Raw genomic sequence first — 52725 nt, 5'->3', positions numbered from 1 at the left:
GGTCGGGTTTACCCGGCCGGGGTTTTTCGTTGTCCGCTTCCTGAAGCGAAATGTCCCCGAAACGACAAGGGCCGGCGCTCGAGGCGCCAGCCCTATTTAGTCAGATCACTCTGGCGCCCGTCTTACGGGCAGTACCAGACCGGACCGACAACGACGCAGCCGCGCCTCTGCCAGCCCCACGGCCTGCGGTCGTAGCGGTTCCAGCCGCGCGGGGGATGATGGCGATAATGATGGCCGTAATGGTTGTCGCCGCGCCAGTGCTTCTTCCTTTTCCAGCGCCAGTCGTCGTCCTTCCAGTGCTTCTTGACCTGCACCAGGTCCGACGTCGCTGCACCAGGCTTGGCAACCGGCGTGACCGCGCCGGCGACGGAGACAGCGGCGAGCGAAAGACCTGCCGCAACGAGAATAGATTTCAGCATTGAGTTGCTCCTTTCACGCTCAAAAACGCGAGCGATCGGAGGAGGTTCCGAAGTAGGGCTCAAATGACGAACTAAGGCGGCACGGTGGCACCCGCGCCCAATTTGCGAGAGAGAGACGGCCGCGAGTGCGTGCCTCAGGCGCTTTCGCGCTGAACCTTGCCGCGGATGCGGTCGTAGACGGTGCGCTTCAGGAAATAATAGGCAGGGCGCCCCATCACGGCGAGGGCGATGAATTTCGAGAGAAAGGGCGTCGCGCCCAACAGTCCCGACAGCCCCGCCTTGAGGCCGGGATCGATATCGGCGGACACCACGAAGGGAATGAGGGGCCAGGCGCATAGGCCCCGACCAGGATCACGGTGCCAAGCGCAAAGCGCCAGCCGACCTGTTCCGCAGTGAACTCTTGTTCGGCGGCAGCTATGGCGATCTCCTTACGAGCCGTCGGCACAGGGCATTCTAAAAAGTTTGAGTGAAAATTTTGCTTTATCGGCGGCAATCCGGACGGTGCCCAGCCCCCGGCCCTGCTTTCCGCAAATGTTAGCCTTCACTGTTTCAAGGCGAAACACCTTTTCGCAGGTGCGATATACGCGAAATGCGGCGATTCCGGTACTGTTCGCGTGAAGTTTACCCGCACGCCTTGTATTTCCGCCAAGGGGCAGGCTTTTGCACGCGAGCCTTAGCCGCCGTTCTCGGAGGCCACGAGCCAGGCCGGATCAAACCAGCGATCGGCCTCCCCGTCATAAGGGAGCCGGTTGATGTCCCAGTGGCGGATATAGGGGGCGTAAACGTCCCAGACCGGCGGACCGCCGCCCACATAGACCACCCGGTCCGGAAACCAGCCCAACACCTCCTCCGGGTGATGGGTCGAGCGGATCTCGCAAATGGTGCGGTCCTCGTAGGCGAAGGCCGGAATGGAGCCGATGGTGGCCGGCCCGGCGATGATGACGTGACCGCGTGTCACCTCGAAGAATCGGGCGACGTCGGCGACAAACTCGCGCTCCTTGTTCCCTTCCCAGGGAAGCCGGCCGTTCAAGCCGAGTTGCCCGCTAAGGCCAATGGCGCACATGGCGCGAATGTCAGCCACGCTGTTCTCCTCTAACTGCGGCTCTTCCTTTTATCGGCGGATGGCGCCGAGGCAAACATTGGTGCACATAGGCGAATGACTCCCCACCCCGCCTCCGACGACCGTCTCGACGCCAGCCGCCTCGATGCGCGCCAGAGACTCGTGGCGATCGGCCTGATGGCGCTCGCCACGGTGTGCTTCGCCGGCCTCGACGCCACGGCGAAATATCTGACCACCGCGCATGCGGTGCCGGTGGCGCAAGTGGTGTGGCTCCGCTTTGCCGGCCACGTGGTCTTCAGCGCGGTGGTGCTGTGGCCGTTGGCCCTGCGGCCATCGCTGCGCTCGGCAAAGCCGGTCATCCAAATCGTCCGCTCCTGCTTCATGATCCTGACCACGGGCCTCAACTTCATCGCGCTCAAATATCTGCAGCTCGATCAGAACATCACCATCTTCTTCCTCACGCCGCTCCTGGTCGCGGCCTTGGCCGGACCGCTGCTCGGCGAATGGGTCGGCTGGCATCGTGTGCTGGCCATTATCGCCGGCTTTGTCGGCGTGCTGGTGGTCATGCATCCGGGGATCGGCACGATCCATTGGGCCATGCTGCTGACCCTCGGGGCGACGTTCGGCTACGCGCTGTACAACATCGCCACCCGCTACCTCGCCCCTTTCGATCCGGCGTCGGTGACGCAGACCTATACGCCGCTCGTCGGCGTGCTGGTGATGACGCCCTTCGGCCTCGCCGCCTGGGAGTCACCGGACAGCTGGTTCCTGTGGTTGTTGTTCGCCTCGCTCGGCTTTTGGGGCGGGCTCGGCCATTGGCTGCTGATCCTCGCGCACCGGCATGCGCCGGCGCCCGTGCTGGCGCCCTATATCTATCTCGGGCTCATCTGGATGTCGTTTGCCGGCTTCTTGGTGTTCGGCGACGTCCCCACATGGTGGACGCTGGCCGGCGGCGCCATCGTGATCCTGGCCGGGCTCTATCTGTTTGCACGCGAGCGCCGATTGGCGGTCAAAGGGGGCCCCGCGTCCGAGGTCGACCCGCAATAGGCGGTCAGTCCTCGCCGCCGCTCTGGTAGCGGCGCAGCACATCCTCGGCGAAGGCGGCGAAGCGGCCTTGGGCGATCGCCTCGCGGGAGCGCGCCATGAGCTCCTGGTAGAACTGCACATTGGCGTAGCTCAGCAGCATGGCGCCGAGCGTCTCGCCGGACTTCACCAGATGATGCAGATAGGCGCGGCTATATTGCGCGGCGGGGCATTGGCTCTCGGCGTCGAGCGGGCGCGTGTCCTCGGCATGGCGCGCGTTGCGGAGATTGAGGCGCCCGGACCATGTAAAGGCCTGACAGTGGCGTCCCGACCGGGTCGGCATCACGCAGTCGAACATGTCGATGCCGCGGGCAATGGCGCCCAAGAGATCCTCCGGCGTGCCGACGCCCATGAGGTAGCGCGGCCGGTCCTCGGGCAGAACCGCCGTCGTCACCTCGACCATGTCGAGCATGGATTGCTGCCCCTCGCCCACGGCAAGGCCGCCGACGGCATAACCGGGAAAGCCGATCTCCATCAGCGCGCGGGCGGATTGCTCGCGTAAGTCCGGATAGGTGCTGCCCTGGACGATGCCGAACAAGGCCTGACCTGGCGCACCCAGCCTTGCGAACGCCGCCTTGGACCGCTCGGCCCAGCGCATGGACAGATCGAGCGAGCGCTTCGCCTCCTCGCGCGTGGCCGGAAACGGCGTGCATTCGTCGAGCACCATCTGGATGTCGGCGCCGAGCAGGCATTGCACTTCGATGGCGCGTTCCGGCGTGAGATGGATGGTGGCGCCGTCGATATGGGACTGGAAGGTGACCCCTTCCTCGGTGATACGGCGCAGCTTGGCGAGCGACATCACCTGATAGCCGCCGCTATCGGTGAGGATCGGCTTCTCCCAATGCATAAATCTGTGCAGCCCGCCGAGCTTGGCGACACGCTCTGCCCCGGGACGCAGCATCAAATGATAGGTGTTGCCGAGAATGATGTCGGCGCCGGTGGCGGCCACATCCTCCGGGAACATGGCCTTCACCGTGGCGCCGGTGCCCACCGGCATGAAGGCCGGCGTCCGGATCTGCCCCCGTGGCGTGGTGATGACGCCGGTGCGAGCCGCCTTGTCCTGCCTTTTGAGTTCGAAAGAAAATAGCTCAGTCATCCGCGTGCCTCGCGCGGTCGAGCAGACAGGCATCGCCATAGGAATAAAAGCGATAGCGTTCCGCGACGGCGTGGGCATAAGCCCGCTTCATGGTGTCCAGTCCCGAGAAGGCGGCGACAAGCATGAACAAGGTAGAGCGCGGCAGATGGAAATTGGTCAACAAGCGATCGACGAAGCGGAAGCGATAGCCGGGCGTTATGAAGATGTCCGTCTCGCCCGAGAAGGGCTTCAGGGTTCCGAACTCATCGGCGGCGCTTTCCAGCAGGCGCAGCGAGGTGGTGCCGACGGCGACGATCCTGTTGCCGCGGGCCTTGATGGCATTCAGAGCCAGCGCTACTTGGGTGCTGACGACGCCGTGCTCCGCATGCATCTTGTGCGCTTCGGTGTCTTCGGCACGCACCGGTAGGAACGTGCCCGGGCCCACATGCAGTGTCACGAAGTGACAGGTGACGCCCCGGCCCTCGAGCGCCTGCATCAAGGACGCGGTGAAGTGGCAGCCCCGCGGTGGGCGCGGCCACGGCGCCCTCCTCGCGCGCGAAGTCGTCTGGTAGTCGCTGCGGTCTCGGTCGTCCGCCGCGCGCCGTGCGGCAATGTAAGGCGGTAACGGCATGGCGCCCATGGTCTCGATGGCGTCGTGCAGCGCCGCGCCGCTGAGATCGAAGGCGAGCGTCACCTCCCCGTCCGGCCCCCGCGCCGCCACCGTGGCATCGAGGCTCCCGAGCGCACAGACATTGTGGCTATCGCCGAACTGGATGCGGTCGCCCGGCTCCAGCCGCTTGGCCGGCCGCGCCAAGGCGAGCCAGCGAGAGTCATCCAGACGCTCCGTCAAATTGACCGACACTTGCGCCATGGCGTCGCCGCGCGTGCGGGTTCCCTTGAGCGCCGCCGGGATCACCCGGGTATCGTTGAACACGAGCGCATCGCCCGGCGCGATCAGCCCCGGCAGATCGGTCATCATCCTGTCAGCCAGTTGTTCGGTCCCATGGGGATCGACCACGAGGAGCCGCGCGGCATCGCGCGGGCTCGCAGGCCGCAGCGCGATCAGCGACTCGGGCAGATCAAAATCGAAGAGCTCGGTGCGCAATGGGAGATCGGGGCTAGAGCAGCCGCACCATGAGCGCGCCGACCAGCACCAGCACCGCACCACTCAGCCGGCCAAGGCTCAGCTCGCGCTCCATCAGCTCGAACATGCCGAACCGGTCGAGCAACAGCGCGGTAAACAGCTGACCGGCGATGCCGAGCGCCATGATCGCCGCCACGCCGATTTTGGGCGCCAGCATGAGGTTGACCGTGACATAGACCACCCCGAGCAGACCGCCGCCAAGCAGCATGTAGAGCGGCATGGTCTGAAGCGCGCCGAGATTGGTGCTGCCCCGGGCGAACAGCAGTGTGAGCGCGATCAAGGCGATCGTGCCCACGCAGAACGACATGGTGGCGGCGGAGATGGGATGCCCAAGGCGTGAGGCGGCTTCGGCATTGATGGGGGCTTGCAAGGCGATCATGCCGCCGGCGACAAGCGCAACCACCGTGAACAGAAGTCCCGGCAACCACATGGGCGTTCCCCTTTGCATCGTCTGCCTTATGCGTCGGCGGCGATCTTCGCCGACAGGATCTTGTCGGGGCTCGCCGGCGGCTCGCCGCGATTGATCTGATCGACATTCTCCATACCTTCGATCACCCGGCCCCACACCGTGTATTTGCGGTCGAGGAAGCTCGCGTCGTCGAACACGATGAAGAACTGGCTGTCGGCGGAATCCGGCGACTGCGCCCGGGCCATGGACACGGCGCCGCGCGTATGCGGCTCGGCATTGAACTCGGCGGCGAGCTTCTGGCCCGAGCCGCCGGTGCCCGTGCCGGTCGGGTCGCCGGTTTGGGCCATGAAGCCCTCAATCACGCGATGGAACGGCACGCCGTCGTAGAACCCCTGACGCGCCAACTCCTTGATGCGGGCCACGTGATTGGGCGCGAGGTCGGGCCGCAGCTCGACCACGACGTTGCCCTTGCTCGTCTCCAGAATGAGGGTGTCTTCGGGGGTTGCCATAAATGGCCTCCTTTTCGCGTTATCCGGTGGTTATTGCTCGATGGTGGCCTTCTTGACGTAGTCGAGCTTGGGAAAGTCGGTCATGAGATAGGCGTTGCCTTCCATCTGCATGCGGCCCTGGTCGGGCCCGCGGCCGCGCGGGGCGCCTTCGCCATAGCCGTTATAGAGCGCATCGACCACGTCCATGCCCGATACCACTTGGCCGAAGGGCGAGAAGCCCTGCCCGTCGAGGCCGGCGTTGTCGCCGAAATTGATGAAGACTTGCGTGGTGCGCGTGCCAGGCCCGGCGGTGGCGAAGCTCACATAGCCGCGCTGATTGCTCTCTTTCACCTTGTCGTCGGGAATGCGCGCCTCGCGCCACACGGCGGAGAGGTCCGGATTGCCGCTGATGCCGAACTGCACCATGAAGCCGTCGATGACGCGGAAGAAGCGGACATCGTTGTAATAGCCGTTCTTCACCAGATTGTAGAAGCGGTCGGCGCCGTTGGGGGACCAATCGCGATGCACCTCGATGACGAAGATGCCCTTGGAGGTGTCGAACTTCGCCTTGTAAACGGCGGGCGCCTTCTCGTTCAGCGACGACGGATCGCCGAGATTGGCCGCGGCCGCTGGAGCTTGCGCGCTCACGGCGCCGAACAGCAAAGCCGCACTAAATAGTACGATAGCCCTGATGGTCATGGGGTTTCCTCGAGTTTTGGATACTTATGCGGTGAATTTCTGCTTGAGAGCCGCCGCGACGCGGGGCGGCACGAAGGTCGAAACATCGCCACCCATTGCGGCGATCTGACGGACGAGGCTCGCCGCGATGTGACGGGTGCCCGGCGACGAAGCCAGAAACACCGTCTCGATCTCCGGCGCAAGAGCCCCGTTCATTCCGGCCATCTGCATCTCGTAATCGAAGTCGCCGGCATCGCGGAGCCCGCGAATGACGACGGCGGCCTTGGCGCTCCTGGCCGCATCCACGGTCAGGCTGTCATAGGTGGTAACCTCGAGGGCAAGTCCGAGTTCTTTGGCGACCGGCTCCAGCACCTCTTGAGCGAGTTTCACGCGCTCCCGCACCGTGAAAAGCGGATGCTTGTCGTGGTGCGCGCCCACGGCGATGACTAGGCGGTCGACGAGATGGGCCGCCCGGCGCACGATATCCACATGCCCGAGGGTGACGGGGTCGAAGCTGCCGGGATAAAGGCCAACGCGCATGCCGCCACACTCCCAATGCGCCGGCCATTTGCGTCTCCAGGATGGATCCGGGGCCCTAGCGCGTAGAGCCCCTTCTAGCCGCGCGGCGCCTCAATCGGCAAGGGCACAGGCGCAGGCGCATAGAAAAAGGGCCCGGCAAAGCCGAGCCCTCTCCCACCCCAACTTAGTTTATTACTTCATCGGTATTGAGGCGGTTTTCGCGCCATGTCCGAAGATGTCGCTTAGATTGAAGCGGTAGCCGACACCGGCGGAGAAGATCCACGGATCGAGGTCCGCATCGGCGTGCACGCCAGTACCGTTCCATGAGATTTCCGTGTCGAGCCAGGTCTTCTTCACGTCGAGGTTGGCGTACCAGCCATTGCCGAGGGAGTAGTCGAGGCCCGCCTGCAGGGTGAAGCCGAAGGCGTCGTCGATGCTGACGCTCGAGGCGCCGAGCCGGTTCTGGCCGGTGCCCTCGTCGAAGAAGGCGATGTACTGCACGCCCGCGCCAACATAGGGCTTCCACGCGCCCATGCCGGTGAAGTGATATTGCGCCGTCAGAGCCGGCGGGAAGATCCAGGTGTCGGCGATCTCGCCGAGGCCGGCGATGGACCCCGTACCGTCGATATCGTGCTTGGCGAAGCAGCAGAACAGCTCGACCGCCCAGTTGTCGGTGAAGAAGTAGCTGAGGGTCAGCGCCGGGATGATCTCGTCGCTGACGTCGGCGTTGGCGCCTGGAATGCGCGTGCCGCCGGCAAAGACCGAAGCGTCGGTGTCGGGATTGACCCCGGTCACGAGCGCCCGAACCATGAAGTTCCCATGATCGTCACCGGCCGCCGCGGGCAATGACGCCCCCGCGATGCCTGCCGCCAAGGCAAGCGCCGCCAACGTCCCTGTGGCAAATTTGTTCATGTCTGATGTCCCCCATCGCCGAGCGCGGCCCGTCGCGGCCTTGCGCAAATTTGTTCTGCGCTAGTGTTGTGCCGATGGGGCGTACCACTCCAGCGCGGATCGACTGGGTAGGCTGACCGAGATCAGGCTGAGGTGCATCCGCGGAGGACTGTTGCGTCAACGCAACGGTTTTTATTGATCTGGGTCAAACCGTTGGGCGGCGACGTGGTGACCAAGACACGGTGTCGCGGCCCATTCCCGGGTTGATCGAAATCCCGGGTTGATCGAAATCAAGGCGCGAATCGGCCCTCCGACGGACAGCTTGTCTTTGCGATGGCGGCTTTTCGTCCGCTGCGGGGGAAAGCCCTTGGCGATGACATCCAGCTTGAAGACTCGGGGTCCAATCCGCTTGGCAGGTGCGGCCCCCTCGGACAGAGGCCCACATGTCCCGGCGGCGATTCCGGCTGCCGTGACCACCCAGGCCGCCACCGTGCGCACCCGCCGGGGGCAGACCATCTCCCTGACCCTCGACGGCAGCGAGGCACTTTACTTCGTGCGCTCGGGCGTCCTCATGGTCGATGTCACCCTGCCCGACGACCTGCGCCAGGTTGTCGGCCTTCTCTATCCCGCGACGTGCTGCGTTCCGGCTTCGCGCCGCCGCACGCCGCCGCCCATCTTTCGGCGGTGAGCCCCGGCGAGGTGCTGCGCGTGCGCTGGAGCACCTTCACGGGGCTCGCGGCCGAGGATCCCGAAATCGCCCGCTATGTCGACGATGCGGTGGCCAAGCAAACGGCCCGCCAGGCGATCCACATGGCGGCGGTCGGCCGCTTCGACTGCCGGCAGCGCGTCGCCACCTTCTTGCTGGAGTTGGCCTTGCGCATCGGGATCAAGGCGCCATGCGGCGGTGTCGAGTTCGAAATGCCGCTGAGGCGCACCGATATGGCCGATTATCTCGGGCTGAATGCCGATACCCTGTCGCGGACCATGTCGCGCTTGCGGGCGACCGGCCTGCTCAGCCATCCCGAGCGGCATCGGGCTCTCGTGCGCGATTTCGAAGCGCTGACCGCGCTCACGCCGGCCGCGCAGTCGCTCATGGCACTCTACGGGAACGCGTCCTCAGGCAACGCGTCCCCCGGGCGCGCCTAGCACCCTTCCCATTCGAGGACTATTCCGGTGCGGCTCCGCCGTCATCGTAATCAGCGGGACCGTCGTCGGGAGCTGTCTCGTCGACTTCCACCTCGGCGCCGCTGCCGCTCTCGTCCGGGATATGCTCGACGGAGACCACGCGCTCGCCCTCGCCCGTGTCGAACACGCGCACGCCTTGGGTGGAGCGGCCGACGATGCTGATGCCGTCGACGGGGATGCGGATGAGCTGGCCGCGGTCGGTGACCAGCATGATCTGATCGCTGTCGTCGGTGGGGAAGGACGCAATCAGCTTGCCGTTGCGCCGATTGACCACCATGCCGATGATGCCCTTGCCGCCGCGTCCCGACACCCGATACTCGTAGGCGGAGGAGCGCTTGCCGTAGCCGTTCTCCGATACCGTGAGCACGAATTCTTCATGGGCCCCGAGCTCGGCATAGCGCTCAGGGGTGAGGACGACGGATTCTTCGCCTTCGGTCTCCGGCTCGATATCGGGCTCGATGTCGGTGCCGCCCCGGCGCACGATATTGGCCTGACGCACATAAGCCGCGCGCTCGGAGGCCTCCACCTCCACATGGGTGAGGATGGCCATGGAGATGACCTCGTCGCCCTTGCCGAGCTTGATGCCGCGGACGCCCGACGACTCGCGACCCTTGAACACGCGCACATCCTCGACCGGGAAGCGGATCGCCTGGCCGTCGCGCGAGGTGAGCAAGACGTCATGCTGCTCGTTGCACACCTGCACGCCGATGATGCGGTCGCCTTCGGCGAGCTTCATGGCGATCTTGCCGTTCAGACGCACCTCGACGAAGTCCGAGAGCTTGTTGCGCCGGACGCTGCCGTAATTGGTGGCGAACATCACGTCGAGCTTGCCCCAGGACGTCTCGTCCTCGGGCAGCGGCAGAATTGTGGTGATGGTTTCGTCCTTGCCGAGCGGCAGGAGATTGACCATGGCTTTGCCGCGGGCCTGCGGCGCGGCCAACGGCAAGCGCCACACCTTCATCTTGTAGGCCATGCCGCGCGAGGAGAAGAACAGCACGGGCGTATGAGTATTGGCGATGAAGATGCGGGTGACGAAATCCTCGTCGCGCGTCGCCATGCCGGCGCGGCCCTTGCCGCCGCGCCGTTGCGCCCGATAGGCCGACAACGGCACGCGCTTGATGTAGCCCTTGTGGGACACGGTGACGACCATGTCCTCGCGCTGGATGAGGTCCTCGTCCTCGACCTCGCCCACCATCTCCAGAATCTCGGTGCGCCGCGGCGTCCCGAATTCCGCCTTCAGCGCGGTGAGCTCGTCGGTGACGATGCCGACGATGCGGGCGCGGCTGCGCAGGATCTCGAGATATTCGGCGATCTGGTCGCCCAGGGTCTTGAGCTCGTCGCCGATCTCGTCGCGGCCGAGTGCGGTCAGGCGTTGCAGGCGCAATTCGAGAATGGCGCGCGCCTGTTCCTCGGATAGACGGTAGGTGCCTTGCGGCGATACCTTGTGGCGCGGGTCGGCGATGAGCTCGACCAAGGCGACCACGTCGCGCGCCGGCCAGTCGCGCGACATCAATTGCTCGCGCGCCGTGGCCGGGTCGGGCGCTTTGCGGATCAGCGCGATCACCTCGTCGATATTGGCCACGGCGATGGCCAGGCCGACTAGGACATGGGCGCGGTCGCGGGCCTTGCGCAGAAGGAATTTCAGCCTGCGGCCGACCACCTCCTCGCGGAAATCGGTGAAGGCGCGGATCATGTCCTTGAGGTTCATGAGCTCCGGCCGGCCGCCGTTCAGCGCCACCATGTTGCAGCCGAACGTGCTCTGCAGCGGCGAGAAGCGGTAAAGCTGGTTCAGCACCACGTCGGCCATGGCGTCGCGCTTCAGCTCGATCACCACGCGCATGCCCTCGCGGTCCGACTCGTCGCGAATGTCGGCGATGCCCTCGATCTTCTTCTCGCGCACCAGCTCGGCGATCTTCTCGACCATCGAGGCCTTGTTCACCTGATAGGGAATTTCGGTGATGACGAGCGCCTCGCGCTCCTTGCGCACGGTCTCGTTGTGCACGCGGCCGCGCATGAGCACCGAGCCGCGGCCCTTGTGATAGGCGGAGCGGATGCCCGTGCGGCCGAGGATCAGACCGCCGGTCGGGAAGTCGGGACCGGGAATGAGCTCGTTCAGCTCGGCGATGTCGATGGCTGGATTGTCGAGATAGGCGATGCAGGCGTCGACCACCTCACCGAGATTATGCGGCGGGATGTTGGTGGCCATGCCGACGGCGATGCCGCCGGCGCCGTTGACGAGCAGATTGGGAAACTTGGCCGGCAGCACGACCGGCTCTTTCTCGCGGCCGTCATAGTTCGGCTGGAAGTCGACCGTGTCGTTCTCGAGATCGTCGAGGAGCGCCATGGCGGGCTTGGCCAGACGCACCTCGGTGTAGCGTTCGGCCGCCGGCGGATCGCCGTCGACGGAGCCGAAGTTCCCCTGCCCGTCGATGAGCGGCAGGCGCATCGAGAAGTCCTGCGCCAAGCGCACCAGCGCGTCGTAGATCGCCTGGTTGCCGTGCGGATGGTACTTACCCATGGTGTCGCCGGTAACGCGCGCCGATTTGTTGTACGGGCGATCCGGCGTGTAGTTGTTCTCGCGCATCGAAAACAGGATGCGGCGATGCACGGGTTTCAGCCCGTCGCGCACATCCGGCAGCGCACGGGACACGATCACGCTCATGGCGTAATCGAGATAGGACCGCTTCATCTCGTCGATGAGCGAGATCGGTCTAATGTCAGAGGGAGATGGGCCCTCGACCTCGGTATTATCTTCGTCAGCCAATGAAGGTGAAAGCCTTAGTAAGAGGTCGTCAAACCCCGGCAAAAACGGTTCAGCGCGAGAGGGACGGAAGGCCTCCCACGTGAGATCGAACGCGCTGGTAGAGTCGGTTTTCTATAGCTGATTTTACCCCCCTTTCGCAACCAATCATGGGGGGTTAGTCCCGTTTGTTTTTCTTCAATAGATCAACAACTTATACCGCATTGTGACGGGCGCCGAGATGGGCGGATTGACGCTCCCGCGAAAGCCTTCTTGGGCGCTTCGCGCGGAACATCGAGTCGGCCGGGACGTTGTGTGCGGAAAGGCGGCGAAAAGACCCGCCTCCCAAAATTTACGGCGTGTGACGCGCCATTTGGATCGCAACCACAAGGAGCGAAAACCATGAAACATCTTTTGACCTGTACGGCCGTCGGCCTGTTCTTGGGCCTCACCCCGGCCATGACTCAGACCGCTCTGGCCGAGACCGACATGCCGGCCGCCGAGACGCAAGATACGCCTGCCATGCAGCAACCGGCCATGCCGTCTGAGGCCGTGCCGACAGACCAGGTGGACGAGCCGGGCACGGCGATCCCGGACCAGTCGTCGCAGATGTCGCCGCAGGCCGCACCGTCTAACGGCGCGCCGGCGATGAAGGCAACGGAGGCCCCGCAGTCGATTGCCCCCGATCATGCGGTCCCCTCGCACGATGCCGCCAAGGCGCCCGAGGTCGCGCCGCATGGCATGACGGCCGCCAATGCGGACGGCACCCGGTTTCTGGTGCGTCAGGCGCCTGACGATTGGCTCGCCAGCAATCTGATCGGCAAGGCGGTGCTGAACGCGAAGAATGAGCCGATCGGCGACATCAACGATCTCGTCACCGACGAGAACGGCAAGGTTGTCGCCGTGCTGGTCGGCGTCGGCGGCTTTCTCGGCCTCGGCGAGAAGGACGTGGCCGTTCCGTTCGACAGCCTCAAATTCGCCCGCGACGACGACCGCAACGTCAAGGTGATGGCCAACCTGACCAGCGAGATGCTGGCGTCGGCCCCCGATTATCAGCGCCTCAGCGAGCAAGAGCTCACGGTCGGCGAGGTGACCGGGGACGAAACGGTCAAGGAGAAGTCCGAGCACGACACGTACTAAGCTGACGTGTCCAACTCGGTGCCACGCGCACGGGACGCCCGGTTCTGCCTGACGGCCGGCCGGGCTTCTCGCGTGGCTGCCGGCGATGCCTGGCTAGAACGGATCTCGTAGTCGAAGCTCTTTGTTGTAGCTGCCGCCGCCCCCGCCGCTCGCAAGGGGCTTCGACCGCCCAAAATCGCCGCCGCTGCTGCCCGCGCCCTCGCCGTCCCCGGCGGCCGTCGAGCATGGTGAGAGAGGAATTGAAGCCTTGGAGCACGACCTCCGTGGAGTAGCGCTCCTGGCCCTGCTGGTCCTCCCATTTGCGGGTCTGCAGTTGGCCTTCCAGATAAACCTTCGAGCCCTTCTTCAGATATTGCTCGGCGATCTTGGCCAGGCCCTCGTTGAAGATCACGACGCGATGCCACTCCGTGCGCTCGCGCCGCTCGCCCGTCGCCTTGTCGCGCCAGCTGTCGCTGGTGGCGACCCGCAGATTGACGATGGGCCGGCCATCTTGGGTGTGGCGGATTTCAGGATCGGCTCCGAGATTGCCGATGAGAATGACTTTGTTGACCGATCCGGCCATATTTCGACCTCCCCGCAGTTGTGCGGCACGTATGCCCTCGCGGGCACTCTAGCCCCCGGACGCCCATGGCATCCAGGCGGCATCCAGATGACACCGGTCCTGTCCACAGGTCAGGACCCATCGCAGCTATGTACCTGTTTTGTTCTTCCGCGTCTACCATGACGCCCTCTTGAGGTTTCGGAGCACGAGCCCTATGGCTAGAGCAGAATGGGGTTTGGTCTTGGCAGCGCGTCCGGCACAAGCCGGGCTGTTCGCCTGAAAGAGCGGGATAAAGGAAAATATGCAGCGGTCCGTCGAGCAGCGGCAGACAACAGGGCGCCGGAAGCCCAAGCGGCGCGACCCGCGTAGCAAATATCTCGGCTTCACCTCCCGGCAATGGCCCTTCATCGCCGTGCTGGTGGGGAACTGGATCTTCGCCGCTGCCTTTTTCGCGATCGGCAAACTCGTTTGGGACTGGACCCCGGAAGCCTGGGGCATCGCCGACCGCCTGGCGCTGGTCATCAAGGACGCCGTCTTCGCCCTCGTGCCCGGCGTTCTCGGCATCTGCATCGTGGCCGCGCAACGGCTCGACCCGAATATGTGGGTTGGGCGCGTGGCCAAGCCGAACTCGGCGCTCGACATCAACACGCGGTTCATTCTCAACACGTTCGAGCAGTTCACCGCATTCTTTATCGCCAATGCGGGCCTCGCCATGTATTGCCCGCTGTCGGAAGCGCGCACGCTGCCGATCCTCACGGCGCTGTTCGTGATCGGCCGCATCCTGTTCTGGGTCGGCTATCACAAGAACCCGTATCTGCGCGCCTTCGGCTTCGGCCTCACCTTCTATCCGACAGTGGCCGCCTTCGCCTGGCTCATGCTGATGATGATCTTCGGCATCCGCGTGCCGCTCTAAGCTACCCTCACCTGCCCTGCTGCCATTGCAGGATGGAGTCGAGCGGCCACACCAACATGATGACGTTGAGTGTGAGGCCGTCGCGGATCATGACGCCGACGAAGACCTCGAGCGCGATGGCGACGATCACGGTGAGCCAGACCGGCCACCAGGCGGCGAGATAGAATCCGAGCACCATGAAGAGAATGTCGCTCACCGAATTGATGACGCTATCGCCGTAATAGTCGAGGGAGACGGTCGCCTCCCGGTATTTGTTGATGACGAAGTCGGTGTTCTCGATCACCTCCCAGCCCGCCTCGACCAGAACCGCCAGGATCAGCCGCTGGCCGAAGGACAGGCGCGGCGCGGCCAGCCACAGCACCGCGTAGAACAGAAACCCGTGGATGATGTGCGAGGGCGTGTACCAGTCGAACAGATGCTGGGAGTTCTCGGCGCTCACCACGTCGAAATGCCAGAGCTTCACATATCCGCATTTGCAAATCAGCGGGTGGCCCATGGCGTAAAGCAGCGCGCCGGCGATCAAAATGATGCCGGCGACGATGGCAAGCTGGGTGCGGGTCATGGTCATGTGCCACTCTATGCCTGAGATTCGCGGTGCCGCCATCGGTTATGCTGGATGGCGGACCTTATCCGCGCGGAATTGGAGACGGCATGACTCAAGACGAGGCGCTGGCGCTGCTCAAGACCGGCGCCAGCATCTTCCTCACCGGCCAGCCCGGCAGTGGCAAGACCCACACGGTCAACCGCTATCTCCGGGAGCTGGCGCGGTCGGGCGTCGATGTCGCCTATACCGCCTCGACCGGCATCGCCGCGACGCACGGCCACGGCACGACCATCCATGCCTGGAGCGGCATCGGCGTGCGCGATACGCTGACGCGGCGCGATCTCGACGTCTTGGCCGCCAATCGACGGCTCGCCTCCCGCATCGAGAAGACCAGCGTCCTGATCATCGACGAGATCTCGATGCTGCCGGCGCGGTCTCTGACCTTGGCGGACATGGTCTGCCGCCATATCCGGGCGACCAACGCGCCCTTCGGCGGCATGCAGGTGGTGCTCGTTGGCGACTTCTTTCAACTGCCGCCCGTGGTCCGGCGCCCGCGTGACGATGACGGCATGCTCGACCTGGCGAACGGCGACGACGATTTCGGCGCGGAGTTCGCCCATGCCTCGGCCGCCTGGCGGGATCTCGATCCCACGGTCTGCTATCTGTCGGAGCAGCACCGGCAGGACGACCAGCCCTTTCTCGACGTGCTCGACGCCATCCGCGCCAATGCCTGCGTCGGCCTTCACCGGGACCTGTTGATGTCGCGCATGGTCGACCGCGACCAGCTGCCCGCGAGCCGCACGCGGCTGTTCACCCACAACGCCGCCGTGGACGAGATCAACCAGCAGCAATTGGCCAAGCTCGGCGGCAGGACGCGGGCGTTCGACATGACCGGCAAGGGGCCGCAATTCTCCATCGACGCGCTGAAGCGCGGCTGTCTGTCGCCGGAGCGCCTGGTGCTCACGGAGGACGCCGTGGTGATGTTCACCAAGAACGATCCGGCCGGGCGCTATGTCAACGGCACGCTCGGCATCGTGGAGGAGTTCGACGCGGAGACCGACTCCCCGGTCGTAGGACGCGCGGCGGCAAGCGCATCGTCGCCGAGCCGGTGACCTGGAAGATCGAGGAGAACGGCACGGAGCGCGCCTCCGTCACCCAAGTGCCGCTGCGGCTCGCCTGGGCCATCACCGTGCATAAGAGCCAGGGCATGTCGCTCGACGCCGCGGTGATCGATCTCAGCCGCGCGTTCGAATACGGCCAGGGCTACGTGGCCCTGTCGCGCCTGCGCAGCCTGGCGGGCCTGCATCTCCTCGGGCTGAACCAGAAGGCGCTCCACGTCCACCCGCAGGCCATTGAGAAGGATGTCGCCTTCCGCGACGCCTCCGACGTCGCCCTCGACGCGCTGGCCGATCTCGGGCCGAATGCGCTTGCCCGTCGCAGGCGGCATTTCTGGAGGCGTGCGGGGCGACCCAGACCGAGGCCGCGGGCGCCAAGAGCTACGACGTGGCGGCGCTCCGCCAGAGCCACGGCAAGGCCTATGCGCCGTGGACCGAGGACGAGGAGCGGGACTTGCGGCGGCGCCACCAGGCGGGCGAGAGCGTGGGCGCCATCGCCGCGGAGCTGGGGCGCAAGCCCGGCGCCATAAGGTCGCGGCTCAAGAAGCTCGCTCTGATCTCCTAGGGGCCGCCTCCCCTTGGCGCCGCTTTTGGCGCCGCTTTTGGCGCCCCTTGCCGCGCCCCTTGCCGGTGAACCCTTTGGCGGCTAAGGCTTGCGAAGCGGCCCGTTCCCCCCGACATTGCTGTCAGCATGACCTCCAAGCACATCTCCATCCGCGGCGCGCGGGAGCATAACCTCAAGAATGTCTCGCTCGACTTGCCGCGCGAGCAGCTCGTGGTGATTACCGGGCTGTCGGGCTCCGGCAAGTCCTCGCTCGCCTTCGACACGGTCTATGCCGAGGGCCAGCGGCGCTACGTGGAGAGCCTGTCCTCCTATGCCCGGCAGTTCCTCGACATGATGTCGAAGCCGGACGTGGACCATATCGAGGGCCTGTCGCCGGCCATCTCCATCGAGCAGAAGACCACCTCGAAGAACCCGCGCTCCACGGTCGGCACGGTCACCGAGATCTACGACTATATGCGCCTCCTGTTCGCGCGGGTGGGCGTGCCCTACTCGCCGGCGACGGGGCTCCCCATCGAGAGCCAGACCGTGAGCCAGATGGTGGACATCGTGCTCGCTCAGCCGGAAGGCACGCGGCTCTATCTGCTCAGCCCCATCGCCCGTGGCCGCAAGGGCGAATACCGCAAAGAGCTGGCCGAGCTCCAGAAGAAGGGCTTCCAGCGGGTCAAGATCGACAACGAATTCCACGAGATCGCCGAGGCCCCGGCGCTGGACAAGAAGTTCAAGCACGACATCGACGTGGTGGTGGACCGGGTCGTGGTGCGCGCCGACATCGCCTCGCGGCTGGCGGACTCGCTCGAGACGGCGCTTCAGCTCTCCGACGGCATCGCCTTCGCCGAGTTCGCCGACAAGCCGGCCAAGGGTCAGCCCGAGCGGCTGATCTTCTCGGCCAAGTTCGCCTGTCCCGTGTCGGGCTTCACCATCGAGGAGATCGAGCCCAGGCTGTTCTCCTTCAACAACCCTTATGGCGCGTGTCCCGAATGCGACGGGCTCGGCACGGAGCTGTTCTTCGAGCCGGAACTGGTGGTGCCGGACGAGTCGCTGTCTCTCGCGCGCGGGGCCATCGCGCCGTGGACGCGCACGTCGGCCACCTCGCCCTATTACCAGCAGACGCTGGAAGCGCTGGCCAAGCATTACAAGCAGCCCATGACCAAGCCGTGGAAGGATCTGCCGGAGGACTTCCGCGAGATCGTGCTCTACGGCTCCTTGGACGACGTCACCTTCACCTATGACGACGGCGTGCGGCGCTACCAGACGGAGAAGCCGTTCGAGGGGGTCATCACCAATATCGAGCGGCGCTGGCGCGAGACCGAATCGAACTGGGTGCGCGAGGAGCTGGAGCGCTACCAGTCCGATCAGCCCTGCGAGGCCTGCACCGGCTATCGCCTGAAGCCGCAAGCGCTGGCCGTGAAGATCGCCGGTCTCCATATCGGCGAGGTCACCGACATGTCGATCCGCGAGGCGCATGAATGGTTCGGCGCGCTGCCCGCGAAGCTCACCAAGAAACAGAACGAGATCGCCGAGCGCATCCTCAAAGAGATCCGCGAGCGCTTGTCCTTCCTCAACGATGTGGGTCTCGACTATCTGACGCTGGCGCGGGCCGCCGGCACCTTGTCGGGCGGCGAAAGCCAGCGCATCCGGCTCGCCTCGCAGATCGGCTCAGGCCTCACCGGCGTGCTCTACGTGCTGGACGAGCCCTCCATCGGCCTGCATCAGCGCGACAATGCGCGGCTGCTGGAGACCCTGAAAGCCCTGCGCGATCTCGGCAACTCGGTGATCGTGGTCGAGCATGACGAGGAAGCCATCCTCGAGGCGGACTATGTGGTCGACATGGGCCCCGGCGCCGGCGTCCATGGCGGCGCGGTCGTGGCCGAAGGAAGCCCTGAGCAGGTCATGGCCAATCCGGACAGCCTCACCGGGCAATATCTCACCGGCTTCAAGCAGATCCCGCTGCCGAAGCAGCGGCGGAAACCGACAAAGAGCCGTAGACTTTCGGTCAAGGGCGCTAGCGCCAACAATCTCAAGGACATCAATGTCGATATCCCTATTGGGCTGTTCACCGCGGTCACCGGCGTATCGGGCGGGGGAAAGTCCACCTTCCTCATCGAGACGCTCTATCGCGCGGTCGCGCGCAAGCTGAACAATGCGCGCGAGCTCCCCGGCGAGCACAAGAAGATCGAGGGGCTGGAGCATCTCGACAAGGTCATCGACATCGACCAATCGCCGATCGGCCGCACGCCGCGCTCGAACCCCGCGACCTATACCGGCGCCTTCACCCCCATCCGCGAATGGTTCGCCGAGCTGCCAGAGGCCAAGACGCGCGGCTACAAGCCCGGGCGCTTCTCGTTCAACGTCAAGGGCGGGCGCTGCGAGGCCTGCCAGGGCGACGGCGTCATCAAGATCGAGATGCATTTCCTGCCGGACATCTACGTCACCTGCGACGTGTGCAAGGGCAAGCGCTACGACCGCGAAACCCTCGAAATCAAGTTCAAGGGCAAGTCGATCGCCGACGTGCTCGACATGACCGTCGAGGAAGGCGCCGAGCTGTTCAAGGCCGTGCCAAGCGTGCGCGACAAGCTGGAGACGCTGAAGCGCGTCGGCCTCGGCTATATCCATGTGGGCCAGCAGGCGACGACCCTGTCGGGCGGCGAGGCGCAGCGCATCAAGCTGTCCAAGGAGCTGTCGAAGCGCGCCACCGGCCGCACGCTCTATATCCTCGACGAGCCGACCACCGGCTTGCACTTCCACGACGTGGCCAAGCTGTTAGAGGTGCTGCACGAGCTGGTGGATCAGGGCAACACGGTCGTAGTCATCGAGCACAATCTCGAAGTGATTAAGACCGCGGATTACATCGTCGACCTCGGCCCCGAAGGCGGCGACGGCGGCGGCGAAGTCATCGCCACCGGCACGCCGGAAGAGGTGGCGCAGGTGACCGAAAGCTATACCGGGCAGTACCTCAAACAGCTTCTGGACCGGCGCGGTGGGGCGGGCTCAAAAGGCAAAGCCGCGAGCGCCGTCCGGCCAAGGTCGAAGCCGCGGAGTAGTAGGCGTTTCTACTTCAGGTAGAGACGCAAAGCCGGTAAGCTTCAGGCGAGCGAGTTCGACTGGGGGCATCAAGCATGGCACTCGATGAAGAAATCAAGGCCGCGCGCAAGGAGATTGTTTCCGACGGGTACGAAATGTCTATCGGAGAGTTGATGAACCTCTATCGAGACGATGAGCTTCGCATTGATCCTGAATTCCAACGTCTGTTTCGGTGGGATGACACTCGGAAGACACGGTTCATTGAGTCGTTACTACTTGGCATCCCAATCCCGCCAATATTTGTATTTCAGGACGACAAAGGGATTTGGGAGCTTATCGACGGGCTGCAACGTCTATCCACTATTTTCCAGTTCACCAACATCCTGAAGGGGCCCCGGGCGGCGGAGTTGGGGGCACTCTCACTGGAAGGTACCAATTTCCTTCCAAGTCTCGCGGGCAAACGTTGGGAGCCTTCCGCCGATGACGCGGAGGACGGAATTGGTGAAGTTCACCAACTTGAGATCAAGCGCGCGCGGCTCCGGGTTGAGATACTAAAGAAAGAAAGTGATCCCCAAGCCAAATTTGAACTCTTCCAGCGACTGAATACTGGCGGCGCCGCCCTAACCGAACAGGAGGTTCGGAATTGCGTCGCGGTCATGCTTAACAAAGATTTTCACGAGTGGCTTGTGAAGGCTTCCCAGCTACCTGCTTTTGTGACAACCACGATCCAGACCGAGCCGGCAATTCAAGCGCAGGCGGGTGTGGAGTTGGTGCTTCGCTTCTTGGCGTTCCGCCACGTCCCCTACACCAAAGGACTGGACGTTCATGAATACCTCGACCAAGCCCTACCTAAGCTGGCCACCGAGCCTCCTTTTGATGCGAATGTCGAGGAGAGAGTCTTTGAGCAGACCTTCTCCGTCTTAAGTGATGCACTGGGCAGCAGCGCATTCAAACGCTGGGATGGTGAATCTTTCGGCGGAAAATTTCTTATGTCCGTCTTTGAAGTCATGGCCATTGGCACGTCTAAGAACATAGACGAGATTACCGCATTGAATCCCGAAGAACGTTCCCAATTTCTTACTCAGAAGGCCAAGGCGCTCTGGGATGACCCCGTATTCCAAAGGAATTCTGGTGCAGGTGTGCGCGGAACAACGCGACTTGTGAACTTACTGCCAATGGCAACAGACTTTCTTAGACCCCACTAGAGGGTCACAGCGGTATGAGCAAAATCAGGACACTGAGCCAACTTCAGGAGAACCTGGATAACGAGATGGGCTGGCGCATCAAGGAGCTGTCCAGCCTAAAGGTGAGCGTAAAAGGAGCAGTGTCCATTGCGGAACCGACCATCGTGCGAGCTGGCATTGCCCTCCTCTATGCTCATTGGGAGGGGTTCATAAAGAACGGCTCCACCGCTTACCTCAACTACATCACCAACCAAGGTATCAAATACGAAGAGCTGAAAAGCTGTTTCGTTGTGTTTGGGCTCAAGGGTTATTTGAACACGCTGACAGTGTCGCGAAAAGCGGAGGCAAATGAAAAGGCCATCGACTTTATTATGGAGCAAATGACCAATCCCGCAAAGATATCCTTGTCCTCTGCCATAGACACCGAATCAAATCTGACCTCCAAGGTCTTTGATAACATCGCAGTGTCTCTCTCGATTTCTCGTACGGCCTACGAGTCAAAGTATAACCTTATAGATCAGAGCCTCGTGCTACGGCGCCACAAGATCGCACATGGGGAGTATCTGGACCTCAGTGCCAAAGAATGGCGCAGTCTTACAGACGAGGTTCTTTCGCTAATGCGTCAATTCAAGACCGACATCGAGAACGCAGCGTCGCTCCAACTCTATCGACGAGCTGCATCGGAAATAGCCGCCTGATAGGAGCACCCTTTCAGTAGACCCCCGCCATGTACTAGAAGGATTCCGCGATAAGCTCTTCAGAGAAGGTTTGGGGGGTCCACATGGACGCCAGTGTCGGCACCAAGCCTATCGATAATGGCTATGTCGCTATTGGATGGCCTGAACTGGGGGACCTGTCTTCAGTCTCGGCCAACCGCAATGCCTTCAAGGAGGCTATCCAGGCTGCATATCCCACGGCCAAGGCCGGAAGTATCCCGGTGCAAGCTGGTGTTCTCTTCCGGTTTCTGCATGAAGTGAGTGATGGCGACGTCGTGATCTATCCCTCGAAGGTAGATCGCATGGTCAACATTGGGATGATCGCCGGTCCCTACCGTCATGACACTCAGGCAAATCCTGCTTACCCAAACCTTCGCCCAGTCACATGGTTGAAGCACTTGCCTCGCGAAGAGTTCTCGCAAGATGCGCTTTACGAAATCGGCTCGTTCATCACGCTATTTGCCGTGCGCAACTACGCAGACGAGTTTATTGCGGCGCTGGAGGAACGGCCTCAGACCTCCGCTCCAGATGAAGCACAAGAACGCCGCGATGACGAAACGGTTACGCAAGTTGTGGCCGCACAGGCGGAGGAAACGACAAACGATTTCGTAATCCGCCAATTAAAGCGGGGGATTGACGCTTACGAGTTTGAACACTTCGTAGCGCACTTATTGGAGTGCCTTGGTTTTCATACACGCGTCACACAGAAGTCCGGCGATGGCGGAGTAGACATTATTGCACACCGCGACCGGCTCGGTTTCGAACCACCTGTAATTAAGGTACAGTGCAAACAAGTAACAAATCCAATTGGCCGCAATGATGTCACGCAGCTGCTCGGCAACGTAGCAGATGGTGAGCATGGTCTATTTGTAACGCTTGGTACGTACACCAAAGACGCGCGTGAGGTCGGCAGATCAAATCCCAAGCTGCGACTTGTGGAGGGAGAACAGCTTGTTGAGATGATTTTCGATCACTACGACCGTTTTGAACCACGGTACCAAGCGTTGCTGCCACTGAAACGCATCTACATCCCGTCTTTGAAAGATGGCTCCTGACCCGAGCGAACCTTATCCCCGCCCCCAAAACCTGCCGTATCATGCCCTCACCTCGTCCGTTCCAAGGGCGTTCTCGCGAGGCGTTGCGGGGGCGGGACGGGGTGCGGCGCCTCCAAGCTTCATGGCCTTGGCCATCGGACTACTTGGCCAACCGACTATAAGACTCGCTATTTTGGCCATTAAGGCGCATGTCTCGGGGCATCATCGGGCAATCGTCACAGGCCCCGATGGCTGAGAGAGCTTACGTCGCGCTCCCGCCTGCCAACTTGGAGCGCCTTCATGCCCTCGCCCAAATCTCTCCCCCGTAGACGCGTCACCACGACCGAAGACGAGCAGTCCGAACACGACTTCACAACCGGACATGGCTTCGACACCGGGCACGAGGTGCTGCTCAGCCGGCGCTACCCGCCGCGCAAGGCCGCGCCGGGTCCCTACAAAGTGGTGGCGCAGCTTCCGGCGCGGAACGGACAATTCCAATATCGCATCAAGAGCGGCTGCGAGCCGTTCTTCCGCATCATGGCGGAAAGCGAGCTCGAGCGCGTCTAGCGCGACGATCGCGCGGCTGCCTCAAGACCGGCGGGCGCCAACCTCGAAAGCGAAACCCATGCAATGCTTGGTCTGTGCCGGCGAGGCGAAAGACCTCACCCCGGAGTATTTCGACGGTCACGTGATCGTCTGCCCCACTTGCGGCAAATACGAAATCCTCGGCTGCACCTGGGGCCAATTCAAACGCCTACGCAGGCCGAGCGGCAAGCAGCGCATGCCAATGCCGCATCGCTGCAAGGCTTCTCCCGCTGGCCGACGATCAAGACCATCAATTTCTGATCGCCACCGACAAAGCGCGCCTCTGTGGCGCGGCGATGACAGTGGAACCGCCGCCGCGATGCTAATCTCCCGGCCAGGGATTCGGCTGGCCGCCGCGCGGCCTTGCGGAGAAACGGGACGATGGCGCGCTTTGCGAAACTTGCCGCCCCTCTCCTCGTGGCCATGAGCATCGCCCTCGCGAGCCTGTCGCCGGCGCGCGCGACGAAGGGGCTTCGGGTCTCTACGTGCCGGGCAATTTCGGCTTCGGCGCCGGCGTCACGCCGGACCCCGGCCTCTATCTGAGCACGGGCGTCGGCTATTACGACGGCGACATCAAGGTCTATATCGATGGCGGCAAGATCGTGCTCAATGTCGTCAAGCGGCCGGTCTCCACCACCTTCGCGACTCTCTGGGTGCCCGAGACCAAGATCTTGGCGGCCGGCTCGGCCTGTCGCTCCGCTCCTCCTACAGCTACGCCTGGGCTCATGGCGAGGTCACGGGGCTGGTGACCGAGGAAAAGACGGTGGCGGGATGGGGCTTGGGCGACACCATCCCGCGCGCGCAGCTCGGCTGGACCTCCGGGGCCTGGTCGAACACGCTCTATCTGACGGGCTGGCTGCCGACCGGGCGCTACCAGCGCGGGTTCGAGCCCAACACGGGGAAGAACCGCTACGGCGTCAATCTCGGCTGGGGCGTCACCTACACCGATCCCGGCACGCAGATCGAGATCGATTCCGCGGTCGGCGTGACCTTCAGCACGCCCAATCCGGCGACGGACTACAAGAACGGCGATGCCTTCACGTGGGAAGGGGCCGTCGGCAAGAAATTCGCCAATGGGCTGCAGGTCGGCGTCGCCGGCTATGCCTATCAGCAGCTGACGGGCGATACGGGCGCGGGCGCCAGGCTCGGTCCGTTCAAGGGCCGCGTGTTCGGCCTCGGTCCCCAGCTCATCTACAACACGGTGCTGATGCAGCGGCCGGCGGTTCTCAATCTTCACAACTATCAGGAGTTCGGGGCGGTGAACCGGTTCGAGGGAAACGTCACGACCTTCTCGGCGACGTTCAAGTTCTAGGGTGCTTGTCGCCAGCGTGGCGAAGCGGCCCGTCGTTTCAGAGGCGCTCCGGCTTGACGCACGTCAAGGTCGCCCTTCCCTCAATTCGTTAGGTGGTGGGGCGTTTCACCTTACGTCAAGGGGAGGTTCCTTCCGATGAGAGCAATTGGGCTGGTCTTATTCGCGCTTTGCCTTGGCTTCCTTGCGACCCCGGCACTCGCCGACTCCGCCCGCGCTTCGTGCGGCGATCTTTACTGCACGATCACGTGCAACGGCACGAAGGCCGAAGCCCGTTGCGAAGGCGGGGGCACGGGCGCGCCGGTCTGCGCGTGCGAAACCAAGGGCACGATGGGCGGCTACGTCAAGATCAAGTGCCAGAGCGCCACGAAGGAAGCCTATTGCGAGGCCAATGAGCGCCCCGGCGGCAACTGCAAAGGCGGCGTCCACGCCCTCTGCACCAAATGGCGGTAGCGGCGCTTTAGCCGCCGGGCAAAGGGTGCTGCTTCAGACCTGAGCTCAGGCCCTCCCGGCCGCCGTCGCCGCGGGCACCTCGATCAGCCGCCCCGACTTCACGTCGTAGATGTAGCCGTAGATCAGCACGCCCTTGGGCACGAGCTTATGCGCGCGGATGCGTTTCACGTCGGCGGTGACGCTCTCGGCCTGGTCGGCGATGGTCAGCCAATCGATGAAGTCGCCTTCCGTGGAGCCCGGCCCTTGGCCCACATCCTTCCAGCCGCCGGGCCCGATCTCCGCGGTGTCGAGGCTCTGGCGCAACAGCCCGCGCATGATCTCATTGGTAAAGGTCTCCATGCCGCAATCGGTGTGGTGGACCACGAACCATTCTCTGGTGCCGAGCAGCTTGTGGGAGATGACCAGCGAGCGGATGGCGTCGTCGCTGGCGCGGCCGCGGCGTGCGGATGACATGGGCGTCGCCCTCGGCGAGGCCGGCGAACTTCGCGGGGTCGAGCCGCGCGTCCATGCAGGTGAGGATGGCGAAGCGGCGCGCGGGCGGCATGGCGAGCTTGGCCTTGTCGCCGAACTCCGCTGCGTAGGCCGCGTTCGCCGCCAGCACCTCGTCATGCACTCTGGTGATGGCATCGGTCATGGCATCTCTCCCTGGAGGTCGTAGAATGGTTGGGGCGAAGCGGTTTCGCTGTGCTCAGCCCAGCCTACGGCGCGCCGCCGCGCGGTCAAGGAGCCTCTCCCCGCGATGACCCTGCGTTCGACCCGCAAGACGGTCACGTTCCTGCATCCCTTCTGCCTGAAGGGTGTGGATCGCGCGCTGCCGCGCGGGGACTATCTTGTGGTGACGGAGGAAGAGCTCATCGAGGGGCTGTCGTTCCCGGCCTACCATCGCGTGTCGACGGTGATCTTCGTGCCGGCGCCTTCGGAATCGGCGCCTTCGGGATCGGCGGTCGAGATGGTGACCATCGAGCCCGCGGATCTCGCGGCGGCCCTAGAGCGGGACGCCGCCCTGCCCCTTCCATGACGGACGGAACCGAGGCCACCACGGGGGCGGCCTCGGGCAATCTTCGTGTTAGGCGCTGGCGCCGATCTTGCGGCCCTTCAGCACGGCGTCCACGTCGCGCTGAGCCTGATCCGGCTTGATGTCGTACTTGGCCGAAACCTTGCTCACCAGGTCGTCCTTGCCCTTGAGCGACGACACATCCTGCTCGGAGAATTTGTCCCACTTGGCCCGGATGTCGCTGAGAAGAGCCTTGTGGCCCTCTGCGTTATCCTGGGTATTTTCCGACGTTTTTGTCGCTGCTGAATTTTCCATTATTGTTGTCTCCAAATATGAGGAAAGTGTCCTTTGAATGATTATCACTCAAACTACATAATCTATATAGCACGCCATTCTTCGTATTTCTATAACGCATGAAAATATATATATTTTTTGTGGCCTTATTTCAAACGCGGGCTGTCATTATTTGACTCGCAACAACATTTTAGCAGGAGATTTCCCCATGACAGCCGCGATAAAGATTTTGAAGTCCGATGACATCTTTCCATATGTGCTTGTTTATAGCACCGTACTGACAATACTCAGTCTTGCCGCAGTTTATCTCTCCTCATCGCTGATCCTAGACTGACGCCCACAGAGAGCGTGGACCCGTATCCCCACTTTATCCCCGCCCCGAAAACCTGCCGTACACTGCGCTCATCCCTCGTCCATGAGGACGCGAGCTGCAGACCGTCTGCCTCTCGGGGCGCGGGACGCGGCGCCCGGGGTGGCGCGGTAAAGATGGGCTGATCTCGGACGCACCATTCCCGATAGGCCCGGACCACCGCGTCAGGATAACGGACCAGCCTCGGGGGTCTCTACCTCGCCCGCCTGCGCTGTAACGCGTGGGCCGTCGGGTAAGGCGCGGGATCTCCATGCGCGCGCCTATGCCACTGGCGGTAAGCGGCGATACGAGGCTCTAAAAAGATGCCGCGGCGGGGCACCTATAGAGGCTGCCCACTTTGCGCAACGGACGCAGGCTCTTCGGTGCCCCGCAGTCCCCCCTCTTCGAGGGCTCGCTTCGCGAGACGAACTTGGGAGAATTAGGGAGAATGGAGCGCGCTCGCGCGGGTGACGCGGCGAGACGATGAAGCACGGGCGCGCTCAACCGGGGAATGCCGTTGTGGTCACCGAGCACAGTCTCGAGGCGATCAAGACGGCGGCCGATATCGTCGATCTCGGCCCCGAAGGCGCCGGAGGCCGCGTAGGCGTAACGCTGGCAGCAAAGCGCGTGCTGCCAGCGAAGCTGCCGAGGGATCCGCCTATTGGATAGTTGGGGCGCTGATGGTTACGCCTACCACCTTATCTTGAAACACCCTTCCGCCGACCCAAGCACCTTTCCATCGGTTACATTTACGCGTTCCACCGGCATGAACATGAAGACTTCCCCATGTCCATCGAAACTCACCACATCAACGGTATTTTCGCCGGCACGTAACGTTGCGCCCTTCGTTCCACCATTCGGACTGTCGATACATATTTTGATGCGGTACGGGCCATTCTGAATGTATTTGCAGTTCTCTCCTTTGGCCAAAGAGTTCAGATCGCCAAATTCGATTGACTCAGTCTCGTTGATGAACGGAGCGAAGCTTGATCCCTTCTCCCAACAATACACTTCCCTCAATTGACATTTGAACATTGCTTCGAACCTCCCAGTTTCGTCTCGCGCTCGCTGCATCATGCGCGCATAGGTTATAGCGTAATGACTATGCTCGCGCAAGTTGCATGCGTGGCTGCGTGCCCCCCCGGCGAAGAGAAGGAAAGCAAGGAAACGGCAACATGGGCGCCACGCGCGGCGCCCGGAGCGAGACGATGACTCGTGCGCGTCCAGCTACCGGGGGGCGATTCATGGCCGGGCTTTCGTCCCGGCCATTCGCTTGTTGGGCGGTGGCGCAGCCTTAGCCGCGGACGGCGATCCAATAGCCCGAGCAGACGCCGGAGGGGCCGGTGCCGTTCCACGAGCCCTTGCCCTTGGCCTTCCAGAATTGGCCGATCCCTTTCGCCTCGCGCGGGCCGGCCACGCCGTTCATCTTGGCCCGGCCAGAGCCGGAGACGAGGCCGGCGATGTGGATCGGGCGCATGACGAATTTACCGCTGGTCGAAGCGATTCTGCCGCCGTTGATGGCGAGGCCGACATTGATGACGCCGCAATGGCCGTCGGTGGTCACCAGCGACATCTTCCAGGCGCCGTCATAGGGCGCCGCGTGCGCCGGCACCGCGATACAGAGCGTTGCGAGAGCGGCCGCCGATGCCAGGCCGCGGATGCGATTGCCATTCATGGGAGTCCTCATGGGTGGTTGTCGTTCGCTGCACATACGAGCTGTTCTGGCGAGGCCCGTGGGCAGGCCTCGACGCCGCAGCCTCGCATGACATTTCTTAACGGAATAATGCGACGGGCGGATGCACCGCTCGCGGGATGGAGCGGGCTATTGCGCCGGGGCGGGTTCCGGCTCGGCTTGCATGCCGTCGGGCGCGGCACCGGGCTCAGGCGTGTTGCCGGGCTCGGGCGCGGTCGCCTCATGCACTTCCTCGCGCACCCCTTCGGACACCGTCTCCACGCCGGCGCCGATCTTCGCGCCCAACACGTTCCAGTTCACAATGTCCTGCGTGCCGGGATGGTCCCCGACATGGTCGATGAGAAACACGACGAGGATGGTGAGAACGATGCCGGTGAGGACGCCGGAGAGATACGGCATGTGAAGTCTCCTTCGGAGGCGCAGCAAAGGAAGAACGTCTGTCCAAGAGGGACGGTTCCCCTCTTGGACGATGCGGATCGCAACATTTGCCCGATGGGGCGGGGCGCTATTTCGCCGTCATATTCTTGATAGCGCCGGCGATGAGCGTGAGGACGATGCCGCCGATGGCGCCGCCGGCGATATCGCCGACCCAGCCCTCGATCATCTGCCCGGCGAACGTGCCGATGAGCTGACCGGTGATGCCGCCGCCGACCGCGCCGGCGATAACATTGCCGATGGTGCCGAGCGAATAGTTCTTGGCCGCGGCGCCCGCGGCGCTACCGCCGATCGCGCCGACACGAGCTGTACGAGAAGACTTGCGATGTCCATTTGGCTTTCCCCCCTCGGTTGTCCAATGCCCAGATAATAAGCGCATACGGACCGGGGTGCCATGGCGAAACGGCCCCCCGAGAATCGGGGTCTTCGCCGGCGCGGTCGACCCTAGTCCGACGTTGCGCGGCCGTAGGCGCGCACCGCCACATAGGCGACGAGGCACAGGGCGAGGAGACCGGCGAGCGCGACGAGCACGCCGAGCAGCATCGGCATCCAATCGGCGTCGGCGGCGCCGAGCATGTCGAAGCCCTGCTTGGCCACGACCCCAATCACGGCCAGGCCCACGGCCAGCAGGGTCGCGGCGACCACCACCGCCCAGCGGCGGTTCTTGCGGCGGCGCTCCAATCGGCCGCTGAACATGACGGGACGTGCCATGGCGCTCAGCCTCGACCGGTCAGTTCGGGCGGGGGTGCCGCGGGATCGAATTGTTTCGCGCCGCCCTCCCGGATGCGGCGCCAGGCAATCGGCACGGCGGCGATGCACACGACGATGGCGATGACCCAGGCCCCGACCGGCGGCAGCCCTTCGAACAAGGACAAGATCAGCAGGAGGACGACGCCGAGGCACAGCACGCCCAGAATGAGCCAGACGATCCACAGGGCCGTGCTCCCGGCGCTAAATTTGGCGTCCGGCGCAGCGGCGGCGATGCGGGGCGTGAGCGCGCGAATGAAAGGCGCATAGGAGGCGGTCCGATCCTCGAAATTGTTGAGGCTCTGGTAGTGGGCCGATCGGAGCTTGATCTTTTTGCCATCGCGGCCGCGCAACGTGCATTGGAAGGTCTCGCCGATGGGCGAGGTGTAAGAGATCAGCCGCAGGTCGCGCACGTCCTTGTACGCGAGTTGCCCTTCCCCGGCGTCGCCGGTCCAGTGCAGCGCATCCGGCCCAAGCGTGAAGGTTCGCACCTTGTCCGCGAGGCTGTTGCGCACGGTATGGGCCGGCTCGCTCATAGTGCCGGTCGCTGATCGCTCATCAGCCGAGTGTCGTCCGAACCGGTCACAATCGCAACATGGCGGCTTTGGCAGGGTTGGGTGGGATCATGGGCCCGGCCGGTGCCACAAAACTTTCTCCATCGCCCGCGGCCCGCGGCCGTTATGATCGCATGCGCCGAACGAGAGGATCGAGAGAAGCATGAGCGACGACAGCGCAAGCACCGCGCAGGACAAAGCCCTTCTCGTGCTGATTATCGCGGTCTCCGTGGCCTTCGCCTGGATCCTGTGGCCATTCTATGGGGCGATCCTGTGGGCGGTTATTCTGGCGACCGTGTTCGCACCGGTGCATCGGCGGATTCGGGCGGCCACGCCCGACCGGCGCAACCTCGCGGCTTTCGTGACCCTGCTGATCATCGTCACCATCGTGTTGTTGCCTTTGGCGTTGACGGCCGCATCCTTGGCCAACGAGGCAACCAACCTCTACGAGGAAGTCCAGTCGGGCCAGCTCAATTTCGGAAAATTCCTCCAGGAGATTCTGGATGCCCTCCCCGCCTGGGCCACCAGCATTCTCCGCCGCCTCGGCGTGACCGATGTGAGCGACGTCCAAAAAAGCCTGACGGCGCTCTTCAAGGAAGGCAGCCAGTTCTTCGCCACTCAGGCGGTCGTGGTCGGCCAGGGCACGGCGAACTTCATCATCAGCCTCTTCATCATGCTCTATCTGCTCTATTTCCTGCTGCGCGACGGCGGCGCGCTGTCCCGGCGCATCAAAGCCGCGGTGCCGCTCGCGCCCGAGCAAAAGCGCGCCTTGTTCGAGAAGTTCGCGGTCGTCATTCGCGCCATGGTCAAGGGCACGATCCTCGTGGCTATTGCCCAAGGCGCGCTTGGCGGGCTGATCTTCTGGCTGCTCGACATCCATGCGGCGGTGCTGTGGGGCGTCGTGATGGCGTTTCTTGCCCTGCTGCCCGCCGTTGGCGCCGCTGTGGTCTGGCTGCCGGTGGCGCTCTATCTCTTGGCCACGGGGTCGGTCTGGCAAGGCGTCGTGTTGATCGCCTTCGGCGCCGGCGTCATCGGACTCGTGGACAACGTCTTGCGTCCGTATCTCGTCGGCAAGGACACCAGCATGCCGGACTACATCGTGCTGATCTCCACGCTCGGCGGCATCGCCATCTTTGGGCTGAACGGCTTCGTCATCGGACCGTTGATCGCCGCGATGTTCATCGCCGTGTGGGATATCTCCTCGGGCGGCACCCCGGCGGCGCATGACGCTGACGACGCGTCGTGATGCGCATGACGGCCCGATACGTGCTGTCCGGCCTCCTGGCCATGCTGGCGGTGCTGTGCCTCAGTACCGTGCCGGCGCGGACCGCAGACGACGGCGGAGACACGCCTGCCGCATCTCTGCCCGAACCCGCGGACCCAATCGTGCGCGCCCGCGAGCGGCAAGCGCTGATGGCCGTTTACGAGTCGCTCGGCGGGCCGGACTGGATTCAGCGGGATTTCTGGGGGAGCGACCGACCGGTGGGGGAGTGGCACGGTATCGAGACCGACGCCGAGGGCCGCGTCGTCCGGCTGACGATCTACGACAATAATCTCGACGGAAAGCTGTCGCCGGCGATCTGCGGATTGGAGCGGCTGCACACGCTGCATCTCTCCTTCAATAAGATCTCCGGCGCGCTGCCCGATACGCTTGGCGATTGCCGCGCGCTGACGAATCTCTGGCTGAAGGGCAATAGGCTGACAGGGCGGATTCCGGATTCAGTCGCCGTCCTGCCCGAGCTCGAATATCTCGATGTGCACGCTAACCGGCTCTCGGGTCCCCTACCCGCCATGTGGGATACACCAAAGCTCAAAATCCTCCGCGCGGAGGACAACAAGATCGCCGGGGCGTTGCCCGAGACCTTGTTCCGTCAGCCGAGTCTCGAGCAGGTTTTCCTGCACAGCAACAAGCTCAGCGGCCCCTTGCCGTCCTCGTTGACCGAGGCCGCGAGCCTGCATTCTCTTCTACTAGCCGACAACGGCCTCTCGGGACCGATCCCGGAAGACATCGGCACGCTTCAGCAGCTCACGGATTTGCGGCTCAATCGGAACAAGCTGACCGGGCGGATCCCGGAAAGCCTGGGGGACGCGGCGGCGCTGCAAGTCCTGCGGCTGGATCATAACCGCCTCAGCGGTTCCATACCGACGGGACTCGCGGCACACCTCACGGTGTTCGACGTGTCGCACAATCCGGATGTGACGTCGGACTGACGGAGACGCAGCCTACTCTTGAGAGAGGGCGGCGGTGCCTTGCGCTTTGCAGTCGCCGAAGGCCGGCGCATCGGGAAGCTGCAGGCAGGAGGCTTGAGCGGCTTCGCTCGGGCCCAACGTCATGGGGAGCACGGGCGCCTGCTCGGTCACGCAGCCGGCCAGCGCGAACGGCATCAAGGCGATCAGCAGCCATTTCATCGTTGCTCTCCCCGTCCAATTGGCTTGGCGGATCATCCCATAGAGATATTGCCGATGCGGTTAATTGCAAGGGATCCTCCGCCCCTTCCGTTTAACCTTGCTTCAGCCAGTCAAAATTGCCCGTTTCCCGCCATTTCTTCTGCCGCCTTTCGGGCGTGCAACATCATGACACACCCTGTGAAGACACCTCCAAAGTTTCGCCACAAGTTGCCCCCGCTGAGGACAGATTTGGCCAGCATTAGCAGCGCGGGCGCCGCGACGACCGGTGTTAAGCAATAATACTGTGAGGTGTATCGATGGGTTTTGGGGGAAAGCTTGCCAGTGCTTGCGTTTTAGTCTTGGGGCTTATTGCGTTAATTCAGCCGGCTCAGGCGGAGATCACTGACGGGACGCCAGAAAACAGCTCGATGGAATCAGAGAGGGCCCGCGAGTTGAATTGCCTCGCCCGTGGCATCTATTTCGAGGCTCGCGGCGAGTCCATTCGCGGCATGCTTGCCGTAGGCCGCGTGATCCTCAACCGGGTCAAGAGCAAGGCCTATCCGGAGACCGTCTGCGGAGTCGTCTATCAGAACAAGGAGAAGCACAACCGCTGCCAGTTCTCCTTCGCCTGCGACGGCAAGCCCGACACCATTAAGGAGCGCGCCGAATGGGGAGCGATCTTAATGCATGCCGCGTGGCTCCTCGCCAGCGACAAGGAGGAGACTTCCCCTCGGCTCGTGCGCTTCGCCACGCACTATCACGCCGACTATGTCAGCCCGCACTGGTCGCGTGTTCTGGTGCTGGCCGGGCGTATCGGCCACCATCTCTTCTACTACGACCCGACGGCATAGGCTGCCCCCCACGCCGAAGCGCCTGAGCAGGCCTAGACGGCATGCGAGAGAGGCGGAAAGCCCCTCGCCTAGGCGGCGAGGCCTTTGATCACCTTGACGATCACCAGCAGGATCACGGCGCCGATAAAGGCGAGAAGAATCGTGCCGAGGAGGCCGCCGCCAAGGGTGAGCGTGATCCCGAGCGCGGGAAATAGAAAGCCCGCGAGCAGCGCCCCGAGGATGCCCACGACGATATCGCCGATGAGCCCGAAGCCCGTGCCTTGAACCACCAGGCCGGCGAGCCACCCTGCGATGGCCCCGACCACAAGCGCGATGATAATTGCCGTCAGCATTGTTTCCCCCTCCGTTATCTCCGTGCTCACTCTAGCATGAGTCTCGGCTGGCCTCGCGGGTCGTTTGCGGTGGACTCTCGCTCCGCGCCCCGATTAGATCGGGCCTCCGTAACAGCGTTCTAGTGGGGGGAGTTCAAGCATGATCAGAACACTATTGGTGGCTTCAGCGCTCGCGACCGCGCTTCTGTTCTTAGGGTCGCCTGCCAAAGCGGAGTGGCTCTGCGGCGAGGAGCGCTGCGTTTGGGTCAGTTGGGATGTCGATGAGCCCGACTTTGCAGAAGCTTGGGGTCCGCCGGTTCGGCCCAACTGCTTTTGGAAACAGGGTGTCTTTGGCCGCTGGAAGATGGTCTGCCCCCGCTGATCGCGCGCAAAACCCTCCGCTAGGCCGCGCGAACGCTATTTTACCTCCCGGCCGGTAACGAGATCCAGCCAGCGGCGGAGCACGCCTTTGCAGGCTTGTGCAAAGGCGGGCAACGCCGTGCGGCTTTCGGCGATCACGGCCTCCGCGTCGAAGCCGTTGGAGGCCATGTAGTCGGCATTGTTGCGGCACATGACATCGACCAGGGGCGCGTCCACCTCGGCGTGGTACTGGAAGCCGTAGACGTTGTCGCCATAGCGAAACAGCTGGCACGAGGTGAGCTCAGACGAGGCCAGATTGACCGCGCCCGGCACGTTCTCGATGCGGTCGCCGTGGAAGTGATAGGCGAGCAGCGTCTTGGGATGGTCCTCGAGGATCGCATCGTCAGCCGCCGCCTCGCTCAACACGAGGTCGTACCAGCCGATCTCCTTCTCGGCGCCAGGGGCGACTTCACCGCCAAGGGCGCGCGCCAGGATCTGCGCGCCGAGACAGAAGCCGGCGATCGGCTTTTTCGCCGCCATGAAGTCCTGACAGAGCGCGATCTCCCGCTGGAGATAGGGATACTCATCCGTCTCGTAAGCGCTCTGCGCCCCGCCGAGCACGACCAGCCCGCTATAGTCGCCGGGCTTGAGCGTGTCATAGTCTGTGTCGTAGCCGAACACCGTCTCCTGCCCCAGCCCCCGTTCGGCGATCAGGGTGGAGAGTTGTCCGGCGCCTTCCTTGGCGTCGTTCTGAACGATGAGAACCGGTTTCATCTCGAGGCTCCTCAAGGGCTGGGTTGCGATTGGGCTCTCGGTAGAAACCCATCCAGGCGGCAAGGGTTCGGCGCACGCGCCGAGGGCCCCAGACTCACCATCTCGTCAAGGCCGGACACGAACCGTGACGTCCGACGTTACGGCTTTAGCACGAGCGGCACGACCGTGCGTCCGGGAGGAAAGCCCTCGCCGTCCGAGACATCCTCCTCGAACACTTCGAGATGGCCGATCTGCCGCGCATCCACGCTGTACGGCACGGTGAAGGAAAACGCGCCCGGTCCGTCAACGCCACCGCCTTGGGTATTGCCGCTCGCCAGTTGCGCACCGTCCCGGGCAATGAGTTTCCACTGCACGCTGCCCTCGAAGCTGCGTGAGCACCCCTTGACCGTGAAACCGCTTTGGACCCGCTGTCCGGCTAGCGGCTCGGTGGCGATGACGAAGGCGGCCTCGTCGAAGGCCCCATCGCCATTGTCGCAAGCGTCGGTCTCCTCACCTTCGACCCAGCCGCCCCAGGCGAGCACCGGTCCCGACGGCACCAGTGCCGATAGGATCAAGAGCCCGAACGTGGCGGCGTAGAGTATCCTCCGTGACGTGCGACGTGTCGCAGGTGTGGGATGAGTCATGGCCTCCTCCATTTGTCCTGCCGAAAGCTCACAGACAAGGCTATGTTGCCATGAAGCCGTCGCCGGCGCGATTGGGCTAAAATCAAAAAAATCGAGTCAAATGAGGAGGACACAAATGGCCAACCCAACCCTTCGCACGCTCACGGGCATGGACCCGAACCCGGCGCCCATCTCGGACAGCGCGCTGGTGCTGATCGACTGCCAGCAGACCTATCGCGAGGGCGTCATGCAGTTGGAGAATGTCGAGCCGGCGCTGCAGGAGGCAGCGAGCTTGCTCAAGCGATTCCGCGACGCCGGGCGGCCGGTGATCCACATCATGCATGCGCTGGCGCCGGCACACCCTACGACATCTCCGCACCCATCGGCCAAATCGCCGATGCGGTGGCGCCCATCGAGGGTGAGACCGTGATCGTGAAGACCTATCCGTCCGCTTTCGAGAAGACCGAGCTCGACGCCGCGCTGAAGTCCCTTGGCGTGAAGAACGTCGTCTATGTCGGCTTCATGACGCATATGTGCGTGAACTCGACCGCGCGCGCCTCGTTCAATCACGCTACGCCAACACGGTGGTCGCCGGAGCGACGGCGACGCGCGCCATTCCCAACCCGGCGACCGGTGCGGAAATGCCGGCGGCGCAATTGCACAATGCCAGCCTGTCGGCGCTGGGCGACATGTTCGCCGTGGTGGTGCCGCGCGCGGCCGACGTTCCGAACTGACACCGACAATCCCCTCTGGAGATCACCATGCTGACGCGACCCCGATGGAACGGACGGCATTTTCGCCGGCCTCCTGCTTCTCGCTGCTGGCGCTCGTGCTGCTCGGTACGCGCTTCGTCCAAGGGTTCATCTTCTGGGGCGGCGCCACCCGGCGGCTGATCTACAATTTCCACGAGGTCAATGGCGCCGACGTCGCCGTGAAGCTCGACTTCGAGTCGGCCAAGTTCGTCGCCAACAAGCTCACCCACGCCCTGCCCGGGACGTTGTGGATTCAAAGCCCGCTCGAATGGACGCTGCAATATCCCGACTTGATCATCGCCTCGGTGTGGATCTGGACTCTCGCCGAACTTGCCGTCGGCCTCGGACTGATCCTCGGCTTGGCGACGCGCCTCGCCGCGCTCGTCAGCATCGGCCTCAATGTCTCCCTGATGCTCATCTTCGGCTGGATGGGCTCCACCTGTCTCGATGAGTGGACCATGGCCGTGTCCGGCCTGGCGATGAGCAGCGCGGTGTTTCTTGCCGGCGGCGGCACTTGGTCGCTCGACAATCTGATCGGCCGCAGCGGCTGGGCCGAGCGCAACGGCTGGACGGCTTGGGTGTTCAGCGGCCCGCTGCCCGTGGGGAGCGTCAGGACGGCCGCCCTGGTCCTGGCCGCGGTGGCGGTGGTGTTCACCGTCGGCAGCTATCATCTGCTTTTCGGCGCAGTGGTTTCGCCGCAGCACGCGCGGGTCAGCTTCCACAGCCACGACATTGCCCTGTCGAAAGCGGCCGTCGCGGCCGACGGCGCCGTCACATTCGATGCTTATGTGGATGCGGGACCGGATACGGGCGCCGCTTACGTCATCGCCGCGCGGCTGGTCGATGCCTCGGGCACGACGGTGGCCGCATGGGATGGCGCCGTGCTGGCCGCCCTTCCCACGACCGCCATCCGCAACGTCTACCCCTATGTCTGGGCCTCGCACTTCAAGACCGAGAGGGTCGGCTTCAGCGGGCAGACCGGCGCGCGCGCAACGATCACCCTGCCGCCGCCGGAGGGAGCGACCGCCGAAGGCGCGCCGCATGAGCTCATCTTGGAAGCGATCGACGGAACGACTTGGAAAGCGAAGGTCGTCCCTTAGTCCTCGAGGAGTGCGGCGAGGAACAGTTTCGCCTTGGCACCGATGCCAGGCGCCTCGCTCTCGCGCGGACCGGCGATGGAGAGCGCGCCGCCTCCCCTCGCCTTTAGCCAAGCGCGGGCTTTTGTCAGCGCGTTGGGAGCGTCGATGTCGACGACCACATATGGCTTGCCCTGGTCCTCGGCGCAGCTCACCGCCAGCGCGGTGCCTTTGGACACAGCAAGGCCGGCGCGGTCCGTCACGACCATGAGCGCGTCGCTGTCGCGGACGTTCCACGCCGTGCGCCGCTCGGGCGCGGACTCCGGTGTCTCGCGCAAGGCGGCGTAAAGCGCGAGAAGGCCGGGCGGGTCAGGACAATCCTCGGCCCAGCCGCCCTTCGGACACCAGCCCGCATAGGGAATGCCGGCCTCGATGGCGGCATCGAGCGCCGCCCGGTCGACGCCGGTCTGGCCGCCAGAGATGACCTTCAGCCCTTCGGCCTCCTTCACCGCCTATCGCCTCCCATCTTGCACTTGAAACAGGAAGGCGCATCATGCGGTGAACAGGGGGAAACCGCCATGCCGTCAGCGAAACTGTTGCTCCTCGGCTTTGTGGCCGGCTTCATCGCCACCCTGATCTTCCATCAAGGCCTATGGTGGGTGTTCAACCGTGTCGGCATCATCCCGCCGGCCCGTCCCGCCTGGCCGCTCGATCCGATCCCGCCATTCGGCCTACCCTCCGTGCTCTCCAAGGCCTTTTGGGGCGGACTGTGGGGTCTCGTGCTCACGCCGGTGCTCGCGCATCTGACCGGCGCGAGCTATTGGATCGCCTGGATCGTGGTCGGGGCCGTGGCCTTGACGGCCGTCGCCTTCTTCGTGGTGCCGCCCCTCAAAGGCGAGCCCATGCAGGCCATGGGACCCCGCTTCCTGATCGGCCTGTCGGTCAACGGCGCCTGGGGGTTCGGCACGGCCCTGATATTGCGGCTGCTCGGCAAGACTTAGGGCGTCATAAGATCCTCGTCCGCCGCGACGGCGCGCTGGAGCGCCGGCCGCTCTTGCAGCCGTCCCACATAGCGCATGAACTCGGGGCGTTCGGGCAACAGCTTGAACATCAGGCCCCAGCGGAGCGTCGAGCCCACGACCACGTCGGCCGCCGTGAACTGCTCGCCCATGAGGTATGGCCCCGGCTCCACCGCCTTCGCCGTCACCTCCATGACCGTATCGAAATCGCCATAGCCGAGCGTGCCGCGGCGCGGCTGCTCGCTGCGTGGCATGGCGCGATCGACCATGGCGGGCTCGATACAGCTCGGCCCGAAAAACAGCCATTTCAGATATTGGCCGCGCCGCTTGTCGCCGATCGGAATGCTGAGCTTCGCTTGTGGAAATTCATCGGCGAGATAGGTGCAGATCGCGGCCGCCTCGGCGACAATCGCGTCGCCGTGCTTCAGGCCGGCACCTTGCCCATTGGGTTGACGGCAAGATAGTCAGAGGCGAATTGCTCACCTTTGGTCAAGTCCAGGAGGTGAATATCGTAGGGTTCGCCCAGCTCCTCCAGCATCCAGCGCACGATGGACGATCGTGAGGGCGCGGCGTGGTAGAGAGTGAGCTCGGTCATTTCAGTTCTCCTCGATTCGGCACAGGATATTAGGCAAGCGCGGAAGCCATATGAACGCCACGAAGACCAAGACTGCCGGCGCGGCAAAGAAGCCGCCGGCCCCCTCGTCGAACGAGACGAATGAGCCGGACGAGACGGAAGCCCAGGCGCGATCCTATCGCGAGCAAGTGCGGCGGCTCTATCACGGCAGCAGCGTCAGTGCGCATCGATTCCGTTTCGCGCTGCTGGCCTTCGACATCCTGACCATATTGTTCATCGTCGGCACGTCCTTCATCCCACGCGAGCCTTGGATCGAATGGCTCGACATGATTTTCGGCATCGTCATCCTCGCCGACTTCTGCGCCCGCATTTGGGTGAGCCCGCACCCGGTTCGCGAGTTCGCTCATCCCGCCACCTGGGCCGACATGGTGGCGATCTTCTCCTTCCTCGCGCCGATCGTCGGCGAAGGTCTCGGCTTCCTGCGCATCCTGCGCACGTTGCGGCTATTGCACACCTACCAACTGGTGGCGCGGCTCCGGGCCGACAGCAGCTTCTTCCGCCGCAACGAGGAGACCATCACCGCCGTCATCAATCTCGGCGTGTTTCTGTTCATCATGACGGGCGTCGTCTACGAGACCCAGCACTGGCGCAATCCGGACATCGCCAACTATGTGGATGCGCTCTATTTCACCGTAACGGCGCTCACCACGACGGGCTTCGGCGACATCACCCTCAAGGGCGAGCTCGGCCGGCTCATCGCCGTGATCATCATGATCTTCGGCGTGACCCTATTCTTGCGGCTGCTGCAAACACTGTTGCGTCCGCACAAGGTGCGCTTCGCCTGCCCGTCCTGCGGCCTCCAGCGTCACGAGATCGACGCGGTGCATTGCAAGGCCTGCGGCACGCGGCTCAACATTCCCGACGAGGGCCGGTTCTAGCGCAGGTGTTAGGAGACTCTCGAATGGCCGCTAAGCGCTGGTCCCAGGACGTCACGGAACACTCCCACGCGCTCGACCTCAAAAAGGGCGTGTTTACGCTTAAAGACCCCAAGGAAATCGCCGCGTCGCTGAAGCGCTCGGCGGAAGCGAGCACGCGGCGCAAGGCCGATCCGTTCCGGTCGGCGATGTCCATGCTCGTGTTCTATATCAACCGGGCCGGCAAGAATTTGCCGGAAGAAGATCGTGCGCGGTTGGAGCAGGCCAAGGACGAGCTGCGCAAAGCGTTCGGCAAGCCAACCGAAGGTTAAGCGCGGCCCTACCGGGTCTCCGCCTTGGCGACGCTTTGGATCTCTTCGATCCTGTGTTCGGCGTGGTGCGAGAAGGTCGACAGCACCGCGTCGAACGTGGCCTCCTCGGCGGTGACGCTGCCGCGCTCGGTTTGCAGCTGTTCGAACACGCCGCGATAGTCGCTGTAGCCTTGCAGCTCCTCGCGGCGTTGCCACCAGAAGTCGCCGACCAGGAAGAACCTGATCCAAGAGAACAGGCAGTCGGTCCAATCTTCCAGATAGGCACGGAGGTGGATGCTCGGGCTGGTCAGAAAGACATTGCCGGCACGCAGCGCGTCCGCACCGCCGGCTTTTCCCCTTGCCCTTGCTATCGCCGGCGGTGATCTCCACGAGGCGGCCGTCGAGGAAATGATATTCCGGGCATTCGAGGAACACGAAGCTCATGCGGTCGGCGCCGGGATAGAGCCCTTCCGGATCGAACAGCTTGAAATCGAGACCGCGCAGACGGACCCGGTCCAAGGCGATGAGCTGCGGGCCCTCACCTTCGGGCTCGATCACGGTGAGCCCCGCCTCGTGTGCCCGCGTGATGAGCGTCTCCGGGTGGGGACCGATCCAGCTCGAGACCAGGATCCGGCCGGCGACGTCATGGTCGATGGTCTCGATATTGGCGCGGGGCGGAGCGGTGTATTTTTCGCCGACAAGGCTCAGCACGAAGGGCGGCTCGCCTTGGCGAAGATAAGTGTCGCTCAAGCTGGCGAGGCGGTGCAGATGACCGAGCAGCCGATACCGGATTTTCGGGTCGCGGCAGTGGCCTGTCCATACAACGTCGACGGAGGGCATGGGCTTTCTAACGTCCTCCGCAAGGGTTCGGGACAATGAGGAAGGCCGCACCTTGCCGATGTCCCCAGGCACGCGCAAGCAGCACCCGCAAACAGGGTTGCCTTGAGGTTCACCCGAAAGAATAAACGGCGTGACCCGTTGCCAGGTCACGCCGTCTAGTCGGCTATGCAAGCCCCGGGCCTAGGGACCCCGAGGCCGAATAGCCGTATTTGCGAAATCTAGGCCTTGGCGTGGGCGCCGTGCCCGGAACCCGCCAGGAGGCCGGCAACCTTCTCGGATACCCAGCCGAAGATGGCGCCGACGATCATCGACAGGATAATGACGACCACCGGGTTGGCCATGGAGGCCGACGCCAGATTCCCCGCCCCATTGCCGAGCAGGGTCAGGGCCACCACGGAGGCAAAACCGTAGACCTGGGCCGGGATGGCGGAGAAGATCGGGATATTCGCGAGCAGCACCATCAGGCGACGCCGACGCCGACACAGATCCCGGCCCAGATGGGCAGGCCGAGGCTGTCACCGACGCCTGTCTGGGTCGCCACCCAGAGCGTGATACCGGCGATAATGCGCCGGCGATATTGCCGAGAATGGCCGATTGCAGGCCCGACTCGCTGCCACCGCAGTGGAAGAAGCATCCCCAGGCGATAAAGGCAGCCCAAATCGCCAACGCTCCGCCAAGCGGCCCCAAGAAGAGCCACGTGGCTATGGCGCCAAGCACACCAACGCTGATTGCAAGTGCTGTATTCGCGGACATTTCACCCCCCTTTTTGTGAAAAAGAGAGCGGGCGGATGCCGCCATCGCCGGCAATCCACCGGCTCACTGGAAGGAAGCCGGTTTGTTGCCAGATCGACTCGGCTTCCCGCAGAACTATAACCCAAAGCGGTCCTCTACTGAACAAAGTTTAGTCTTTTGCCCAACAAATAGACGTTGACCCACCCGGTCTCGGCTGCGGACAAGGGGTTGTTCCGCTTGAAACTTCCGGCCATGCGGGCCTAGGTACGGCCATGGTGGATAAAGGCGGTTCTGAAACGGTTATGGCGGACAGGGTACATGTGATCGGCGGCGGGCTGGCCGGCAGCGAGGCGGCTTGGCAGCTGGCGAACAGCGGCGTTGCCGTGTCCTTGCACGAGATGCGGCCCGTCCGCGGCACCGAGGCCCATCAAACCGACGCGCTCGCCGAGCTCGTCTGCTCGAACTCCTTTCGCTCCGACGAATGGGAAACCAATGCGGTCGGGCTCCTGCATGAGGAGATGCGCCGGGCCGGCTCGCTGATCATGGCGTCCGCCGATCAGCACAAGCTGCCCGCCGGAGGTGCCTTGGCGGTCGACCGCGAGGGCTTCGCCGCGGCCGTCACGGAGGCGCTGACCGCCCATCCTCTGATCGAGATCAGCCGGGGCGAGATTGCCGGCCTGCCACCCGCCGAGTGGCGGAGCGTCATCGTGGCGACAGGTCCCCTCACCTCGCCGGCGTTGGCGGAAGCCATCCAGTCGCTCACCGGCGAGACGGAGCTCGCCTTCTTCGACGCCATCGCGCCCATCGTCCATCTGGACTCCATCGACATGGACATCTGCTGGCGCCAGTCGCGCTACGACAAGGTGGGCCCAAGCGGCAGCGGCGCCGACTACATCAACTGCCCGCTCGACAAGGCGCAATACGGGGCCTTTATCGACGCGCTGCTCACCGCCGAGAAGACCGCATTCAAGGACTTCGAGAAGACGCCGTATTTCGAGGGCTGCCTGCCCATCGAGGTGATGGCGGAACGGGGCCGAGAGACCCTGCGCTACGGTCCGATGAAGCCGGTCGGGCTGACGGATCCGCACCGGCCCGAGGAGAAACCCTATGCGGTGGTGCAGCTGCGCCAGGACAATGCGCTCGGCACATTGTGGAACATGGTAGGCTTCCAGACCAAGCTCCGCCACGGCGAGCAGGTGCGCGTGTTCCACATGATCCCCGGGCTCGCTGCGGCTGAATTCGCCCGTCTCGGCGGCCTTCACCGCAACACCTTCCTCAACAGCCCGAAGCTGCTGGACGACAGCCTCCGTCTCAAGGCCGATCCGCGCTTGCGCTTCGCCGGGCAGATCACCGGCGTCGAAGGCTATGTGGAATCCGCCGCCATCGGACTGATTACTGGTCGGTTCGCCGCCGCCGAGGCGCGCGGGACAAAGTCCATGCCCCCACCGCCAACCACGGCGCTCGGCGCATTGCTGGCCCATATCACCGGCGGGCATTTAAGCGCCGACGGCGAAGGCGCCGCACGAAGCTTCCAGCCCATGAACGTCAATTTCGGGCTGTTCCCGCCGATCTCCGTACCGCGGCAGCCGCGCGACCCCAAAGGTCCGAAGACTCCGCGGAGCGGTAAGGCGTTCGAGCGGAAGCGCGCCATGGCCAACCGCGCGCTGGCTGATCTCGATCACTGGCTATCGGGGCCTGCGTCCGCCGCCGCGGAGTAGAAGGGCGCGCGCCGGCGCTCGCACCTAGCGCGATCGCGCCAGGCGCCAGAGGCGGTGAAGCGGATTGATCCGGACGATCTCGTGCAAAGGGTCCGCCGTCTTCGCCAACACCGCAAGATAGGGTTCGACCAGGCTGAGCGGCAAGAAGGCCGTGCGGCCGGCTTCGTTGATGCCGGTCCCCGTCATGCCCTCCCCATACAGATGGAATTCCGCGACGCGCAAAGACTCGCGCGCGTGCTCGCGCATCTCGGCGAGCAAGGCCTCGATCCCCGGGCCCGTCTCGCCGCTGAAGATCGCTTGCGGCGAGGTGCCGTGACGCAGAAGCGAATCCTCGGCCAGATAGGTGCGGCCCTTGGCGGCGAGAACCGGCAGGCTCCGCATGACTCGAACCAAGCCGTAAGCGCGGCCCGCGGCTTCCGCCACGACATCGCGGTTCTCCCCTTCCGCGCCGACGATCTCCGCGGCAAGCGCGAACAGCCCGCCGGTGGTATCGAACAGATAGGCATCGAGGGTGCGGGCATCGGGCATCACGGTTTCGCCAATGTCGAAGCTGCGGGCGTCGATGAGCGCGCCGATGCGCTCGCGCGACAGGCCACGACGGGCGAGCGCTTGGCCGAAGGCATCGGCCACGGGCTGGCCGGTCGCCTCCCCGTGCGCCGCCGCGTCGATGGCATCGCGCCACCATTGCAGGCGGATGGCGCCGAGCCCCGGCTCGGTCACCAGATCGGCGATGCGGGCCAGCTCGGCATTGAAGGCGAAGAGAGCGAAGAGATCGTCGCGGGCGGCGCGTGGCGCGAACAGCGCGGCAAGGGTGCGGTCCGGGTCGGCGGCGCGTGCGATGCGCCGCACCGACTTGGAACGCCCGGCATCAGGCACCGATCCGCCTCATAAGGCTGGTGCCCATCGCGCGCTCACGCGCCCGCGGCGGCGCCGGCCCTGCCCTTGGCGGGATCCTTGGCCGGTCCCTTGGCGGACTCGGTGCTGGCACTGAAAGCCTCGCGCCGCACACCGAGGATGAGCTGCATGGGCGACGCCACGAAGATCGACGAGTAGGCGCCGATGACGATGCCGAAACACATGGCCACGGCGAAGCCGTAGATCGCCTCTCCCCCGAAGAATAGGAAAGGCAGCATGGCGAGGAAGGTGGTCACATGGGTGAGCACGGCCCGCGACAGCATCTCGTTGATGGACAGATCGAGCAGCTTGACCAGCGGCATGCGCTTATATTTCCGCAAATTCTCTCTGATGCGGTCAAAGATGACGACCTTGTCGTTCAGCGAATAGCCGATGATGGTGAGGATGGCAGCGATGCTCGAGACGTTGAACTCGAGCTGCAACAGCGCGTAAAGCCCGATGGTGGCGGTGACGTCGTGGACCAGCGAGGCGACGGCGGCCACGGCGAACTGCCATTCGAAGCGGAACCACACATAGATCATGATGCCCAACAGGGCCACGACCACGGCGACCGTACCGCCGGAGATCAGCTCCGAGGAGATGGTCGGCCCGACGATCTCGGTGCGGCGATATTCCACCGTGTCGCCCAGCGCCCCCTTCACCTTGGCGATGGAGGCCTGCTGCTCCTCTTCCTTGGGCTGGGAGGCGATCCGGATGAGAACGGCATTCGGCGCGCCGAATTCCTGAATCTGCACCTCGCCGAGACCAAGCCCGCTGATCTTGCTGCGGATGTCGGAGAGATTGGCGGGGCTCTCCTTGGTCTGAACCTCGATCAGGGTGCCGCCCTGAAAATCGATGCCCATGTTGAGGCCGATCGTCGCCACGAGAAAGAGCGGAACGACCGTCAGGAAAGCCGAGACGAGCCAGGTGATGGCGCGTTGACCGACGAAATCGATCTTGGTGTCCGGCGGGATGAGTGTGATGCCACGAAACATTCTGGCTGATCCTAGATTGGCACGAATTTCGGCCGCGCCCGGCGCAGCCAATAGGCGACCATCATGCGCGTCACGGTGACGGCGGTGAACATGGACGTGAGAATGCCGATGGTGAGGGTCACGGCGAAGCCGCGGACCGGCCCGGAGCCCAGCCAGAACAACACCAACACGGCGATCAAGGTCGTCACATTGGAGTCGATGATGGTGGTCAAGGCTCGCGCGTAGCCTGCATCGACAGCGGCAAAGGGCGACTTGCCGGACCGGATCTCCTCCCGAATGCGCTCATTGATCAGCACGTTGGCATCGACGGCGATACCGATGACGAGCACGATGCCGGCGATGCCGGGGAGCGTCAGGGTGGCGCCCATGAGCGACAGCACGGCGAAGATCATCGCGATATTGATGATGAGCGCCAGGTTGGCGAAGAGACCGAAGAGCCCGTAGGCGAGGAACATGAAGACCACGACCAGCACCAGGCCGGCGATGGCCGCCTTCTTGCCGCTCTCGATGGAATCGGCGCCGAGACTGGCACCCACCGTGCGCTCCTCGATGACGGTGAGCTTGGCGGGCAACGCGCCGGAACGCAGCAGGACCGAGAGATCGTTCGCCTCCTGCACCGAGAAGTTACCGCTGATCTGCCCGGTTCCGCCGAGGATCGGCTCGCGAATGACCGGCGCGGAGATCACCTTGTTGTCGAGAACGATGGCGAAGGGCAGCCCGACATTCTCCTGGGTCACCCGGCCGAAGCGCTTGGCGCCGGCCGCATCGAAGCGGAAAGTCACCACCGGCTCGCCGGTGCGGGAATCGAAGCCCGGCTGGGCGTCCACCAAGTTCTCGCCGCTGACCAAGACCTGGTCCTTCAGCACGTATGGCACCGGCGGATCGTCGGAGGAATAGACCAACTCGTCGCCCGGCGGCACCTTCTTGCTCGCCGCGACCTCGGCGGCGTTGGCCGACGGATCGACGAGCTTGAACTCGAGCTTGCCGGTCTCGCCGATCAGGCCCTTGAGGCGCTCCACGTCCGACACGCCAGGCACCTGGACGAGGATGCGGTTGCGCCCCTGACGCTGGATGCTGGGCTCCGTGGTCCCGAAGGCGTCGACGCGGCGGCGGATGGTCTCGATCGAGGCCTGGATGGCGGCGCTGATGCGATTGTTGAGGCCGGGCTCGGTGACGGCGAGCGTGACGCCATCGCTGCCGTTGCGGGTGACTTCGAGATCGTAGCCGGAGAATCCGCCGAACACGTCGTTGCCGATCGGCACGGCGAGCTTCTTCAGCTCCGTGACCGCCTTGTCCATGTCTTCGGGCTTGCGAATGCGCACGGACACGCTGCGTCCGGCGACATTCAAGGTGAGGTCCGTGTAGCCGATGCGGCTCGTGCGCAGCGTCTCACGCACATCGCCGCGGATCGTGCCGAGCCAGTCTTCCACCAGCTCCTTTTCGTCGATCTGGTAGAGGAGATGCGCGCCGCCTTGAAGGTCGAGGCCGAGATTGACCTGCTTCTTCGGCACCCAGCTCGGCAGCTCTTGCAGGGTCGACGCCGGAATCAAATTGGGAATCGAGAAGATGAACCCGGCGAGCACTACGCCGAACACCAAGATCAGTTTCCATTTTTGGAAATGCAGCATTGCCGGGTTTAAAACTCCAGATCAGACTAAATGTCGAGCGCGTGTCCGGATCAATCGGACGCTGCCTTGGATTTGGGGGACGTCTTGGGCGCCGGTTTAGCGCTCTTGGATTGGTCGTCGCCGCCCTCGCCTTTGCCGCGTACCTCCGACACCGTCGAGCGAACGATCTTGATCCTGACGCCCTCGGCGATCTCGACCTGCAGCTCATGCTCGTCGACCTTGGTGACCTTGCCGATGATGCCACCGGAGCTCACCACCGTGTCGCCGCGGCGGATGCCGGCGATCATCTCCCGATGCTCCTTCATGCGCTTCTGCTGCGGCCGGATCATCAGGAAATACATGATGCCGATAATGAGGACCGTGGGCACGAGCAGGCTATTCAGCATCTCAAAGCCGCCACCTGCCTGAGCGAAGGCGAAACCGTTCATTGCTCGTATCCCCTGCTTGTCCTAAGGATGGCCGCTTTCGGCCAGTTTGGGCCCCTATTCGCTGTCGCGAACAGGCTCTTATCGGGCGATTTGGCGCGACTATACTGAGCTACAACGCCTTTGCAACGGGCCCCGGCATGAACTTTCAAGAACCGCTGTCTGGACTGATGGAGCGAATCGCCCAGGCGCTGGAGCGGCTTGGGCCCATCCGGGCGGCGATGCCCGATTTCACGACCGCCGATGCCTTCGTCTATCAGGCCGAGACCGGGGCTTTTGCGCCGGTCGGGAGCGTCAACCGGGTGCCGCTGCCGCTTCTCAAGGGCATCGACCGCAGCCGCGACGCCCTCCTGGCCAACACGGAACGCTTCGCGCGCGGCCTGCCCGCCAACAATGCGCTGCTCTGGGGCGCCCGCGGCATGGGTAAGAGCTCCCTGGTCAAGGCCGTCCATGGTGCCGTCAATGCCGGCCTCCCTGCCCTCAAGCTGGTCGAGATCCACCGCGAGGACATCGACGCTCTACCCCACCTCCTCGGCCATCTGCGCACGGCGCCCGAGCATCAATTCATTCTGTTCTGCGACGATCTGTCTTTCGAGGCGGTCGACACCTCCTACAAGTCGCTGAAGGCGGTGCTGGAGGGCGGCATCGAAGGCCGGCCCGCCAATGTGCTGCTCTACGCCACCTCCAACAGGCGGCATTTGATGCCGCGCGAGATGGTGGAGAACGAACGCTCGACGGCCATCAATCCCTCCGAGGCCGTGGAAGAGAAGCTGTCCCTGTCGGACCGCTTCGGCTTGTGGATCGGTTTCCACAATTGCAGCCAGGACGACTATCTCGCCATGGTGCGGGGCTATGCGGAGCATTACCGGCTCGACGTGGCGGAGGAGCGGCTCACCCGCGAGGCGCTCGAATGGGCGCGCGGCCGCGGCAGCCGGTCGGGCCGCGTTGCCTGGCAGTTCATTCAGGATCTTGCGGGACGCCTCGGCGCGACCCTCTAGAGGCGCGACGCTCCGGGCGCTAGTCGGCCTGGGCCGCCATGCTGCTCATATATTTCGTCGGATCGACGGGCCGTGAACCTTTGCGCAACTCGAAATGCACTTGCGGCTGGCTGACCGAGCCGGTGGCGCCGGCCTTGGCGATGATCTGACCGCGGCGCACCTTGTCGCCGCGCTTGACCAGAAGCTCCTCGTTGTTCGCATAGGCCGACACCCAATTGTTGGCGTGACGGACCAGCACGAGATTGCCGTAGCCCTTGAGCTCGCTGCCGGCATAGGCGACGACGCCGTTCTCGGCCGCCTTCACCGAGGTGCCTTGCGGCACGGAGATGTTGATGCCGTCGTTGTGACCGCCGTCAGGCTTGGTGCCGAAGCCGGAGATGACGCGTCCCTTGACCGGCCAACGGAAGCTGCCGCCGGACATGGGGTCGGGATTGGGAAGCTGATCGACGCGGGCGATGGTCTTTGGGGTGGCAGCAGCCGTCTTGGCGGCATTGCCGGTGATCTCAGGCGAGGCCGGGGCTTTTTCCGCCGCCGGTGCGGCGCCGGCGCCATGATCGTCGTGGTCTTCACTTTGCGCACGCCGGACGAACTGGCTGCCGCCGCCACGGCGGGCGCGGCCGATGCCGCCGGGATGATGAGCTTCTGGCCGATCTGCAGATTGTCGGCACGGACGCCGTTGCGCTGCATGATCGCGTCCGCGTCGGTGCCGAGCTTGTCGGCGATGGCTTGGGGCGTGTCGCCCGGCGCCACGGTGTAGGTGGTCTCGCCCGCTTGAGCGGCCGGCGCCGCTGTGGCTACGCGGGGCGGCGGTGCTGCGGCGCTGGCGCCCGGCATGACGAGGGTCTGGCCGACGCGAAGCCGCGCATCGGGAAGATTGTTGGCGCTCTGAATGGTGTCGATGGGGACGCCATAGCGCTGCGACAGGCTGGACAGGGTGTCGCCGCTCTGGACCTTGACGCGCGGGCCCGAGGCGATGGGCGGCGGCGCGGGACGCGGCGCGCGCTGCGCCGTATAGGCGCCACCCTTGGGCGTGTATTCGGCGGTCGACTGCGGCGGCGGCAGGCTGGAGCGCGATACGCCGCCGGATTGGTTCGGATCGCCGTAATATTGATAGCGGCCGGAGCTATAGACCGACTCCGACGGAACTGGGAGCGACGCCGTGGTCGTCAGGTCCGCGTTCTCGGAGCCTTTGTCGCTGAGACCGAATGACGGATAGTCGAAACGCGAGACGCCGGAGCTGCAAGCCGCCAAGGCAAGCGCCACACCGGCGCCGCCAACACGCCACAAGCGCTGCGGCCACGACTCGACGAAAACGCCACCCGCATCCCTACTCGACCCCCACGCAATACTCGTTTCAGCGAGTAAAGCGCGCGGGCGGTAAACAACGCATTAAGCCTCTTTGCGGGCCTGCCTAAAAATGAATCAGCGAACAACGACCAACGCCCCTTCCGAAGCTAGCCACGCTTGACCCGGCCATGCACCAACGGCACGAAACGCACCGGCAAGAGCGGCGTCTCCACCAGCCCCTCCTCCGTCTTGTCGATCTGCACGAGCTGCTGCGCGTCGCGCGTCTCGCCGAGGGGGATGATCATGCGGCCCCCCTCCTTCAACTGGTCGAGCAGCGCCGCCGGCGCATCGAGCGCCGCGGCGGTGACGATGATGCGATCGAACGGCGCCTGCGGCGGCCAGCCGAGCCAGCCGTCGCCGATGATGGTGGTGACATTCGTGATCTTGAGGTCGGCCAGGCGCTGCTCCGCCGCCTTCTGCAGCTCGCGCCAACGCTCCACGGTGTAGATGCGCCGGCACAAATAGGACAGCACGGCGGCCTGGTAGCCCGAGCCGGTGCCGATCTCGAGCACTTTGTGGCGCGGGTCGAGCTCGAGCTTCTCGGTCATGAAGGCGACGACGAAAGGCTGGGAGATGGTCTGGCCGCACTCGATGGGCAGGGCGATGTCCTGATAGGCGTGGTCGGCGAAGGCCTCGTCGACGAACAGCTCGCGCGGCACCCGCTCGATGGCGCGCAGCCCTTGGGGTCGCGGATGCCGCGACGCCGAAGCTGCATGATAAGGCCGATCTGGTCTTGCGCGCTCGCCATTGCCACCCACCTCCCTCGAGGCGGCTTTTGGCGTGAGTATCAGCCGATTCGAGCGCCCGGGGGTAAGGTCTATTTGGCTTTTTCGCCGAGAACCCCGGCAAGCGCTTCGAGCGAGCCACTGTCGGTAAAGTCGAGGCAGAGCGGCGACACCGAGATCAGGTTGGAGCGCACCGCCCACAGATCCGTGCCTTTGGGCGGCTTTGCATTGCGCTTGGCGATACCAATCCAATAGTAGGCCTTGCCGCGCGTATCCATGCGGTCGTCGATGTCGAGCAGCGCCGTATCACGCAAGCCTTGGCGCGTGGCGACCATGCCCTGAACCTCGTCCGGCTGGCAGTCGGGAAAGTTGACGTTGAGCACGGTGCCTTCGGCCCAGCCCGCGTCCAGTAGCCTATGCAAAAGATCGGCGCCGTGCTCCATCGGCGTCTCCCAGATCGGCGTGCCGTGATCGTAATTGCCGACGGCGAGGCTGAGCGCGATGGACGGCACGCCGAGCAGCGTGCCCTCGATGGCCCCGGCGACCGTGCCGGAATAGTTCACGTCGTCGGCGAGGTTCTGGCCGCGGTTCACGCCCGACAGCACGAGATCCGGCGGATCATCCTTGAGCAGGAAGCGCACGCCCATGATCACGCAATCGGTGGGCGTGCCCTTCACCGCGTAGCGGCGCTTGCCGATCTCGCGCATGCGCAGCGGCTCGGCGAGCGTCAACGAGTGAGACGCGCCGGAATTGTCCGTCTCCGGCGCCACCACCCAAACGTCGTCGGTGAGATCGGTGGCGATCTTCTCCAAAACATCGAGACCCGGCGCCTCGATGCCATCGTCATTGGTGATGAGGATGCGCATTTTTTTTTCGAGTCGTTTTCGAGCTTTCGCCGACGCCTTCTTCTTTTGAATCACTTCGCCGCCTCGATCCTGGTGAGACCGCCCATATAGGCTGAAGCGCCTCGGGGACGCGCACGCTGCCGTCCGCCTCCTGGTAGTTCTCCAACACGGCGATCAGCGCACGGCCGACGGCGACGCCGGAACCGTTCAACGTATGCACGAACTGGGTGGCCTTGGAGTCCTTGGGACGATAGCGCGCATTCATGCGCCGGGCCTGGAAGTCGCCGCAGTTCGAGCAGGAGGAGATTTCGCGGTAGGTGTCCTGCCCCGGCAGCCACACCTCGATATCGTAGGTCTTTTGCGCGGCGAAGCCCATGTCGCCGGTCGACAGCACCACCACGCGATAGGGCAGCCCAAGCTTCTGCAGCACCGTCTCGGCGCAATTGGTCATGCGCTCGTGTTCCTCACACGATTGCTCCGGCGTGGTGACGGAGACCAGCTCGACCTTGGTGAATTGATGCTGCCGGATCATGCCGCGCGTGTCGCGGCCCGCCGCGCCCGCTTCGGCGCGGAAGCACGGCGTGCCCGCGGTCACGCGCATCGGCAGCTTGGCCTCGTCGGTGATGTCCTCGCGCACGAGGTTGGTGAGCGGCACCTCGGCGGTCGGAATGAGCCAATAGTCATTCCCTGCGGCGAACTGATCCTCGCGAAACTTCGGCAGTTGGGCGGTGCCGAACATGGTGTCGTCGCGCACGAGCAGCGGCGGGTTCACCTCGGTGTAGCCGTGCTGGTCCGTGTGCAGATCGAGCATGAACTGGGCGAGCGCACGTTCGAGCCGCGCCAACCCGCCCTTCAAGACGACGAAGCGCGAGCCGGAGAGCTTCGCCGCCGTGTCGAAATCCATCAGACCGAGATCTTCGCCGATCTCGAAATGCTGCTTCGGCGTGAAATCGAACTTGGGCAGCTCGCCGACTTTGCGCAGCTCGACATTGTCCCGCTCGTCCTCGCCAACGGGCACGTCTTCGGCGGGCATATTGGGGATGCCAGCGAGCAGATCGTGCAGACTGGTCTCCAGGAGACGCTTGGCCGCCTCGCGATCCTGGATGATGGACTTCAACCCGGCCACTTCCTCCATGAGGCGCTTGGCTTCGGTCTCGTCCTTGGCTTGCTTTGCCTTCCCGATCGCTTTCGAAGCACTGTTGGCGCTGGCTTGCGCCTCCTCCAAAGTCTGAATCGTTTCGCGGCGTTCCTCGTCCAGCTTAAGAACGTGATCCAACGTGCCCTTCGGGCTCTCGAAGTCACGGTCTCTCAGGCCTTTGACGAAGGCCTCCTGGTTCTCACGTATCCATTTGACGTCGAGCACGGCTGAACTTCTCTCTCAATCGACTCGGGGGACAACTGGCCCCCGTATAAGGCCCGAAGAGGCCATTGTCATGACCCCCTCTCCTCTTCCGGCTGAGGAGGTTCCAAGGCCCGTGTCGAAGCCTGAGGCCCCGCCCCTTCGTTGTCATCGCCGGGCTTGTCCCGGCAATCCAATCGGGACTTGGTCAAATGCCGCTCCGCCCTATTGGATGCCCGGACCACGTCCGGGCATGACGAAGGAGAACGGGCACGCTCCTTCATTGCCGCGACGTTTTCGCGCCCGGGCTTTGCTTTCTCTCTCCCCAAAAGGGGGGTGGCGCGCCGCTTGGCGCAAGATCCTTTAGGTGTCCGCGGGGCTTTGCGAGACCCGCGGCGGGCGCGTCACGGCGCGCCACAGCCGGCGATAT

Annotated in this window: 64 protein-coding genes and 5 pseudogenes; 28 read left to right on the top strand and 41 right to left on the bottom strand. The window is 63.9% G+C overall.

Annotated elements, in window-relative coordinates; all coding sequences use genetic code 11:
* Positions 1–122: 122 nt before the first annotated feature.
* The 3 genes from AUC69_RS15720 to AUC69_RS15715 form a co-directional block, all read right to left on the bottom strand.
* Entirely contained in the window at positions 123–419 is a 297-nt protein-coding gene (locus AUC69_RS15720; protein ID WP_083239536.1) for a hypothetical protein, read from the bottom strand.
* Positions 420–553: 134 nt separating this feature from the next.
* Positions 554–730, bottom strand: coding sequence for a hypothetical protein (locus AUC69_RS17645; RefSeq protein ID WP_158008159.1), 177 nt, complete (start codon positions 728–730; stop codon positions 554–556).
* 362 nt (positions 731–1092) lie between these two features.
* Positions 1093–1500, bottom strand: a complete 408-nt coding sequence (locus AUC69_RS15715; protein ID WP_069442995.1) for a dihydrofolate reductase family protein — start codon at positions 1498–1500, stop codon at positions 1093–1095.
* A 75-nt stretch (positions 1501–1575) separates the two neighbouring features.
* On the opposite strand from AUC69_RS15715, the gene AUC69_RS15710 reads away from it, so the two are divergent.
* Positions 1576–2526, top strand: a complete 951-nt coding sequence (locus AUC69_RS15710) for a DMT family transporter (RefSeq protein ID WP_069442994.1) — start codon at positions 1576–1578, stop codon at positions 2524–2526.
* 4 nt (positions 2527–2530) lie between these two features.
* Here AUC69_RS15710 and tgt read toward each other — a convergent pair whose 3' ends face one another.
* From tgt to AUC69_RS15675, 7 genes are all read right to left on the bottom strand, one after another.
* Positions 2531–3658 (bottom strand): tRNA guanosine(34) transglycosylase Tgt, encoded by a 1128-nt coding sequence (gene tgt, locus AUC69_RS15705; RefSeq protein WP_069442993.1) that lies wholly within the window; start codon positions 3656–3658, stop codon positions 2531–2533.
* Positions 3651–4742, bottom strand: coding sequence for a tRNA preQ1(34) S-adenosylmethionine ribosyltransferase-isomerase QueA (gene queA, locus AUC69_RS15700; protein ID WP_069442992.1), 1092 nt, complete (start codon positions 4740–4742; stop codon positions 3651–3653). Before queA ends, tgt begins: the two co-directional genes overlap by 8 nt.
* A 13-nt stretch (positions 4743–4755) precedes the next feature.
* The gene (locus tag AUC69_RS15695; protein WP_069443007.1) at positions 4756–5211 is read right to left on the bottom strand and encodes a DMT family transporter; all 456 of its coding nucleotides are present in this window, start codon (positions 5209–5211) and stop codon (positions 4756–4758) included.
* 26 nt (positions 5212–5237) lie between these two features.
* Positions 5238–5699, bottom strand: a complete 462-nt coding sequence (locus AUC69_RS15690) for a peptidylprolyl isomerase (protein WP_069442991.1) — start codon at positions 5697–5699, stop codon at positions 5238–5240.
* A gap of 30 nt (positions 5700–5729) precedes the next feature.
* On the bottom strand, positions 5730–6377 hold the full coding sequence (locus AUC69_RS15685; protein WP_083239534.1) for a peptidylprolyl isomerase: 648 nt from the start codon (positions 6375–6377) through the stop codon (positions 5730–5732).
* A gap of 24 nt (positions 6378–6401) precedes the next feature.
* On the bottom strand, positions 6402–6896 hold the full coding sequence (coaD, locus tag AUC69_RS15680) for a pantetheine-phosphate adenylyltransferase (protein ID WP_069442990.1): 495 nt from the start codon (positions 6894–6896) through the stop codon (positions 6402–6404).
* Between the two features lie 171 nt (positions 6897–7067).
* Positions 7068–7787: an OmpW/AlkL family protein gene (locus tag AUC69_RS15675; protein WP_069442989.1), complete on the bottom strand. Its 720-nt coding sequence runs from the start codon at positions 7785–7787 to the stop codon at positions 7068–7070.
* Between the two features lie 448 nt (positions 7788–8235).
* On the opposite strand from AUC69_RS15675, the gene AUC69_RS17640 reads away from it, so the two are divergent.
* Both AUC69_RS17640 and AUC69_RS17635 read left to right on the top strand, forming a co-directional pair.
* Positions 8236–8454, top strand: a complete 219-nt coding sequence (locus tag AUC69_RS17640; RefSeq protein ID WP_069442988.1) for a cyclic nucleotide-binding domain-containing protein — start codon at positions 8236–8238, stop codon at positions 8452–8454.
* Positions 8400–8912: a Crp/Fnr family transcriptional regulator gene (locus tag AUC69_RS17635; protein WP_158008158.1), complete on the top strand. Its 513-nt coding sequence runs from the start codon at positions 8400–8402 to the stop codon at positions 8910–8912. Before AUC69_RS17640 ends, AUC69_RS17635 begins: the two co-directional genes overlap by 55 nt.
* 19 nt (positions 8913–8931) lie before the next feature.
* Here the strand turns inward: AUC69_RS17635 and gyrA are convergent, their stop codons facing one another.
* Entirely contained in the window at positions 8932–11715 is a 2784-nt protein-coding gene (gyrA, locus tag AUC69_RS15660) for a DNA gyrase subunit A (RefSeq protein WP_069442986.1), read from the bottom strand.
* Positions 11716–12093: 378 nt separating this feature from the next.
* On the opposite strand from gyrA, the gene AUC69_RS15655 reads away from it, so the two are divergent.
* Positions 12094–12831, top strand: coding sequence for a PRC-barrel domain-containing protein (locus tag AUC69_RS15655; protein WP_069442985.1), 738 nt, complete (start codon positions 12094–12096; stop codon positions 12829–12831).
* On the opposite strand, the gene ssb is transcribed toward AUC69_RS15655, so the two are convergent.
* The gene (gene ssb, locus AUC69_RS16735) at positions 12800–13393 is read right to left on the bottom strand and encodes a single-stranded DNA-binding protein (protein WP_244500305.1); all 594 of its coding nucleotides are present in this window, start codon (positions 13391–13393) and stop codon (positions 12800–12802) included. The genes AUC69_RS15655 and ssb overlap by 32 nt on opposite strands.
* Before the next feature lie 280 nt (positions 13394–13673).
* On the opposite strand from ssb, the gene AUC69_RS15645 reads away from it, so the two are divergent.
* Positions 13674–14285 (top strand): MAPEG family protein, encoded by a 612-nt coding sequence (locus tag AUC69_RS15645; protein WP_069442983.1) that lies wholly within the window; start codon positions 13674–13676, stop codon positions 14283–14285.
* Between the two features lie 7 nt (positions 14286–14292).
* On the opposite strand, the gene AUC69_RS15640 is transcribed toward AUC69_RS15645, so the two are convergent.
* Positions 14293–14853: a DUF2585 domain-containing protein gene (locus AUC69_RS15640; protein WP_069442982.1), complete on the bottom strand. Its 561-nt coding sequence runs from the start codon at positions 14851–14853 to the stop codon at positions 14293–14295.
* A gap of 83 nt (positions 14854–14936) precedes the next feature.
* Between AUC69_RS15640 and AUC69_RS15635 the strand changes: the two genes are divergently transcribed.
* The 10 genes from AUC69_RS15635 (at position 14937) to AUC69_RS15590 (ending at position 24811) form a co-directional block, all read left to right on the top strand.
* Positions 14937–15941: an AAA family ATPase gene (locus AUC69_RS15635; RefSeq protein WP_158008157.1), complete on the top strand. Its 1005-nt coding sequence runs from the start codon at positions 14937–14939 to the stop codon at positions 15939–15941.
* Positions 15938–16474 (top strand): C-terminal helicase domain-containing protein, encoded by a 537-nt coding sequence (locus tag AUC69_RS15630; protein ID WP_069442980.1) that lies wholly within the window; start codon positions 15938–15940, stop codon positions 16472–16474. The genes AUC69_RS15635 and AUC69_RS15630 overlap by 4 nt, the downstream gene beginning before the upstream one ends.
* Positions 16475–16635: 161 nt before the next feature.
* Entirely contained in the window at positions 16636–19572 is a 2937-nt protein-coding gene (uvrA, locus tag AUC69_RS15625) for an excinuclease ABC subunit UvrA (protein WP_069442979.1), read from the top strand.
* A gap of 53 nt (positions 19573–19625) precedes the next feature.
* A complete protein-coding gene (locus AUC69_RS15620) occupies positions 19626–20735 on the top strand; it encodes a DUF262 domain-containing protein (protein WP_069442978.1) in 1110 nt (369 codons plus the stop codon).
* Between the two features lie 14 nt (positions 20736–20749).
* A complete protein-coding gene (locus tag AUC69_RS15615) occupies positions 20750–21412 on the top strand; it encodes an MAE_28990/MAE_18760 family HEPN-like nuclease (RefSeq protein ID WP_069442977.1) in 663 nt (220 codons plus the stop codon).
* An 83-nt stretch (positions 21413–21495) separates the two neighbouring features.
* Complete coding sequence (locus AUC69_RS15610) at positions 21496–22485, top strand: restriction endonuclease (RefSeq protein ID WP_069442976.1); 990 nt, start codon at positions 21496–21498, stop codon at positions 22483–22485.
* A gap of 279 nt (positions 22486–22764) precedes the next feature.
* Positions 22765–23031, top strand: a complete 267-nt coding sequence (locus AUC69_RS15605; RefSeq protein WP_069442975.1) for a hypothetical protein — start codon at positions 22765–22767, stop codon at positions 23029–23031.
* 503 nt (positions 23032–23534) lie between these two features.
* Positions 23535–23798, top strand: coding sequence for a transporter family protein (locus AUC69_RS15600; RefSeq protein ID WP_069442974.1), 264 nt, complete (start codon positions 23535–23537; stop codon positions 23796–23798).
* On the top strand, positions 23699–24361 hold the full coding sequence (locus tag AUC69_RS15595; protein ID WP_083239531.1) for a transporter: 663 nt from the start codon (positions 23699–23701) through the stop codon (positions 24359–24361). The genes AUC69_RS15600 and AUC69_RS15595 overlap by 100 nt, the downstream gene beginning before the upstream one ends.
* 135 nt (positions 24362–24496) lie before the next feature.
* The gene (locus AUC69_RS15590; protein ID WP_069442972.1) at positions 24497–24811 is read left to right on the top strand and encodes a hypothetical protein; all 315 of its coding nucleotides are present in this window, start codon (positions 24497–24499) and stop codon (positions 24809–24811) included.
* Positions 24812–24856: 45 nt separating this feature from the next.
* On the opposite strand, the gene AUC69_RS19505 is transcribed toward AUC69_RS15590, so the two are convergent.
* Together AUC69_RS19505 and AUC69_RS19500 are read right to left on the bottom strand one after the other, a co-directional pair.
* On the bottom strand, positions 24857–25174 hold the full coding sequence (locus AUC69_RS19505) for a carbonic anhydrase (RefSeq protein ID WP_342018624.1): 318 nt from the start codon (positions 25172–25174) through the stop codon (positions 24857–24859).
* Positions 25131–25445: a carbonic anhydrase gene (locus tag AUC69_RS19500; protein WP_342018623.1), complete on the bottom strand. Its 315-nt coding sequence runs from the start codon at positions 25443–25445 to the stop codon at positions 25131–25133. Before AUC69_RS19500 ends, AUC69_RS19505 begins: the two co-directional genes overlap by 44 nt.
* Positions 25446–25550: 105 nt before the next feature.
* Here AUC69_RS19500 and AUC69_RS15580 point away from each other — a divergent pair, with 105 nt between their 5' ends.
* Entirely contained in the window at positions 25551–25829 is a 279-nt protein-coding gene (locus tag AUC69_RS15580) for a hypothetical protein (RefSeq protein WP_069442971.1), read from the top strand.
* Positions 25830–25877: 48 nt separating this feature from the next.
* Here the strand turns inward: AUC69_RS15580 and AUC69_RS15575 are convergent, their stop codons facing one another.
* Positions 25878–26120: a PqqD family protein gene (locus AUC69_RS15575; protein ID WP_069442970.1), complete on the bottom strand. Its 243-nt coding sequence runs from the start codon at positions 26118–26120 to the stop codon at positions 25878–25880.
* Between the two features lie 811 nt (positions 26121–26931).
* On the opposite strand from AUC69_RS15575, the gene AUC69_RS15570 reads away from it, so the two are divergent.
* Positions 26932–27117 (top strand): hypothetical protein, encoded by a 186-nt coding sequence (locus AUC69_RS15570; protein WP_069442969.1) that lies wholly within the window; start codon positions 26932–26934, stop codon positions 27115–27117.
* Between the two features lie 625 nt (positions 27118–27742).
* On the opposite strand, the gene AUC69_RS15560 is transcribed toward AUC69_RS15570, so the two are convergent.
* The 5 genes from AUC69_RS15560 to AUC69_RS15540 all read right to left on the bottom strand — a co-directional run bounded on the left by AUC69_RS15560 (position 27743) and on the right by AUC69_RS15540 (position 29859).
* Positions 27743–28123, bottom strand: a complete 381-nt coding sequence (locus AUC69_RS15560; RefSeq protein ID WP_069442967.1) for a hypothetical protein — start codon at positions 28121–28123, stop codon at positions 27743–27745.
* Between the two features lie 147 nt (positions 28124–28270).
* Complete coding sequence (locus tag AUC69_RS17630; RefSeq protein WP_069442966.1) at positions 28271–28540, bottom strand: hypothetical protein; 270 nt, start codon at positions 28538–28540, stop codon at positions 28271–28273.
* A gap of 106 nt (positions 28541–28646) precedes the next feature.
* Positions 28647–28955 carry a hypothetical protein gene (locus AUC69_RS15550; protein WP_425283557.1) on the bottom strand — a complete coding sequence of 103 codons (309 nt, stop codon included), beginning with the start codon at positions 28953–28955 and terminating at the stop codon, positions 28647–28649.
* Between the two features lie 65 nt (positions 28956–29020).
* The gene (locus AUC69_RS15545) at positions 29021–29287 is read right to left on the bottom strand and encodes a hypothetical protein (RefSeq protein WP_141700852.1); all 267 of its coding nucleotides are present in this window, start codon (positions 29285–29287) and stop codon (positions 29021–29023) included.
* Positions 29288–29292: 5 nt separating this feature from the next.
* Complete coding sequence (locus AUC69_RS15540; RefSeq protein ID WP_069442964.1) at positions 29293–29859, bottom strand: hypothetical protein; 567 nt, start codon at positions 29857–29859, stop codon at positions 29293–29295.
* Positions 29860–30040: 181 nt separating this feature from the next.
* Between AUC69_RS15540 and AUC69_RS15535 the strand changes: the two genes are divergently transcribed.
* Together AUC69_RS15535 and AUC69_RS15530 are read left to right on the top strand one after the other, a co-directional pair.
* A complete protein-coding gene (locus AUC69_RS15535; RefSeq protein ID WP_069442963.1) occupies positions 30041–31123 on the top strand; it encodes an AI-2E family transporter in 1083 nt (360 codons plus the stop codon).
* Between the two features lie 41 nt (positions 31124–31164).
* A complete protein-coding gene (locus AUC69_RS15530; protein WP_158008156.1) occupies positions 31165–32088 on the top strand; it encodes a leucine-rich repeat domain-containing protein in 924 nt (307 codons plus the stop codon).
* Positions 32089–32100: 12 nt separating this feature from the next.
* On the opposite strand, the gene AUC69_RS15525 is transcribed toward AUC69_RS15530, so the two are convergent.
* The gene (locus AUC69_RS15525; protein ID WP_069442961.1) at positions 32101–32286 is read right to left on the bottom strand and encodes a hypothetical protein; all 186 of its coding nucleotides are present in this window, start codon (positions 32284–32286) and stop codon (positions 32101–32103) included.
* A 422-nt stretch (positions 32287–32708) separates the two neighbouring features.
* Here AUC69_RS15525 and AUC69_RS15520 point away from each other — a divergent pair.
* Positions 32709–33116, top strand: a pseudogene (locus AUC69_RS15520) (cell wall hydrolase); the annotation flags it as partial.
* 68 nt (positions 33117–33184) lie between these two features.
* Here AUC69_RS15520 and AUC69_RS15515 read toward each other — a convergent pair.
* The 3 genes from AUC69_RS15515 to AUC69_RS15505 all read right to left on the bottom strand — a co-directional run bounded on the left by AUC69_RS15515 (position 33185) and on the right by AUC69_RS15505 (position 35184).
* On the bottom strand, positions 33185–33448 hold the full coding sequence (locus AUC69_RS15515) for a GlsB/YeaQ/YmgE family stress response membrane protein (RefSeq protein WP_069442959.1): 264 nt from the start codon (positions 33446–33448) through the stop codon (positions 33185–33187).
* Positions 33449–33844: 396 nt separating this feature from the next.
* Positions 33845–34561 (bottom strand): type 1 glutamine amidotransferase, encoded by a 717-nt coding sequence (locus tag AUC69_RS15510; protein WP_069442958.1) that lies wholly within the window; start codon positions 34559–34561, stop codon positions 33845–33847.
* Between the two features lie 137 nt (positions 34562–34698).
* Positions 34699–35184 carry a Gmad2 immunoglobulin-like domain-containing protein gene (locus tag AUC69_RS15505; protein WP_158008155.1) on the bottom strand — a complete coding sequence of 162 codons (486 nt, stop codon included), beginning with the start codon at positions 35182–35184 and terminating at the stop codon, positions 34699–34701.
* A gap of 115 nt (positions 35185–35299) precedes the next feature.
* Here AUC69_RS15505 and AUC69_RS15500 point away from each other — a divergent pair.
* Positions 35300–35897, top strand: a pseudogene (locus tag AUC69_RS15500) (cysteine hydrolase family protein).
* 44 nt (positions 35898–35941) lie between these two features.
* Entirely contained in the window at positions 35942–37015 is a 1074-nt protein-coding gene (locus AUC69_RS15495; protein WP_069442956.1) for a TQO small subunit DoxD, read from the top strand.
* Here the strand turns inward: AUC69_RS15495 and AUC69_RS15490 are convergent.
* Positions 37012–37500 carry a putative molybdenum carrier protein gene (locus tag AUC69_RS15490; RefSeq protein ID WP_069442955.1) on the bottom strand — a complete coding sequence of 163 codons (489 nt, stop codon included), beginning with the start codon at positions 37498–37500 and terminating at the stop codon, positions 37012–37014. The two genes, AUC69_RS15495 and AUC69_RS15490, sit on opposite strands and share 4 nt — an antisense overlap.
* 69 nt (positions 37501–37569) lie before the next feature.
* On the opposite strand from AUC69_RS15490, the gene AUC69_RS15485 reads away from it, so the two are divergent.
* On the top strand, positions 37570–37992 hold the full coding sequence (locus AUC69_RS15485) for a hypothetical protein (protein ID WP_069442954.1): 423 nt from the start codon (positions 37570–37572) through the stop codon (positions 37990–37992).
* On the opposite strand, the gene AUC69_RS18840 is transcribed toward AUC69_RS15485, so the two are convergent.
* Both AUC69_RS18840 and AUC69_RS18835 read right to left on the bottom strand, forming a co-directional pair.
* Complete coding sequence (locus AUC69_RS18840) at positions 37989–38279, bottom strand: glutathione binding-like protein (RefSeq protein WP_244500304.1); 291 nt, start codon at positions 38277–38279, stop codon at positions 37989–37991. The two genes, AUC69_RS15485 and AUC69_RS18840, sit on opposite strands and share 4 nt — an antisense overlap.
* A gap of 155 nt (positions 38280–38434) precedes the next feature.
* Positions 38435–38605: a glutathione S-transferase N-terminal domain-containing protein gene (locus AUC69_RS18835; RefSeq protein ID WP_244500303.1), complete on the bottom strand. Its 171-nt coding sequence runs from the start codon at positions 38603–38605 to the stop codon at positions 38435–38437.
* Between the two features lie 50 nt (positions 38606–38655).
* Between AUC69_RS18835 and AUC69_RS15475 the strand changes: the two genes are divergently transcribed.
* Both AUC69_RS15475 and AUC69_RS15470 read left to right on the top strand, forming a co-directional pair.
* Positions 38656–39522, top strand: a complete 867-nt coding sequence (locus AUC69_RS15475) for a potassium channel family protein (RefSeq protein ID WP_083239528.1) — start codon at positions 38656–38658, stop codon at positions 39520–39522.
* 23 nt (positions 39523–39545) lie between these two features.
* Positions 39546–39830 (top strand): DUF3175 domain-containing protein, encoded by a 285-nt coding sequence (locus AUC69_RS15470; RefSeq protein WP_069442953.1) that lies wholly within the window; start codon positions 39546–39548, stop codon positions 39828–39830.
* Positions 39831–39838: 8 nt separating this feature from the next.
* Here the strand turns inward: AUC69_RS15470 and AUC69_RS17625 are convergent, their stop codons facing one another.
* Positions 39839–39979: a hypothetical protein gene (locus AUC69_RS17625; protein WP_158008154.1), complete on the bottom strand. Its 141-nt coding sequence runs from the start codon at positions 39977–39979 to the stop codon at positions 39839–39841.
* 124 nt (positions 39980–40103) lie between these two features.
* Here AUC69_RS17625 and AUC69_RS15465 point away from each other — a divergent pair, with 124 nt between their 5' ends.
* Entirely contained in the window at positions 40104–40688 is a 585-nt protein-coding gene (locus tag AUC69_RS15465; RefSeq protein WP_069442952.1) for a hypothetical protein, read from the top strand.
* A gap of 179 nt (positions 40689–40867) precedes the next feature.
* On the opposite strand, the gene AUC69_RS19170 is transcribed toward AUC69_RS15465, so the two are convergent.
* The 3 genes and pseudogenes from AUC69_RS19170 to AUC69_RS19160 form a co-directional block, all read right to left on the bottom strand.
* Positions 40868–41110, bottom strand: coding sequence for a DUF1097 family protein (locus AUC69_RS19170; RefSeq protein WP_280136665.1), 243 nt, complete (start codon positions 41108–41110; stop codon positions 40868–40870).
* Positions 41110–41283, bottom strand: a complete 174-nt coding sequence (locus AUC69_RS19165; protein WP_280136664.1) for a hypothetical protein — start codon at positions 41281–41283, stop codon at positions 41110–41112. Before AUC69_RS19165 ends, AUC69_RS19170 begins: the two co-directional genes overlap by 1 nt.
* A pseudogene (locus tag AUC69_RS19160) lies at positions 41271–41402 on the bottom strand (DUF1097 family protein); the annotation flags it as partial. The pseudogene AUC69_RS19160 and the gene AUC69_RS19165, both read right to left, overlap by 13 nt.
* Positions 41403–41683: 281 nt before the next feature.
* Between AUC69_RS19160 and trmFO the strand changes: the two are divergent.
* Complete coding sequence (trmFO, locus tag AUC69_RS15455) at positions 41684–43099, top strand: methylenetetrahydrofolate--tRNA-(uracil(54)-C(5))-methyltransferase (FADH(2)-oxidizing) TrmFO (protein WP_069443003.1); 1416 nt, start codon at positions 41684–41686, stop codon at positions 43097–43099.
* Between the two features lie 24 nt (positions 43100–43123).
* On the opposite strand, the gene AUC69_RS15450 is transcribed toward trmFO, so the two are convergent.
* Genes AUC69_RS15450 through yajC form a run of 4 tightly spaced genes read right to left on the bottom strand, consistent with a single transcriptional unit; the run spans position 43124 to position 47044 of the window.
* Positions 43124–43975 (bottom strand): phytoene/squalene synthase family protein, encoded by an 852-nt coding sequence (locus tag AUC69_RS15450; RefSeq protein WP_083239527.1) that lies wholly within the window; start codon positions 43973–43975, stop codon positions 43124–43126.
* Positions 43976–44010: 35 nt separating this feature from the next.
* Positions 44011–44988, bottom strand: coding sequence for a protein translocase subunit SecF (gene secF / locus AUC69_RS18830; RefSeq protein WP_244500302.1), 978 nt, complete (start codon positions 44986–44988; stop codon positions 44011–44013).
* 11 nt (positions 44989–44999) lie between these two features.
* Positions 45000–46616 carry a protein translocase subunit SecD gene (secD, locus tag AUC69_RS18825; protein WP_244500301.1) on the bottom strand — a complete coding sequence of 539 codons (1617 nt, stop codon included), beginning with the start codon at positions 46614–46616 and terminating at the stop codon, positions 45000–45002.
* 50 nt (positions 46617–46666) lie between these two features.
* On the bottom strand, positions 46667–47044 hold the full coding sequence (gene yajC, locus AUC69_RS15440; RefSeq protein ID WP_069442950.1) for a preprotein translocase subunit YajC: 378 nt from the start codon (positions 47042–47044) through the stop codon (positions 46667–46669).
* Between the two features lie 137 nt (positions 47045–47181).
* Here yajC and AUC69_RS15435 point away from each other — a divergent pair, with 137 nt between their 5' ends.
* The gene (locus AUC69_RS15435) at positions 47182–48039 is read left to right on the top strand and encodes an ATP-binding protein (RefSeq protein ID WP_069442949.1); all 858 of its coding nucleotides are present in this window, start codon (positions 47182–47184) and stop codon (positions 48037–48039) included.
* 19 nt (positions 48040–48058) lie between these two features.
* Here AUC69_RS15435 and AUC69_RS15430 read toward each other — a convergent pair whose 3' ends face one another.
* From AUC69_RS15430 to serS, 5 genes and pseudogenes are all read right to left on the bottom strand, one after another.
* Complete coding sequence (locus tag AUC69_RS15430; RefSeq protein ID WP_069442948.1) at positions 48059–48361, bottom strand: M23 family metallopeptidase; 303 nt, start codon at positions 48359–48361, stop codon at positions 48059–48061.
* Positions 48340–49302: a LysM peptidoglycan-binding domain-containing protein gene (locus tag AUC69_RS15425; RefSeq protein ID WP_141700850.1), complete on the bottom strand. Its 963-nt coding sequence runs from the start codon at positions 49300–49302 to the stop codon at positions 48340–48342. Before AUC69_RS15425 ends, AUC69_RS15430 begins: the two co-directional genes overlap by 22 nt.
* 191 nt (positions 49303–49493) lie before the next feature.
* Positions 49494–50134, bottom strand: a pseudogene (locus tag AUC69_RS15420) (protein-L-isoaspartate(D-aspartate) O-methyltransferase).
* A 69-nt stretch (positions 50135–50203) separates the two neighbouring features.
* Positions 50204–50977 carry a 5'/3'-nucleotidase SurE gene (gene surE, locus AUC69_RS15415; protein WP_069443002.1) on the bottom strand — a complete coding sequence of 258 codons (774 nt, stop codon included), beginning with the start codon at positions 50975–50977 and terminating at the stop codon, positions 50204–50206.
* Between the two features lie 50 nt (positions 50978–51027).
* A pseudogene (serS, locus tag AUC69_RS15410) lies at positions 51028–52319 on the bottom strand (serine--tRNA ligase).
* Positions 52320–52725 lie beyond the last annotated feature (406 nt).

Origin of the sequence: Methyloceanibacter superfactus, from assembly GCF_001723305.1 — a bacterium.
Classification (GTDB): domain Bacteria; phylum Pseudomonadota; class Alphaproteobacteria; order Rhizobiales; family Methyloligellaceae; genus Methyloceanibacter; species Methyloceanibacter superfactus.
The sequence above is the reverse complement of the archived record's forward strand: the minus strand, read 5'-3'. Positions and strand labels throughout refer to the sequence as shown.

What these genes read in the sequence shown, in the direction of transcription:
- AUC69_RS15465 (WP_069442952.1), top strand. Translation starts at nt 40,104, where the DNA reads ATGCTCGGGCTGGTCAGAAAGACATTGCCGGCACGCAGCGCGTCCGCA.
- AUC69_RS15655 (WP_069442985.1), top strand. Translation starts at nt 12,094, where the DNA reads ATGAAACATCTTTTGACCTGTACGGCCGTCGGCCTGTTCTTGGGCCTC.
- AUC69_RS15590 (WP_069442972.1), top strand. Translation starts at nt 24,497, where the DNA reads ATGAGAGCAATTGGGCTGGTCTTATTCGCGCTTTGCCTTGGCTTCCTT.
- coaD (WP_069442990.1), bottom strand. Translation starts at nt 6,896, where the DNA reads ATGCGCGTTGGCCTTTATCCCGGCAGCTTCGACCCCGTCACCCTCGGG.
- tgt (WP_069442993.1), bottom strand. Translation starts at nt 3,658, where the DNA reads ATGACTGAGCTATTTTCTTTCGAACTCAAAAGGCAGGACAAGGCGGCT.
- AUC69_RS15690 (WP_069442991.1), bottom strand. Translation starts at nt 5,699, where the DNA reads ATGGCAACCCCCGAAGACACCCTCATTCTGGAGACGAGCAAGGGCAAC.
- AUC69_RS15515 (WP_069442959.1), bottom strand. Translation starts at nt 33,448, where the DNA reads ATGCTGACGGCAATTATCATCGCGCTTGTGGTCGGGGCCATCGCAGGG.
- AUC69_RS15645 (WP_069442983.1), top strand. Translation starts at nt 13,674, where the DNA reads ATGCAGCGGTCCGTCGAGCAGCGGCAGACAACAGGGCGCCGGAAGCCC.
- yajC (WP_069442950.1), bottom strand. Translation starts at nt 47,044, where the DNA reads ATGAACGGTTTCGCCTTCGCTCAGGCAGGTGGCGGCTTTGAGATGCTG.
- AUC69_RS15710 (WP_069442994.1), top strand. Translation starts at nt 1,576, where the DNA reads ATGACTCCCCACCCCGCCTCCGACGACCGTCTCGACGCCAGCCGCCTC.
- AUC69_RS19170 (WP_280136665.1), bottom strand. Translation starts at nt 41,110, where the DNA reads ATGGTGCTGCTCGCGAATATCCCGATCTTCTCCGCCATCCCGGCCCAG.
- AUC69_RS15550 (WP_425283557.1), bottom strand. Translation starts at nt 28,955, where the DNA reads ATGCGCTTATTATCTGGGCATTGGACAACCGAGGGGGGAAAGCCAAAT.
- AUC69_RS15575 (WP_069442970.1), bottom strand. Translation starts at nt 26,120, where the DNA reads ATGGAAAATTCAGCAGCGACAAAAACGTCGGAAAATACCCAGGATAAC.
- secF (WP_244500302.1), bottom strand. Translation starts at nt 44,988, where the DNA reads ATGTTTCGTGGCATCACACTCATCCCGCCGGACACCAAGATCGATTTC.
- AUC69_RS15435 (WP_069442949.1), top strand. Translation starts at nt 47,182, where the DNA reads ATGAACTTTCAAGAACCGCTGTCTGGACTGATGGAGCGAATCGCCCAG.
- AUC69_RS15525 (WP_069442961.1), bottom strand. Translation starts at nt 32,286, where the DNA reads ATGAAATGGCTGCTGATCGCCTTGATGCCGTTCGCGCTGGCCGGCTGC.
- uvrA (WP_069442979.1), top strand. Translation starts at nt 16,636, where the DNA reads ATGACCTCCAAGCACATCTCCATCCGCGGCGCGCGGGAGCATAACCTC.
- AUC69_RS17630 (WP_069442966.1), bottom strand. Translation starts at nt 28,540, where the DNA reads ATGCCGTATCTCTCCGGCGTCCTCACCGGCATCGTTCTCACCATCCTC.
- AUC69_RS15505 (WP_158008155.1), bottom strand. Translation starts at nt 35,184, where the DNA reads ATGACTCATCCCACACCTGCGACACGTCGCACGTCACGGAGGATACTC.
- AUC69_RS19165 (WP_280136664.1), bottom strand. Translation starts at nt 41,283, where the DNA reads ATGCTTCTTCCACTGCGGTGGCAGCGAGTCGGGCCTGCAATCGGCCAT.
- AUC69_RS18835 (WP_244500303.1), bottom strand. Translation starts at nt 38,605, where the DNA reads ATGACCGAGCTCACTCTCTACCACGCCGCGCCCTCACGATCGTCCATC.
- AUC69_RS15580 (WP_069442971.1), top strand. Translation starts at nt 25,551, where the DNA reads ATGACCCTGCGTTCGACCCGCAAGACGGTCACGTTCCTGCATCCCTTC.
- AUC69_RS15530 (WP_158008156.1), top strand. Translation starts at nt 31,165, where the DNA reads ATGCTGGCGGTGCTGTGCCTCAGTACCGTGCCGGCGCGGACCGCAGAC.
- AUC69_RS15470 (WP_069442953.1), top strand. Translation starts at nt 39,546, where the DNA reads ATGGCCGCTAAGCGCTGGTCCCAGGACGTCACGGAACACTCCCACGCG.
- ssb (WP_244500305.1), bottom strand. Translation starts at nt 13,393, where the DNA reads ATGGCCGGATCGGTCAACAAAGTCATTCTCATCGGCAATCTCGGAGCC.
- AUC69_RS15615 (WP_069442977.1), top strand. Translation starts at nt 20,750, where the DNA reads ATGAGCAAAATCAGGACACTGAGCCAACTTCAGGAGAACCTGGATAAC.
- AUC69_RS15605 (WP_069442975.1), top strand. Translation starts at nt 22,765, where the DNA reads ATGCCCTCGCCCAAATCTCTCCCCCGTAGACGCGTCACCACGACCGAA.
- AUC69_RS19500 (WP_342018623.1), bottom strand. Translation starts at nt 25,445, where the DNA reads ATGACCGATGCCATCACCAGAGTGCATGACGAGGTGCTGGCGGCGAAC.
- AUC69_RS15545 (WP_141700852.1), bottom strand. Translation starts at nt 29,287, where the DNA reads ATGGCACGTCCCGTCATGTTCAGCGGCCGATTGGAGCGCCGCCGCAAG.
- AUC69_RS15685 (WP_083239534.1), bottom strand. Translation starts at nt 6,377, where the DNA reads ATGACCATCAGGGCTATCGTACTATTTAGTGCGGCTTTGCTGTTCGGC.
- secD (WP_244500301.1), bottom strand. Translation starts at nt 46,616, where the DNA reads ATGCTGCATTTCCAAAAATGGAAACTGATCTTGGTGTTCGGCGTAGTG.
- surE (WP_069443002.1), bottom strand. Translation starts at nt 50,977, where the DNA reads ATGCGCATCCTCATCACCAATGACGATGGCATCGAGGCGCCGGGTCTC.
- AUC69_RS15475 (WP_083239528.1), top strand. Translation starts at nt 38,656, where the DNA reads ATGAACGCCACGAAGACCAAGACTGCCGGCGCGGCAAAGAAGCCGCCG.
- AUC69_RS15695 (WP_069443007.1), bottom strand. Translation starts at nt 5,211, where the DNA reads ATGTGGTTGCCGGGACTTCTGTTCACGGTGGTTGCGCTTGTCGCCGGC.
- AUC69_RS18840 (WP_244500304.1), bottom strand. Translation starts at nt 38,279, where the DNA reads ATGGTCGATCGCGCCATGCCACGCAGCGAGCAGCCGCGCCGCGGCACG.
- AUC69_RS15510 (WP_069442958.1), bottom strand. Translation starts at nt 34,561, where the DNA reads ATGAAACCGGTTCTCATCGTTCAGAACGACGCCAAGGAAGGCGCCGGA.
- AUC69_RS15720 (WP_083239536.1), bottom strand. Translation starts at nt 419, where the DNA reads ATGCTGAAATCTATTCTCGTTGCGGCAGGTCTTTCGCTCGCCGCTGTC.
- AUC69_RS15610 (WP_069442976.1), top strand. Translation starts at nt 21,496, where the DNA reads ATGGACGCCAGTGTCGGCACCAAGCCTATCGATAATGGCTATGTCGCT.
- trmFO (WP_069443003.1), top strand. Translation starts at nt 41,684, where the DNA reads ATGGCGGACAGGGTACATGTGATCGGCGGCGGGCTGGCCGGCAGCGAG.
- AUC69_RS15560 (WP_069442967.1), bottom strand. Translation starts at nt 28,123, where the DNA reads ATGAATGGCAATCGCATCCGCGGCCTGGCATCGGCGGCCGCTCTCGCA.
- AUC69_RS15535 (WP_069442963.1), top strand. Translation starts at nt 30,041, where the DNA reads ATGAGCGACGACAGCGCAAGCACCGCGCAGGACAAAGCCCTTCTCGTG.
- AUC69_RS15485 (WP_069442954.1), top strand. Translation starts at nt 37,570, where the DNA reads ATGCCGTCAGCGAAACTGTTGCTCCTCGGCTTTGTGGCCGGCTTCATC.
- AUC69_RS15635 (WP_158008157.1), top strand. Translation starts at nt 14,937, where the DNA reads ATGACTCAAGACGAGGCGCTGGCGCTGCTCAAGACCGGCGCCAGCATC.
- AUC69_RS15675 (WP_069442989.1), bottom strand. Translation starts at nt 7,787, where the DNA reads ATGAACAAATTTGCCACAGGGACGTTGGCGGCGCTTGCCTTGGCGGCA.
- AUC69_RS15495 (WP_069442956.1), top strand. Translation starts at nt 35,942, where the DNA reads ATGGAACGGACGGCATTTTCGCCGGCCTCCTGCTTCTCGCTGCTGGCG.
- AUC69_RS15540 (WP_069442964.1), bottom strand. Translation starts at nt 29,859, where the DNA reads ATGAGCGAGCCGGCCCATACCGTGCGCAACAGCCTCGCGGACAAGGTG.
- AUC69_RS15640 (WP_069442982.1), bottom strand. Translation starts at nt 14,853, where the DNA reads ATGACCATGACCCGCACCCAGCTTGCCATCGTCGCCGGCATCATTTTG.
- AUC69_RS15620 (WP_069442978.1), top strand. Translation starts at nt 19,626, where the DNA reads ATGGCACTCGATGAAGAAATCAAGGCCGCGCGCAAGGAGATTGTTTCC.
- AUC69_RS15570 (WP_069442969.1), top strand. Translation starts at nt 26,932, where the DNA reads ATGAAGCACGGGCGCGCTCAACCGGGGAATGCCGTTGTGGTCACCGAG.